The 57,671-nt window shown below is 68.4% G+C and carries 49 protein-coding genes and 4 pseudogenes (2 of these 53 cut by a window edge); 26 read left to right on the top strand and 27 right to left on the bottom strand.

Translation table 11 applies throughout. The features are described from left to right. The 3 genes in view from Prum_RS33765 to Prum_RS33755 are tightly spaced (at most 44 nt apart) and all read right to left on the bottom strand, a layout consistent with a single transcriptional unit that may run on beyond the window. On the bottom strand, positions 1-342 hold the start of the coding sequence (locus Prum_RS33765) for a FecCD family ABC transporter permease (protein WP_246278261.1). 702 nt of this gene lie to the left of the window's left edge; the window shows 342 of its 1,044 coding nt (coding positions 1-342); it begins with the start codon at positions 340-342; the stop codon falls past the left edge of the window. After that, positions 339-1,316: an ABC transporter substrate-binding protein gene (locus Prum_RS33760; RefSeq protein ID WP_218577453.1), complete on the bottom strand. Its 978-nt coding sequence runs from the start codon at positions 1,314-1,316 to the stop codon at positions 339-341. The genes Prum_RS33765 and Prum_RS33760 overlap by 4 nt, the downstream gene beginning before the upstream one ends. 44 nt (positions 1,317-1,360) lie before the next feature. Next, a complete protein-coding gene (locus Prum_RS33755) occupies positions 1,361-3,190 on the bottom strand; it encodes a siderophore-interacting protein (RefSeq protein ID WP_246278260.1) in 1,830 nt (609 codons plus the stop codon). A gap of 296 nt (positions 3,191-3,486) precedes the next feature. On the opposite strand from Prum_RS33755, the gene Prum_RS33750 reads away from it, so the two are divergent. Further along, positions 3,487-4,947 carry a helix-turn-helix domain-containing protein gene (locus Prum_RS33750; protein ID WP_218577452.1) on the top strand — a complete coding sequence of 487 codons (1,461 nt, stop codon included), beginning with the start codon at positions 3,487-3,489 and terminating at the stop codon, positions 4,945-4,947. Between the two features lie 15 nt (positions 4,948-4,962). Here Prum_RS33750 and Prum_RS33745 read toward each other — a convergent pair whose 3' ends face one another. Then, the gene (locus Prum_RS33745; protein ID WP_173080151.1) at positions 4,963-5,109 is read right to left on the bottom strand and encodes a hypothetical protein; all 147 of its coding nucleotides are present in this window, start codon (positions 5,107-5,109) and stop codon (positions 4,963-4,965) included. Positions 5,110-5,483: 374 nt separating this feature from the next. Here Prum_RS33745 and Prum_RS33740 point away from each other — a divergent pair, with 374 nt between their 5' ends. The 3 genes and pseudogenes from Prum_RS33740 to Prum_RS52300 all read left to right on the top strand — a co-directional run. Beyond that, a complete protein-coding gene (locus Prum_RS33740) occupies positions 5,484-5,885 on the top strand; it encodes an SAVED domain-containing protein (RefSeq protein ID WP_173084434.1) in 402 nt (133 codons plus the stop codon). Positions 5,886-6,147: 262 nt separating this feature from the next. Continuing rightward, on the top strand, positions 6,148-7,002 hold the full coding sequence (locus Prum_RS33735) for a hypothetical protein (RefSeq protein ID WP_173080149.1): 855 nt from the start codon (positions 6,148-6,150) through the stop codon (positions 7,000-7,002). Between the two features lie 252 nt (positions 7,003-7,254). Beyond that, a pseudogene (locus tag Prum_RS52300) lies at positions 7,255-7,578 on the top strand (aminotransferase class III-fold pyridoxal phosphate-dependent enzyme); the annotation flags it as partial. Positions 7,579-8,125: 547 nt separating this feature from the next. Here the strand turns inward: Prum_RS52300 and Prum_RS33730 are convergent. From Prum_RS33730 to Prum_RS33715, 4 genes are all read right to left on the bottom strand, one after another. Further along, positions 8,126-11,590 carry an RHS repeat-associated core domain-containing protein gene (locus tag Prum_RS33730; protein WP_173080147.1) on the bottom strand — a complete coding sequence of 1,155 codons (3,465 nt, stop codon included), beginning with the start codon at positions 11,588-11,590 and terminating at the stop codon, positions 8,126-8,128. Then, a complete protein-coding gene (locus Prum_RS33725) occupies positions 11,587-15,207 on the bottom strand; it encodes an RICIN domain-containing protein (RefSeq protein WP_246278652.1) in 3,621 nt (1,206 codons plus the stop codon). Before Prum_RS33725 ends, Prum_RS33730 begins: the two co-directional genes overlap by 4 nt. Positions 15,208-15,783: 576 nt before the next feature. Beyond that, positions 15,784-18,264, bottom strand: coding sequence for an endo-1,4-beta-xylanase (locus tag Prum_RS33720; RefSeq protein WP_173080143.1), 2,481 nt, complete (start codon positions 18,262-18,264; stop codon positions 15,784-15,786). 51 nt (positions 18,265-18,315) lie between these two features. Continuing rightward, the gene (locus tag Prum_RS33715; protein WP_173080141.1) at positions 18,316-19,302 is read right to left on the bottom strand and encodes an ArsR/SmtB family transcription factor; all 987 of its coding nucleotides are present in this window, start codon (positions 19,300-19,302) and stop codon (positions 18,316-18,318) included. Between the two features lie 184 nt (positions 19,303-19,486). Here Prum_RS33715 and Prum_RS33710 point away from each other — a divergent pair, with 184 nt between their 5' ends. From Prum_RS33710 to Prum_RS33700, 3 genes are all read left to right on the top strand, one after another. Then, positions 19,487-19,849 (top strand): hypothetical protein, encoded by a 363-nt coding sequence (locus Prum_RS33710; protein ID WP_173072778.1) that lies wholly within the window; start codon positions 19,487-19,489, stop codon positions 19,847-19,849. 522 nt (positions 19,850-20,371) lie between these two features. Then, entirely contained in the window at positions 20,372-21,082 is a 711-nt protein-coding gene (locus Prum_RS33705) for a lipase family protein (protein ID WP_173080139.1), read from the top strand. A gap of 623 nt (positions 21,083-21,705) precedes the next feature. Then, positions 21,706-22,554: a YncE family protein gene (locus Prum_RS33700; protein ID WP_246278258.1), complete on the top strand. Its 849-nt coding sequence runs from the start codon at positions 21,706-21,708 to the stop codon at positions 22,552-22,554. Positions 22,555-22,580: 26 nt separating this feature from the next. Here Prum_RS33700 and Prum_RS33695 read toward each other — a convergent pair whose 3' ends face one another. Next, the gene (locus Prum_RS33695; protein ID WP_173080135.1) at positions 22,581-23,576 is read right to left on the bottom strand and encodes a hypothetical protein; all 996 of its coding nucleotides are present in this window, start codon (positions 23,574-23,576) and stop codon (positions 22,581-22,583) included. An 87-nt stretch (positions 23,577-23,663) separates the two neighbouring features. On the opposite strand from Prum_RS33695, the gene Prum_RS33690 reads away from it, so the two are divergent. Further along, positions 23,664-23,948: a hypothetical protein gene (locus Prum_RS33690; protein ID WP_173080133.1), complete on the top strand. Its 285-nt coding sequence runs from the start codon at positions 23,664-23,666 to the stop codon at positions 23,946-23,948. Between the two features lie 150 nt (positions 23,949-24,098). Here the strand turns inward: Prum_RS33690 and Prum_RS33685 are convergent, their stop codons facing one another. From Prum_RS33685 to Prum_RS33675, 3 genes are all read right to left on the bottom strand, one after another. Then, positions 24,099-24,437 (bottom strand): M23 family metallopeptidase, encoded by a 339-nt coding sequence (locus Prum_RS33685; RefSeq protein WP_246278257.1) that lies wholly within the window; start codon positions 24,435-24,437, stop codon positions 24,099-24,101. A 199-nt stretch (positions 24,438-24,636) separates the two neighbouring features. Then, complete coding sequence (locus Prum_RS33680) at positions 24,637-26,607, bottom strand: sensor histidine kinase (RefSeq protein WP_173080131.1); 1,971 nt, start codon at positions 26,605-26,607, stop codon at positions 24,637-24,639. A 3-nt stretch (positions 26,608-26,610) separates the two neighbouring features. Further along, positions 26,611-27,285, bottom strand: a complete 675-nt coding sequence (locus tag Prum_RS33675; RefSeq protein WP_173080129.1) for a response regulator — start codon at positions 27,283-27,285, stop codon at positions 26,611-26,613. A gap of 168 nt (positions 27,286-27,453) precedes the next feature. Between Prum_RS33675 and Prum_RS33670 the strand changes: the two genes are divergently transcribed. Then, entirely contained in the window at positions 27,454-27,873 is a 420-nt protein-coding gene (locus tag Prum_RS33670; protein WP_173080127.1) for a hypothetical protein, read from the top strand. A gap of 941 nt (positions 27,874-28,814) precedes the next feature. Here the strand turns inward: Prum_RS33670 and Prum_RS33665 are convergent. The 6 genes from Prum_RS33665 to Prum_RS33640 all read right to left on the bottom strand — a co-directional run bounded on the left by Prum_RS33665 (position 28,815) and on the right by Prum_RS33640 (position 35,847). After that, positions 28,815-30,344 carry a LysR family transcriptional regulator gene (locus Prum_RS33665; protein ID WP_173080125.1) on the bottom strand — a complete coding sequence of 510 codons (1,530 nt, stop codon included), beginning with the start codon at positions 30,342-30,344 and terminating at the stop codon, positions 28,815-28,817. Next, the gene (locus tag Prum_RS33660) at positions 30,290-31,477 is read right to left on the bottom strand and encodes a TniQ family protein (protein WP_173080123.1); all 1,188 of its coding nucleotides are present in this window, start codon (positions 31,475-31,477) and stop codon (positions 30,290-30,292) included. Before Prum_RS33660 ends, Prum_RS33665 begins: the two co-directional genes overlap by 55 nt. Positions 31,478-31,481: 4 nt before the next feature. Next, the gene (locus tag Prum_RS33655) at positions 31,482-32,576 is read right to left on the bottom strand and encodes a TniB family NTP-binding protein (RefSeq protein ID WP_173080121.1); all 1,095 of its coding nucleotides are present in this window, start codon (positions 32,574-32,576) and stop codon (positions 31,482-31,484) included. Continuing rightward, entirely contained in the window at positions 32,573-34,597 is a 2,025-nt protein-coding gene (locus Prum_RS33650) for a TnsB C-terminal domain-containing protein (protein ID WP_173080119.1), read from the bottom strand. The genes Prum_RS33655 and Prum_RS33650 overlap by 4 nt, the downstream gene beginning before the upstream one ends. Further along, the gene (locus tag Prum_RS33645) at positions 34,597-35,349 is read right to left on the bottom strand and encodes a TnsA-like heteromeric transposase endonuclease subunit (protein ID WP_218577451.1); all 753 of its coding nucleotides are present in this window, start codon (positions 35,347-35,349) and stop codon (positions 34,597-34,599) included. The genes Prum_RS33650 and Prum_RS33645 overlap by 1 nt, the downstream gene beginning before the upstream one ends. Positions 35,350-35,430: 81 nt before the next feature. Further along, entirely contained in the window at positions 35,431-35,847 is a 417-nt protein-coding gene (locus Prum_RS33640; RefSeq protein ID WP_173080117.1) for a M23 family metallopeptidase, read from the bottom strand. 26 nt (positions 35,848-35,873) lie between these two features. Between Prum_RS33640 and Prum_RS33635 the strand changes: the two are divergent. Further along, a pseudogene (locus Prum_RS33635) lies at positions 35,874-36,080 on the top strand (IS5 family transposase); the annotation flags it as partial. A 7-nt stretch (positions 36,081-36,087) separates the two neighbouring features. After that, positions 36,088-36,543: a hypothetical protein gene (locus Prum_RS33630; RefSeq protein ID WP_173080115.1), complete on the top strand. Its 456-nt coding sequence runs from the start codon at positions 36,088-36,090 to the stop codon at positions 36,541-36,543. Between the two features lie 340 nt (positions 36,544-36,883). Here Prum_RS33630 and Prum_RS33625 read toward each other — a convergent pair whose 3' ends face one another. The 3 genes from Prum_RS33625 to Prum_RS48895 all read right to left on the bottom strand — a co-directional run bounded on the left by Prum_RS33625 (position 36,884) and on the right by Prum_RS48895 (position 40,440). After that, on the bottom strand, positions 36,884-37,066 hold the full coding sequence (locus tag Prum_RS33625; RefSeq protein ID WP_173080113.1) for a hypothetical protein: 183 nt from the start codon (positions 37,064-37,066) through the stop codon (positions 36,884-36,886). 96 nt (positions 37,067-37,162) lie between these two features. Continuing rightward, a complete protein-coding gene (locus Prum_RS33620) occupies positions 37,163-39,421 on the bottom strand; it encodes a ThuA domain-containing protein (RefSeq protein WP_173080111.1) in 2,259 nt (752 codons plus the stop codon). Positions 39,422-39,903: 482 nt separating this feature from the next. Beyond that, positions 39,904-40,440, bottom strand: coding sequence for an ATP-binding cassette domain-containing protein (locus tag Prum_RS48895; RefSeq protein WP_246278255.1), 537 nt, complete (start codon positions 40,438-40,440; stop codon positions 39,904-39,906). Positions 40,441-40,510: 70 nt separating this feature from the next. On the opposite strand from Prum_RS48895, the gene Prum_RS52295 reads away from it, so the two are divergent. Genes Prum_RS52295 through Prum_RS33595 form a run of 3 tightly spaced genes read left to right on the top strand, consistent with a single transcriptional unit; the run spans position 40,511 to position 42,568 of the window. Then, positions 40,511-41,134: a TetR/AcrR family transcriptional regulator gene (locus Prum_RS52295; protein ID WP_173080109.1), complete on the top strand. Its 624-nt coding sequence runs from the start codon at positions 40,511-40,513 to the stop codon at positions 41,132-41,134. Next, on the top strand, positions 41,131-41,769 hold the full coding sequence (locus tag Prum_RS33600) for a class I SAM-dependent methyltransferase (RefSeq protein WP_173080107.1): 639 nt from the start codon (positions 41,131-41,133) through the stop codon (positions 41,767-41,769). Before Prum_RS52295 ends, Prum_RS33600 begins: the two co-directional genes overlap by 4 nt. A gap of 1 nt (position 41,770) precedes the next feature. Beyond that, the gene (locus Prum_RS33595) at positions 41,771-42,568 is read left to right on the top strand and encodes a phosphotransferase family protein (RefSeq protein WP_173080105.1); all 798 of its coding nucleotides are present in this window, start codon (positions 41,771-41,773) and stop codon (positions 42,566-42,568) included. Positions 42,569-42,613: 45 nt separating this feature from the next. On the opposite strand, the gene Prum_RS33590 is transcribed toward Prum_RS33595, so the two are convergent. Beyond that, positions 42,614-43,270 carry an ArsR/SmtB family transcription factor gene (locus Prum_RS33590; protein WP_173080103.1) on the bottom strand — a complete coding sequence of 219 codons (657 nt, stop codon included), beginning with the start codon at positions 43,268-43,270 and terminating at the stop codon, positions 42,614-42,616. An 85-nt stretch (positions 43,271-43,355) separates the two neighbouring features. Here Prum_RS33590 and Prum_RS33585 point away from each other — a divergent pair, with 85 nt between their 5' ends. The 9 genes and pseudogenes from Prum_RS33585 (at position 43,356) to Prum_RS33550 (ending at position 52,265) form a co-directional block, all read left to right on the top strand. Beyond that, positions 43,356-44,711, top strand: a complete 1,356-nt coding sequence (locus Prum_RS33585) for an MBL fold metallo-hydrolase (RefSeq protein ID WP_218577449.1) — start codon at positions 43,356-43,358, stop codon at positions 44,709-44,711. Then, a complete protein-coding gene (locus Prum_RS33580; RefSeq protein ID WP_173080101.1) occupies positions 44,708-45,988 on the top strand; it encodes an MFS transporter in 1,281 nt (426 codons plus the stop codon). The genes Prum_RS33585 and Prum_RS33580 overlap by 4 nt, the downstream gene beginning before the upstream one ends. Positions 45,989-45,993: 5 nt before the next feature. After that, the gene (locus tag Prum_RS33575; protein ID WP_173080099.1) at positions 45,994-47,223 is read left to right on the top strand and encodes a cysteine desulfurase family protein; all 1,230 of its coding nucleotides are present in this window, start codon (positions 45,994-45,996) and stop codon (positions 47,221-47,223) included. 52 nt (positions 47,224-47,275) lie between these two features. Next, positions 47,276-47,833 carry a vitamin K epoxide reductase family protein gene (locus Prum_RS33570; RefSeq protein WP_246278253.1) on the top strand — a complete coding sequence of 186 codons (558 nt, stop codon included), beginning with the start codon at positions 47,276-47,278 and terminating at the stop codon, positions 47,831-47,833. Positions 47,834-48,274: 441 nt separating this feature from the next. Then, entirely contained in the window at positions 48,275-48,652 is a 378-nt protein-coding gene (locus tag Prum_RS33565; protein WP_173080097.1) for an ArsR/SmtB family transcription factor, read from the top strand. Next, positions 48,652-49,695: pseudogene (locus Prum_RS53995) on the top strand (heavy metal translocating P-type ATPase); the annotation flags it as partial. The gene Prum_RS33565 and the pseudogene Prum_RS53995, both read left to right, overlap by 1 nt. 110 nt (positions 49,696-49,805) lie before the next feature. After that, positions 49,806-50,681 carry an HAD-IC family P-type ATPase gene (locus tag Prum_RS53990; RefSeq protein WP_281369139.1) on the top strand — a complete coding sequence of 292 codons (876 nt, stop codon included), beginning with the start codon at positions 49,806-49,808 and terminating at the stop codon, positions 50,679-50,681. Positions 50,682-51,174: 493 nt separating this feature from the next. Next, entirely contained in the window at positions 51,175-51,837 is a 663-nt protein-coding gene (locus tag Prum_RS33555) for a cellulose binding domain-containing protein (RefSeq protein WP_173080095.1), read from the top strand. Between the two features lie 44 nt (positions 51,838-51,881). Continuing rightward, the gene (locus Prum_RS33550; RefSeq protein WP_173080093.1) at positions 51,882-52,265 is read left to right on the top strand and encodes a hypothetical protein; all 384 of its coding nucleotides are present in this window, start codon (positions 51,882-51,884) and stop codon (positions 52,263-52,265) included. 353 nt (positions 52,266-52,618) lie between these two features. Here Prum_RS33550 and Prum_RS33545 read toward each other — a convergent pair whose 3' ends face one another. Further along, positions 52,619-52,936: a hypothetical protein gene (locus Prum_RS33545; protein ID WP_218577448.1), complete on the bottom strand. Its 318-nt coding sequence runs from the start codon at positions 52,934-52,936 to the stop codon at positions 52,619-52,621. A 193-nt stretch (positions 52,937-53,129) separates the two neighbouring features. Here Prum_RS33545 and Prum_RS33540 point away from each other — a divergent pair, with 193 nt between their 5' ends. The 3 genes from Prum_RS33540 to Prum_RS33530 all read left to right on the top strand — a co-directional run bounded on the left by Prum_RS33540 (position 53,130) and on the right by Prum_RS33530 (position 55,870). Next, the gene (locus Prum_RS33540) at positions 53,130-54,173 is read left to right on the top strand and encodes a hypothetical protein (protein WP_173080089.1); all 1,044 of its coding nucleotides are present in this window, start codon (positions 53,130-53,132) and stop codon (positions 54,171-54,173) included. Beyond that, positions 54,158-54,775: a helix-turn-helix domain-containing protein gene (locus tag Prum_RS33535; RefSeq protein WP_173080087.1), complete on the top strand. Its 618-nt coding sequence runs from the start codon at positions 54,158-54,160 to the stop codon at positions 54,773-54,775. Before Prum_RS33540 ends, Prum_RS33535 begins: the two co-directional genes overlap by 16 nt. A 141-nt stretch (positions 54,776-54,916) precedes the next feature. Further along, positions 54,917-55,870: an alpha/beta fold hydrolase gene (locus Prum_RS33530; protein WP_173080085.1), complete on the top strand. Its 954-nt coding sequence runs from the start codon at positions 54,917-54,919 to the stop codon at positions 55,868-55,870. Between the two features lie 185 nt (positions 55,871-56,055). Here Prum_RS33530 and Prum_RS33525 read toward each other — a convergent pair whose 3' ends face one another. From Prum_RS33525 to Prum_RS33510, 4 genes and pseudogenes are all read right to left on the bottom strand, one after another. Next, complete coding sequence (locus tag Prum_RS33525; protein ID WP_173080083.1) at positions 56,056-56,262, bottom strand: YnfA family protein; 207 nt, start codon at positions 56,260-56,262, stop codon at positions 56,056-56,058. A 41-nt stretch (positions 56,263-56,303) separates the two neighbouring features. After that, positions 56,304-56,606 carry a mercuric ion transporter MerT gene (merT, locus tag Prum_RS33520; RefSeq protein WP_218577447.1) on the bottom strand — a complete coding sequence of 101 codons (303 nt, stop codon included), beginning with the start codon at positions 56,604-56,606 and terminating at the stop codon, positions 56,304-56,306. Next, positions 56,603-57,039 (bottom strand): annotated as a pseudogene (locus tag Prum_RS33515) (MerR family transcriptional regulator). Before Prum_RS33515 ends, merT begins: the two are co-directional and overlap by 4 nt. 90 nt (positions 57,040-57,129) lie before the next feature. After that, positions 57,130-57,671: the 3' portion of a MerR family transcriptional regulator gene (locus tag Prum_RS33510; RefSeq protein ID WP_173080081.1), read on the bottom strand. The gene runs 328 nt beyond the window's last position; the window shows 542 of its 870 coding nt (coding positions 329-870); the start codon falls outside the window, past its right edge — the gene reads right to left on this strand; it ends in the stop codon at positions 57,130-57,132.

Genomic DNA, 57,671 nt, shown 5'->3' with positions numbered 1-57,671 from the left:
CGCACCGGCATGGACGCCGAGAATGCCCGGATCGGCCAAGGGGTTGCGGGTGAGCGCCTGGATCAACGCGCCCGACAGGCCGAGCGCGACGCCGACGACCAGACCCACGATCGCGCGCGGCAGCCGGTAGTCGCGGATCGCGAACTGGTCGATGTCGGCCGATGAGTGGAACAGCGCGTCCCACACCACTGACGGCGGGATCGGCGTCGACCCGATCATGACGCTCAGCACCAGCAGGACCAGCAGGACCACCAGCGCGACGACCAGGCCGAGCAGGCGACGACGCGGTCCGGGCACCGTCACGGTGCCCGGACCGTCCTGCCGCAGGGCGAGGGTTGTCACTTCGTGGCGGGGAGGGTCGCCAGTACGCTGGCTAGCGAGTCCAGGTATCGGACGACGGATCCGTAGGCGTTGTTGCCGGGGCAGAAGACTCCGAGCGCGCGACCGGAGCTCACGGCAGGCAGCGCCTTCCAGGTGTTGGTCTCGACCACCGGCACGAAGGGCTCTGTCGGCTGACCCTTGGCGTCGACGGGGTAGGTGATCACGTCGTACTTGGACAGGCTGCCGATCTGCTCGAATGGCAGGGACGTCCAGGCCAGGGGATCGGCGCCGGCGGCCGCCTGAGGGAAGTCCATGCCGACGTCGTCCCTGGCGATCTCGGAGCAACCGATGTCCGCGATGGCGAACGTTCCGGGATCGGACGAGGCCCAGCGGTTGACGTCGACGAACGAGGTCTCGTCGATGATCTTGCGGTAGGTCTCCTGGATCTTCGTGACCTTGCCCTCGAACTCCGCCTTCTGCTGGCCGAACCTGTCCGTCAGGTTGCCGGCCCCCGCGAGTCCGTCGGCGAGGGCCTTCCATTCGGTGTCGAGTCCGAAGAACACGGTCGGGGCGATCGCCTCCAGCCGCTTCTTGATCAGCTCGAACTCGGCATCGGGAATTTGAGCCAGGATGAGGTCCGGCTTCAGGCTGGCGAGTTTCTCCATGTCGACCTCGTCGGCGCTGGGCGCGAGAATCGTGGCCGCCGCATACGTCGCCTGCTGGTCCTCGGGCAACAGCTTGACATCGGAGTCCGACTCCGCCGTGACGCCGATCGGTTTCCCGCCGATGTCGATGAACGGCAGAGTCGTGTTGCCGATCGTGGCTACCCGCTGGGGGTCGGCGGGGACCTCGATCGTGCCGTTGTCGGCCTCGACGCTGCGGGTTTTGGCGGTCGCGTCGCCGGTGTCGTCGCCATCACCGCCGCAGGCGGTGATGGCGAGCGCAGCGCTAAGGACGGTGGCCAGGGCCGCGCCGCGCCGTCTCAGGGGTGTCATGGTCATGGCTGTGTTCTTCTTTCTCTTCGTCGTTCGGGTGAACGTCATTGGGCCTCCGCGGGTACGAGTTCCTGGACGTTGGTGCCCCAGCCGACGGTGTGTGTGGTGCTCCGTTCGAGCCCTGCTCGGGAGATGACGTCGTCGAGCTCGGCGGCGGTGCGTACGCCGGAGCCGTGCACGGTGAGGGCGAGCAGGTCGGCTTCGCCGTCGTGTTCGTCGAGGTCGTCGGTGTCGAAGAGGTCTTCGACCAGCAGCACCCGGCCGCCGGGGAGGAGGTTCTCGGCTGCCCGCCGCAGGGCATGGGCGGCATCGGCATCGGCCAGGGTCTTGAAGGCGCGGATGATGAACACGACGTCGGCTGGCGGGCTGGGCTCGAAGACGGACTGCTCGACCACGCTGACACGCGCGCGCTGCTGCTCGTCTGGGATGCTGTCGAGCAGGTCGCGGCGCAGCCAGTCCGACTGTGCGGGCAACGCGCAGATCGTTACCCGGAGGTTCTCGTGGGCGGCGACGAACTCGCGGGCCTGGGCGCCCGCGCCGCCGGAGTGGAGCACCAGGTGCCGGACACCGTTGAGGATGTCGGACGTGGCGATCGGCTCGGCCAGCGTCGCCTGGAACTTCGCCAGTCGTTCCAGGTAGCGATCCTCGTAGTCCTGTTCGGCCCGTACCTCTGCATAGGTCTGCCCGGTGACCGAGGCGTATGACGGCTGGCCGGTGCGGATCGACTCGGTGAGCCCGTAGATGCCGAGCATCTCGCGCCCCGCCACCCCGGCGGGGTGCAGGAAGTCGGCCATGAACTCGACGGTCAGGACCTCACCCACTGTCGTCAGGCCGTAGTGGCCCGGTTCGGTCTCGGTCAGGACGTCCAGGGCGTGCAGGTAGCGCAGCAACTTGCCCAGCGCCCGCGCATCGGCACCCGCCTTGACGGCCAGGTCCTTCACGGCGTTCACGCCACGGGAGATCAGCTCGGGAACGCCCAGCTCGACGGCGGTGCGGATCGCCACCGGTGCAATCAGCTCGGTCAGATCGTGGAGCTTCTCCAACGGGGTTCTCGTCTTCACGGGATCGGGCACCGCCCCGTCGGCCTCCAGCGCGACGACCTCGCCGCGACGCCAGTACCCGATGAACTCGATGTCCTCCTTGGACACTCCTCGGTCCTCGACCAGATGACGCCGGATGTTTCGCACCGTCGCCTGTTCCCCGGCGACCCACGCGAACGGCCTGCCGTCCCACCAGCCGCAGTTCCTGACCGCATCCACCAGATGGGTGGTCGTGCCGGCCGCGGCGCCGTCGCGCACGAGCCAGGTCACCTCGACGCCGGGCAGCTCACGCAACTTCTGGCGGTATTCTTTCTCGGCGACCTCGATGAACACCTGCGCCCTCGTGCCCTCCGGCAGCTCTTCGAGCAGGCGGGAGATCGCGGGGATCGTCGTGTCGTCTCCGGCGACCAGCAGCCAGTCCGCATCCCGCGGGAGCGCCCGCGACGAGCTCGGGCCGAAGAAGTGGATGCGATCGCCGACCTGGGCGCGGTACGCCCAGGTGGTGCCGACGCCGATGCCGTGCTTGACAAAGTCGACGTCCAACTCGCCAGTCTTGGGCTCCCAGCGACTCACGGTGTAGATCCTCGACAACGGCCGCGGATCTCTCGGCAGGTCCAGGCCCTTCTCCTTCTGCACCGGCAGCACCGGCTGGGCCTGGCTGGGGTAGCGGAAAACCAGCCGGATGTCGTCGTCGAAGCCCGTCGAGTCGAACGCCGGCTGAGCGAAGCCGTTCGCCGAGGTGAACTCGCGCAGCTGCTCGCCGGCCAACGTGATACGCCGCATCCCCGGCGTCAGGTCCCGCACACGTACGACCTCGACCTCTCGCAAGGTCAACGGGTGCACGGTGATCCGGCGTGAGGTCTTCGGCATGTTGAGACAGCTCTTTCCGATCGCTACGAAGGTGACCAGGCCGCGCGCCATGATCGACACAAGGACCGGTGCTAATGTTAGGCAATCCTAACTTCGCATGGTGTGCGTAGATCGCCATATAGTTAGGACATGGTGGGGTGGATCCAGCTCCGCTGGGCACGAGTCGACCGCCGCCGATTCCTCGAGTGCGGTCGGGCGGCCTATGGGATCAGCCCGAGCATCTCCTGCTTTGGGTCCGTACCGGCTCGGCATGCGTCCGGATGGAGGGCAATCCGGAGTTTCGGCTCGCCGAAGGCGAGGGTGTCTGGATTCCGGCGGACAGGGGCAACCGATGGACAGTCGTCACTGAGCCAGGCACGGTCGCCTTCCCGTTGTTGACACATCCGAGTATCGCGGCCGGGGCCTTGCCGGAGCCGAGGCGGTTCGTGATTCCCGATGGCTGGCAGGACTGGCTGATCCAGGGCTTCAACCTCATGGTCACGCCGCTGACCGGCCACGGATACTCCCAGGATGCGCTCGTCGATCTTCTCCGCGGCTCCGGTCGGCGACCGCCTGCGCGAAGCGAGGGCACCCGGACGTGCGCGGTCGATCCGCCGGTCATGCCGAGAGCCGGCGGGGCCCGAGAAGTGGCCGACGAACTGCTTCGGAATCCCGCGCTCGACCTCACCGTCACCGAATGGGCGGCACGGGTGCTGTCCAGCCCGCGTACCCTGCTCCGCGACTTCCGCGGTGACACCGGGCTGACCTTCGAGCAGTGGCGGCTGCGCTGCCGGTTGAGCGCGGCTGTCGAGTACATGGCAGCCGGCTACGGCGTCGGTCAGGTGGCGGCACGAGTGGGTTTCGCCACTCATAGCGGTTTCACTCGCGCGTTCAAGCAGCAATTCGGGCTGACCCCTCACGAGTTCAGCCGGGCCCTCTCCGCCCGGCCTGTCGCGAGTGGGCTGACGCAACGCCCGGCGGCGGCACGCCAGGCCGACAACCTGATGCGCATGATGCGCGCGAAGGACACGCCCACTGCGCCTGACATGCTGCCCGCGGCTCGCACGCCGTCGCATACGAACAACGTCCACGTGCTCATCTGGACGTATCGCGGCAGCGGATATCTGGACATCGGCGATCACCGCTACGAACAGGAACGAGGCGTCGCGACCTGGATCCCCGCGGGCTCGGAGCACACCACGGGTGTTCGCGAGAACTCGATCTCCCTGCCGCTCGGGAACGCCAGCACCGGCGACCTTCAACTGACCGAGCCGCTGCAGGCCCAGTTCTCGCCCGCCTGGGACGACTACCTGATGTTCTGCTCCATCAGCGCCCGCACCCCCTTGCGTCCGGACGACTACAACCCCAGCCATATCCTCGATCTGTTCGCCGATCGGGTCGCTGCGCAGCAAGCGCTGTCGCTACCGATGCCGACCGACTCACGGGCACGGGGAGCGGCCATGGACTACCTGCGCCGCATCGGCACTTCCGGCGGGTCAGGCCTCGACGTGTCCGCCGACGTCCACCGGACCTTCCGCGAACAGACCGGTATGAGCTTCGCCCGGTGGTGCTACGCCGCCCGCATGCGCATCGCCCGAGACATGCTCGCCGGCGGTGCCAAGCCCAGCGCCGTCTCACGCCGCGTCGGCTACGCCCACCTGCCGACCTTCAGCGCCGCCTTCACTCGCTTCCACGGACTATCACCACGCGACTATCAGGCGCACGAGACCGAGAAAGCCTGACCCACATTTCGTGTGTCAGCAGGCGTGATCCTTGTCCTCGTAGATGAGGTGGACCGGTGAGGTAGCGCAGTCGGCCTTGCCCTTGACCGACCGACCCGCTCGGGTCCAGGAAGCGGCTCCGGGTGCCGGGATGGTGATCTCGGGCTCGGTGTTGGTGATCATCGACATGGTCACCCTCGACGGTCTCGCCGCCGCCCACCGCCAGCGCCCTGCTCGACCAAGCGGGCCTGACCGGAACCACGCTCGCCCGACCCACACCGTGACGAAGCTTGAGAACACTCGCCCATCATCGCCCGCATCAGTGTGGGCGGCGATCCAGCCGTTCTCGGTCTCGAAGGGCCGCGTCTTCACCAGCGTTTCGGTACGCGTTTGCTCCCGCGTCTCGCAGATGGGAAAGTGGCAAACCCAGAACCAGAATCCCCTCGTTGATCGCCTTCGGCGCGCGCCTCGACGACAAGGTGCCCACCCTCGTATTCCAGCGACACCGCACCGACCGCGCCAACGCGTGGACCTGGCCGACAGAGTAGCGGCCGCCGATCACGTTCGACGTCACGCGCGTCCGCGCGGGCGACTCCCAGCAATCCGTGGCCCTGGTCGTCAACCTCTCCGGCTCGATCCCTCTTGAGGACCTCCCAGAAAGGATCTTGGCAGGCCATCACATATACCAGATCACGGTAAACCCGCCCGCAGACTCGGAGCCAACGCTGATCTCGTCGGCGGCAGACCTGGCATCTTTCGAGGGCATCATGCGCAAGTTCCTCGCGTCCGTCGAGGCCGATCATGGTCGGATCGACGCCATCGACCTGTTCCCTGCCGTTGGTGTGTCGGCGGCAGTCACCATCGGCCAGGTACTCATGCCACATGTATCGTCCGCCTGGAACATCCACGACAGAGGTGACGACGAGGGCTTCTTCCATGCGCTTCGCGTAAAGCGATAGGCGGCGGAGGTGGCGCCGCCTGCGAGCTCGTACCAACCGTTTCATCAGATCGATGGAGGCAAGCCGGGCGGCTCACGCCTTCGAACGACCCTAGGGATCGCCGCGGTCGGGCACGCGTGTCCGCCAGCCTGTACACGCTCCACAAGCGACGATTACCTCGAACCACGAGTCTGACCCACCGATGTCGAACGGCCGGGTGGAGGAGATGACCAGTCCCAACCCCAACCACATGATCGAATACTGCGGTGACGTACTGCCCCACATGCTGACCACCGCCTGCGGAGTCGACCCCGACCTCGCCTTGCGCATCGGCCAAGACATCCTGCAACGGGCCGAAGCGCTGGCCAGCATGCCAACACGCGACCAAGACGTGCTGATCGCCCCGTTCGTCGAGGAAGTGTTCGACCACAAGCCGCTCGACACCTCATTGGATCTCAAGGCAAAGGTCACCCTGGTGGTCCGCAACAGCCTGCTCGAACAGGCCCACCACATCGGGCAGCTCACCTCGGGGATCATCCCGGCCACCGAGTACGCTGCCGGCCCGCTCTCGCATTTCCTCGCCGCGCGACGCCGCAACCCCGTCGACTACCGCGGCCCCAACCCTTTCACCGCACTGGCCGCCCGCTATCCCCGCGCCTGGGCATGCCTGGACGCGTTGACCGTGGCCTTCGCCGATGGCGGCAGGCAGCCGCTTCGCCTACCTATTGCCTCGATTCCCGGCCTTCCCACCGGTGACGAGTTGGCCACCGCAGCACCGGCCACCCACGACGAGACCGCCATGGTGTTCAGCGCGATCGACCCGCGTTTCGACCAGCACCTGATGAACCTGCTCGGCAAGGCGACCGGCGGCGACTTCGTCGCGTGCACGTCTGCCTTGAGCCGGTACTCCCGTAACAGTCAGAAACTGCACTACACCCTGGAGTTCCTGCTCGCTCACCACGCCACCATCTTGACCACCAACTACCTGATCCGACCCAACGACGTCTGGGTACGCCGCGGCACCCTCGTCAAACCCAACAGCAGCAACCCCACCGCCGGAATCGCACAAACCCGCGGCCTGACCGGCACCCACCGCAAACTCGCACAGACCATCACCGTCTACCACCTCACGCCATGACACGTCGCGGACCTCAAGACGCGGCAAGACCTCGGCCCACCTTGCCTCCGTCACTTCGCCAGTCGGACTCCGGCCGACCACGACGCCGTTCGTCCGACGCAGACCCCGCCTCGAGTAACGGCGACCGGCTTCCGCAGTCCCGGCTTCCGCTTCCCCCTCTACTTCCGCTATGGCGTCCTCGGGTTCGGAGCCGCCGGACCAGGCGACCGCGTGGTCTGCCGCGAGGTGGGTGAAGTTGGGTACGGTGCTGCGGCCGGCGAACTCGGTGTGCACCTGAATGCCCGCCTGCAAGCCCTTGTGGGCCAGGGTCTGACGGCCGTTCGCGGCCGGGGCCTGTGGGGCCGGAATCGACATCGACCCGGCCCTGATGACCGGCCGCCAGGCCGCCAAAGCCCTTATGCACCAAGGCGTACCGGTCAAGGAGACCCACGGCTCAAACCTGCGCCTCGCCCGCCACTGGCCGTCACCGAGTCCGAAATAGACCTCGTCATCGACCAGCTCGAAGCCGTTGTTCCGGTCTCGAAGGCAGGTCAAGCGCGGCCAATTCATAAGACGTTTCCGGGCCCCGCACGATGAGACTGACGTGCGCGGCCGCAGTTACTCGCGCATATAGATAGTCGGGCTGCCGGGATCCTACCCGACAGCCCGATAGGTTCAGGAGTCGCGGCCACTCAGTCGAGTACCCGCACGACGTCCGCTCCATTTGCCTCCAGCCATTCGGCCGCGGCATCCGAAGCCACGCGCGGTGTGACGACATCGCCTTGCAGAATTGATGGATGCTGCCGAGGGGCTGCCCAGCTCAGCGCTGACCCCATCAGCCCCATCCCAACACCGCTGGCGAGCAATACGATGGCCAACTCTTGACGACCATCCACAGTCAGGGTCAAGGCACCGGCCAACAGCAGTGCTGCCGCGGTTACCCCGCCCCAAAGGCCGCTCCCGACCAACACTCTCGCATTCCTGAAGCGCCAGGCATGCTTAGGCCCCACAGGGAGATCAAATCGAACCCCGCGGCCGTTGCGAATAGGAGTGGCGACAATCTCGACGCCTTGTGCACCATCAACAACGGAACGTGAAGGTAGACGTGTCGCAATACCACCTCTGACGAGGACGTCGTTCCGTCTCATGCACACCCCCAGCCGGTCTTAGCCACATAGAGAAGCGGTGGTGGATATTGTGCTTCCGCCTTGAAGCTTATGCGGACGCCATTTTGTGCCTTGCATCGAAGTATATATGCGGCACCCAGGACGAGAACCGCCATCCCAAGGGCATTGCCGATTACGTTGAACAATGCTCCAAGCGTCTTCCCGAGGGCCGTAACAACGATGTGGGGGAAGTTGGCGAGAAGTCCTATGAACGCGCTTATCAATCTGAAGAACGCCGCGAGGATTCCCATTACAGTCAAGCCCGTGGTGACATCGTTGTGGGTGAGGAAGCAGGTGAAGTTGACCCTGGCAAGGTATTTCTTATAGGTGCTCCTCCACGGCAGCCCCCAATGACGCTTCACCTCGGTCCATCTACGCTTGCTATCAATCCGGCAGCCCATGTCACCCGAAATATCATCGTTGTTGACACCATCGCCGCAGACATACTCGTACGCGTTGCAGTTGCCTCCCCAAATACGGTCCACGGATAGGAACCGCCCGCTGCCTGGCGCGTAGAGACGGGAGCCCATAAGGATCAGGCCGCCCGGAGTTCCTGAGGCCCGCTGAGAAGCGCCGAGCCAGCCATACCTGCGGCTCCCCGCGTCGGCAGGGTTGCGAGGCGTGCCGCCTTCGGTTTGTTCGCTGACATAGGTCAGCCCGGTGCCGGTTTCTGGCATGCCTGCCACGACATCGCCATGCAGGTTGACGATCACCCAGCACTCGCCGGCGGTGGCGGTGTGCATGGCGGCCATCCCGTTGAGACCCGCTATGGCGCGAGTGTAGTTGACACCATCGCCCTCATCTGTCCAAACAGGGTTGTCGCCGTCATCGCCATAGTGGTTGGTTTTGGTGACAATGGCTCCGGTCTTGTTGTCAGTCCAGGAGCGGAACCTGTTGGCGACCACGTCGAGGGTATAGACGGTGGTCCGGGTATCTTGGTTGATTGATCGAGCCATGTCGTTGGCGTGGTAGGTCATGGTGTTGGTGCCGCCGCCGGGGATGGCGGTGTCCGTGCCTGGCATGGTCAGTGTCCGGCCAAGCGTGTCGTAGGTGTAGCCGTTGTTGATCGCGCGGTCGGCGGTGTCGTAGCTCCACGTGGTGGCGCCTGACGCCGTGGTGGTTTGGCAGGCTCCGCCGCCGCCGGGTCCGTAGTTGGTCTGGCCGGTCCGGTTGGTGGCGGTGTCGAAGCTGTAAACCCTTGTGGCGCATTGCCCACCGACCCTGTCGGCGACCTTGGCGAGCCGGCCCGCCTTGTCATAGCTGTAGGTTTGGCTGGACAGGCTCGACACCCGGGTCATGACCTGGCCGTGCACCCCGATCGTGTTGGTCTCGCTGTACAGGGTGCAGTCGGGCAGGCCGCAGCCGGGTTGGACGTAGGTCAACCCGACGGCCGCGCCGGTCTCGTCGTAGGTGGTGGTGACGTTGACGCCGTTGGGCCATGTCTGGGTGACAAGGTTGCCGTCGGCGTCGTAGACGCCGGTGAGCTGGCCCACGTTGGAGTCCACGACCGAGGTCGCGAGCCCGCGCGGCTCAAGGGTTTCGTTGTAGGTGTAGGTGCGGGTCGCCTTGCCGTCGTTGACGACCAGCGGCCGGCCGGCGATGTCGTAGGTGGTCGTGGAGGTGTTGTTGTCGGCGTCCTGGTACGAGGTCAGGCGTCCCAGGGTGTCGTAGCTCCGCACGATCTCGGCGGTGACGTTGTTGCTGCCGTCGAGGGTCTGGGTCTTGACCGCTTGGCCGGTGGCCTGATCATAGACGGTCTGCCGGGTTTGGAGCGGCTCGCCCAGACCCGGCGCGGACACGGTGGCGCGCGAGGCTCGTCCGGCCGAGTCGTAGGTGACCGTGGTGGTTCGCAGCGTGCCCGCCGTGGTCGACTCTGTCGCCACCGCGGTCTGCTGGTACCGGTCATAGGTGGTTGTCGTTGTGGGCAGTTGCGCCCCGGTTCCCGGCTGCCCGCCCGGCTTGGTCAGGCAGACGAGGCCAGCCCACTCCGGCCGGCCGCCGCACTGGGGGTAGGTCGCGTCGGCGCCGACGCTGTAGTAGACGGTCACCCGGGTGGAAGGGCTGGTGTCGACGCTGCCACCGGCGGGATTGGTCTGCGTGACCACCCGTTGCTGGGAGTCGTAACCGGTGCGCGTGGCCAAGGCCAGCCCGCCCGGGTCCACGATGGACTTTGTGGGCCGCTCGGTCGCCCAATCATACTCGGTCGTCTCGAGCCGGTGATCGTAGGTGAGTACCGTCCCGTCCGGCATGGGACGAACTCCTTGGGTGAGTTCGCTGGTCACCAGGTCGAAGACGTCACCGGTCGCTGGCGCACCCTCGTCGTAGCTGTACTTCGTCTCCACTCGCCCCGACATCAGCGCGCCGCTGTCAAGGCGGATTAGTCGCCAGGGCTGCAAGGCGGCTGTGCTACGACGCCCGTCCGGGCTGTACCTCGTCAGGGTCGACAACCCGAAGGCGTACACCGCCTCGGTGCCCGGGTCGTCGGTAGCGGAGTATCCCAGCGCCCGCACACGGTTGCCCTCGGTCAGCTCCTGCACCACGTTGCCGTAGACGTCGTACCACGTGGCGTCGAGGTGCCCGCCGGGGCTAAGCCGGTTGACGACGCGCCCGTTGGCGTCCATGTAGGTCACCGATGCCTTCGTCCACGACGACGGCATCACGCCGGTGGCCTGGTGGCCATCGGGGATCTGTGTCGGCGGGAAGACGGCGGTAGCATCTGTCGGCAGTTGAAGTTGCGTCGACCACCGGCTCACGTTGGCCGCAGACATGTCGAACGGCGCACCGGACCCGGACAGTGGCGCACCGTAAACCACGGTGGTCTGGGAGGTGCCCGCGGTCAGGGCCGAGCGGGTCACGTTGGCCAGACGGCCCTTGTTCGCGTCGCCCGGAACCGTGGTATAGCTGAGGTTCCACGGTTCCTGTGCCCCGGGGGTGATTTTCGCCAGTATCCCATCAGTGTTGTAAGAGTACTTGACCTTCACCTGGTGAACGCCCTCGTCCATCCAATCCAGACGCGGATCCCACACCTCGCGCAGGTGACCAAGAGTGTCGTAGGCGTAATGGGTGACCTCGATCGCGTTGACATTGCCCGCCGCCGGATCCCAGGACCACACCTTCACCGCGCGCACGCGCTCGGCGAAGTCGCCCAAAATCGTTGCGGTGGCGGTGGTCATCACCGCGTAGTCGTATTCGAGCACTCGGCAGCCCCTGGCCGGCACGGCCGCGGTGCAGTCGCCTATACCACTCTCGGTCGGTGCTATCACCCGTTTGAGGATCGCCCGGTCGTCGGCGGTTTCATACAGATACGTCGTGGTGCTTGGCGACTGTGCCGTCCATGTCCGGCTCATTACCCATTTCCCCGCGATCACCTGGGTGAACTCCACCACGGTGCCGTCGTCGTCGGAGAGCCGGTAATGGTCGGCGTCCACCGCGGCCAGCGTCATGTCCTCGGCGCCCGGCTGGGGAAGAACGTCCCGCTGGTCGACCTGCCGAAGGTGAGGTAGCTGCCGTTGGCGGAGTTGACCTTCACCACGTCGGCGGAAGGGAACTCCAGCCCGGTGTAACTCACCCCGGCCGGGCCGCCCCCGGCGCTCGACGACCACTGCGGGCCGAACGGTGCGATTATTTCCCTGACCGACAGGTTGTCCCAGAAGACGACCTTGCCAGTACCGGCGGGCTGCCCATTGTAGACCCGAATGAACGCCTCGGTGGCACCGGCCGGGATGGTGAAGTCGACCGACAACTCCTGCCAACCGTCCACAAACGTTGCCTTCGGCGACGGGAATTCGACGTATCCGGAGCCGGCGTTCGCGTACGCGACGATCCGCTGTCCGCTGCCGTAAGGGGGGTTTATGCTGGTGGCGGCGGGCACGTAGATCCAGCCCGTTGCCCGGTAACGCTTACCCGCCTGCATTCCCAGCCGCATACCACCCGTGTCGCCTCCGACGGCGGCGTAGGTGTTGCCGACGGTACTGGTCGCCGGGGTGATCTCCAGTGACTCGTTGGAGCCGCCCTGGCCCCGACCGGTGACGACGCGGATAGTGCTCAAACCGGCCGAGTACTGAGAAAGGTCGGTGGCCTGCTGCCCGGCGGTGGTCAGCCGTTCCTTCTGCGGGACACGGCCGGCCTGGTTGTCGCGTGTGGACAGTGTCCGTGCGGTGCCGAGGCCGAAGGCGCTCGCATCGGCGCCACCGACGTTGACCTCGCCCGTGATCAGGTTGACCGAACCCGGGCCGACGTCAACCCGCGCCGCGCCGGACGCTGCCGGGTCGACATTGATGGTGATCCACTGTGTGTTGTAGCTGGTCTCCACCTCGGTGAAAACCATGTTGTCCGCGCCGATGCAGGTGTAGAGGACGATCAGCTGGCCGTTGCTGTACGGCGCGCCACCCGAAATGTTCAGGCACTTGCCGCTGCTCGGGTTGCGGATCTGGCCGTCCGCCAGGCGCTCGAACTTCTGGTTCGCGCCCCCATGGCAGTCAAACAACCAGATTGGTGTGCCATCCGCCGTGCCGCCGTTGGCGACGTCGAGGCACCGTCCGGAGATGGGGTTGACGATGGAACCGCCGGGTCTCAGCTCAAACCTCTGGTTCGTGCCGCCGTGGCAGTCATGCATGTTCAGCGGGGTCGTGTTCGTCTGACCGAAGTTCAGAAGGTCGAGGCATCGCCCGGAGCTGGGATGCTGCACGCTCAGGTCGGGCCGGAACCCGCCGTTGCCGTAAAGCCGAGCCCGCACCTGGGCAACGCCGCCGACGCTGCCGAGGGTGTCGGTCGCGTTCCATACCCCGTAATTGCCGAGGCTGGAGATCGTCACCGGCTGCCCCGCCCCGCCGCTGACCGGCTGCCCGGCGGCGGTGGTCAGGTTGGTCCACGGGATGTCGTACTCCGGTGCACCCGGACCCCGCCGGACCTGGAAGCGAGCGCGCGTGTACGCGGCGTCCCCATCCACGTCAAGGTTGGTGCGCTTGAATACGTTGGCACCCGGTCGTGGCTGACTCAGACCGGCTAGGCCGACGTTGAAGATGTACTTCGCTTGGTTTGAGACGTTGCCGGCCACATCCTTCGCCGTGACCGTGAGGGTCCGGACCCCGTCCTCGGTCGGCTTGACATCGATGTCCACCGCCGCTGCGGCGCTTACCGTGGTACTCGTGGACTCGTTGTCCATCTGGTAGGTGAACGAGGCCAGACCGGCCGTGGGGACTCCCGGAGTGATCGTGAATTTCCCTTGCTGGCCGTAACCACCGTGACCCCAGGTGTTGTGGGTGCTCGTCTGCGGGTACATGCCGTCTTTGCTGGTGACGATCGGCGTGCCTGGCTTGATGGTGTCGACGGTGAACTCGCACCAGCTCGTCCATTCCGAGGTGGGACTGCCCGAGGGATCCGCGCCCATCGCCCGCCAGGAGTAAGTGCCGCCTTCGCTCAGCGCCGCCGCAGGCACGGTCACCTTCGCCACGGAGCCGTTCGGGACGTTGTTCACCGTTTGCGAGCCGATGATCGCCCCGCCGGTGACCCACCACTCGAACGTCACGTTTGCTGGTGCGCTGTCCGAGTCGGTCACGGTCGCCGCAAGCTGCGGCGTCTTGGACGTCACATATGGCCGGTTGCTGCCGCTGACGCAGGAGCCGGAGGCGCCGCTGGGTGAGGTGTCGACGTCGGACAGTTGCGGCGGATCGTTCCAGTTGATCATCACGTGCGGCAGCGTCCCGGAGTCAAGGGACTTGAACTCCTTGTAGAACACGTTGGTGTGGCGGTCGACCGGTGTCAGAGCAAGGGTGAAGGTGCCCCAGTTGTGGGCGATGGCGAACCGGTATGCCTCGGCGGCGTCGGCCTCGAGCCACCTTCCGGTGCAGCCGCCCGACGCTTGCAGCGACTTACCGAAGGCCGCGGACGGTGGCGTGGTGCCGAAACCGCTCCCATCCTTGCCGATGATGTTGCCGTAGACGTCATATAGGTCTGGGCGGGAGTTCCAGGTAGTGGATTCGTTCGCATTGGTGACGGGGACGAACAGCAGGTAGTCATCGTTCGCGCAGCGAGATGCGGCAATGCTCCACATCTTGAGCGTGGCAAAGTTGACCGTGGCCCGGCGCATGTCGGCAGCGGTGACATTCACATACGCCATGCGCTGCGTGACGCCCGAGTTCTGGGTGCCGATGGCCAGCGTCGTATCGTCATCGTAGGGAGAAGTCTGGCCCATCATCACATAGGTGTCGAAGTGTGCGTCCTGCTGCTCGTAGGGATCGATGGTGATGGGGAAGGAGCGCGCCGGGTCGTTGAGCCAGGCCATCTCGGCCGTGAGCGTGGCGACGCGCTTCTTCGCGTCGAGGCTCAGGCCCACCCGCTTGACGCTGGCCGATTCCCGGTCGCCGCGTTCCCTTGCAGCGTCCCACATCAGCGGTGCGGGTGCGCTGCCGACTCGCTTGCCCGCCTTGTCCCTGAAGACCAGACCACCCCGGCCGTCGGGCTCGGCCGGCGGGCCGAGCATCCGAAGGGCTCTCAGCGCAGCGGGCACATGGGCCACCGCAGCCCGGTCCTTGACGATGAACGACTGCTCGTACCCGTAGCGGCGCACCTCCACCACGATGTCGATACCCGGGTACACCTCGGGATAGGTGGCGACGGACTCACGCAGCACCGGCTCGGGCAGCTTGCCCTCGAACTCAAGCGACAGCTTGCCCTCACCCGAACCCAGCGCGGCAAGTTCCTTACCGCCCGCCCCGGCGAGCGTGACCCCACTGGCATGGGCCTTGGGCGCCACCGAGCCGTCTGATCGGCGCTCCAGCTCGAGATTGACGTCGACCCACTGGCCGTCGCGCTGGAAACGCGCCACCCCAAGGGATTTTTCGGACGTGTACGACCCGTCGGCCTCCGCCCATACCACTGTAGTTTCGGAGCGCAGGTCGAGGACCTCGACCTTGCCGCCGCACTGCCGCGCGGCGAACATCGCGGATGCCTTGTCCAGGCGGGACGTCGGGCAGGGCGGTTTGTTACCCGCCTCCACCAGCGGACCATACTTCGCCGGCGCGGGCGCGGCGAACACCGGCTGTTCCGCCGCCGTCGCCACCAAGATGAGACAGAGTCCAAAAAGGATAGACCGACGCCACATGCGCTGTTGCATTTGCACACCCCCGTGGTGATAGAAATTCACCGGGACGCTGCGACCGCGAACCCGGCCTTTCGGACCTGCAGTGAAGATAGAAGCTTGAGAATTTGAGCTGATCGAACGGAGCGGCACAACAGCCACCGGGAAGCAAACACCGGCGGCCCACCCGGCGACGCATCACCTGTCACCCCACCTCACCGTCCATGAACGAGGCCGGTGTCCCCGCACTCCATAGATCGAGCACCGCAGAACCCGCCGACGGCCACGCCGGCGCCGCAGGCGCCACCCATGGCGGCATCTGGGGCACCACAGGCGGGTCATACGGCAACGGCGTCGTCGCCACCGTCAGACCGGCAACCAACGACAACACCAAGCAGAACACGAGAACAGACGCGACCGGCGCACGGTTCCTCCCGTAAACCTCGTAAGCCACCCGCCCTCGATAGGCCGGAAAGTTGACCGAACAGATACCCGTCCAAACTTGACATCCGCTTGACATGACCACCCCTGGGCAAAATCTCAAGTGGAGGGCGTTGTCTACTGCGTGTACAGCACCGCGATCTCGGCCGCCGACAGGGCGCGCTGGTAGACCTGTACGTCGTCGACCGCGCCGATGAGGTTTCCGGTTGAAGACGCTCCAATGTGGAGGGCACCGGTCTCAGGCGGCGGCGAAGGCCACACCCCGGGCGCCGAGCCGGTGGCGGCCACCGCGCCGTCGACGAACAGCCGCATCTGCTGTGCCGAGCCCCTATCGCAGACCGCCAGCAGGTGGGTCCAGACCCCGGCCGTGGCCGGCTGGATCGAGGTCACGGCGATCTGGGCGGCGCCGCCGGTATCGCTGACCGGGATGGAGAAGGCCCAGCGATCGGCGGCGGCGTTGGCGCCCCGCTTGAACCTCAGATAGAGCGGGCTGATGTTGTTGCCGTCTGCGGCAAGCACCACCTGGTCACCGGTGGCGTCGGCGCGGCCGTCGCCATCGGTGTCGGCGAGCTTGACCCACACCGACAGGGTGTAAGAGCGGTCCACGAGGACCGGTAGCCCGCCTCTCGTGTCGATCAGCTGAGCCCCTGCCAGGTTGATCGCGTTGCCGGCCTGCCCGTGACGATCGGCGGTCCACAGCAGCGGGCTGTTGTTGCGGGCGGCAGCGTCCCGGTGGAACCAGCTCTCATCACCGGTATGCCCGTCGAAGGTCCACCGGCCGACGAGCGGACTTGCCAGCACAGCGATCTCGGACGCCTCCAGGACATGTTGGTAGACCCGAAGGTCGCTGATGGATCCGTGGAAGTGCCGGCCGGCCTGAGACGCTCCAATGTGGAAGGCGCCGGTGGAGGCCCACGAATTGCTCCACAGCGGGCCGGCGTTCTCCCCCACCCCGTTGATGAAGAGCTGGGCGTGGCCCCAGCCCCTGTTCCACACCGCCGCCACATGGACCCACTCGCCGGTGACCACCGGCGCGACCGAGACCAGCCTCTGCTCTGTCGCGGAGGTCGAGTCGGCGGCCGGGATCGCGAAATAGTAATGGCCGCCGGTGTGCCCGAAGGTGAAGGCGCCGACGTTCACGCCTTCCTGGCTGGCGATCACCTGATCCCCGGCGAGGCTGGCCATATTGACCCAGGCGGACACCGTGAAGGAGACATCGGTGCGCATCGCGCTCGAGGCGGTCGCCGCACTCGAGTCGCTGCCGTTTCCTTTGAACGCCTTCAGGTACGGTTCCCGGCCCGGGTTGCCGAGGTTGCCCGGCTGAGCCTGGGCGGGATGGCGGACCGGCGAGCTGGACGCGTCCGTCGCCATGGTGCCCGAGGGCTCGTCCAGGCGCCACGCCGCGACCGGGTCGGGCGCCGGCCGACCGGCCAGCAGCGCCTGCTGCACCGCGACATAGGCGGGCTTCTCCACATAGGAGGCGTCAGTCATCGTAGCCGCACCCCAGCCCGGATACGCCGCCGGAATCCACGAGTACCTGTCGGTGAACCCCCAAGTGGTCACCGAGACGCAACGCGGCACCGCGAGGCAGGCCGCGGTCGCCCAGCCATAGACGCTTGCCTGCCGGGCAAGCTTGTCGGCGTCGGCCGGCAGCAGCATCCGGACGTCCAGCTCGGTGATCGCCACGTCCAACCCCAGGTCGGCGAAGCGGCGTAGCGTGTCCGCCAGGCCGGAAAGCCTTGTGGTTTCAAGCTTGTGGGTCTGGAATCCGACCCCGTGAATAGGCACGCCTTGGGCTAGCAACCCCTTGACGAGCTCGTAGAGCCCGCGCGCCTTGGCCGAGTCCGACTCGATGCCGTACTCGTTCAAGTAGAGCCGCGCCGAGGGGTTCGCGGCGTGGGCCCAGTGGAACGAATTAGCGATGTATGCCGCGCCGAGCCTGTTGTTCCAGAAGCCCTCTGTCCCGCTGGTGCGCAGGTAACCGTTGTCGTCCAGCGGTTCGTTGACCACATCCCAGACGTCCACGCCGGTCCCGAAGTGGCTCACCACCGAGGTGATGTGGTTCTCAAGGGCAGCCTCGAGCTGCGTGTTGTCGCCGATGGCGCCGACCCACGAGGGCAGGGCGGAGTGCCACACCAGGGTGTGCCCGCGCACCATCTGCCCATGGTCGAGCGCGAACTGCACTATCTTGTCGGCGTTGGTGAAGGTGAACTGGCCCTGAGCTGGCTCGACCTGATCCCACTTGAGCTCATTCTCGGCGGTCAACGTGCTCAACTGCTCGCCGACCCAGTGGCCGTAATCCGGCTCGTCCAGCCGGACGGCCCGCACCGCCGAGCCGACCGACACGTCGGCGGCCGCCGCCAGCTGCCGCAACGAAACAGCTGTCGCGGCGGCGGGGTCCACCACCGGACCGACGATCACAGATCCCGACAGCGCCGAAGACAACGCAAACGCCGCGCAAACACGCCATGGACGCATGCGAAAGCCCTGTTCCCCTTTAGCCAGGTAGGCGACATCTGTACGACATTGCGGCATAAGTCCCCCGTCAGGTACACGCCAGTCGCTGAATGGTGCCAAGCCCCGGCTCGACCAGTCCACGGTCTTCGACGTACGTGAAAATTGCCTCGCCACAGTGGTGTGCCCACGCACTCAATCGGGCAGGTGCCGGTGTACCAGCGCCTCGCCGAGACGAGTCAGCGAGTGCCGGACCGCGGAGGCCGCTCGGACGCTGGTGATGAGGCCAGCGTCGCGCAGGATGGCGGTGTGGTGGCTGATCGTCGCCGCCGAGACGCCGAGCCGCACCGCAAGTTCGCCGGTGGTGCCGCCGGCGCGGGCGGCGAGCAGGACGGCGGCGCGGGTTTCGCCGAGCAACCTGATCAGCGCCTTGCCGTTGGCTGCCGCCCACACGACGGGCGGCTGATGGCCAACCGGGTAGACCACCACCTGGGGCAGCTCCGGGTCGAAAATGGTGATCGGATGGTGCCTGCAGAACCACGACGGCACCAGCAGCAGGCCCCTGCCGCGTAGATGCACCTCCCGCGCCGACGGATGGCTTGGCAGTTCCAGCACCGGAAAGTGCCATCGCATGGCAGGCTGAAAGCTGTGCAGCATCGCCTCGACGCCGCCCATACTCAAGGCACCGCGGCGCACCGCAAGGTCGGTGTCCACAATGGCACGTAGCGAGGCCCACCCGGGCGCGAGCGCGAATCGGTAATACCCCCGCATCGTGTCGCCCAGCTCGGACAGCGCCTTGGGCCGTCCAGCGCTGAGGTCGGCGAGCCAGGCACCGGCACCCCTCCGACCGTCCAGCCGGCCTATCTCGTCGCGCAGCCGCCCTCGCGTCGTGGTCAGCACCGCCTCCACGCCGGGACCGAGCCCGAGCCTGCCCTCCGGCGGGGTGAGCAGATCGGGAAAGTACGGCGCGTGGGGCGCCAGCGGGAACAGCCGGTGCCGGACCGGACCGGCGAGCCCGAACTGGGGCAGGTCCGCCGCCACGCGACGCCGCCAGGCACCGAGCGCCCGCTGCCCGTACCGGCTCTGCAACGCCTGCAGGCTATTGACCAGCTCCCACATCGGATCGGGACCGTCAGCCAGGAACGTGCGCGCCAGGTCGGCGCTCGTGAAGTGGATCCGCATCCCGGCCCCATTTGACCCGAGCCTGAACCACTAAGTCACGCTTCTCGATGACGCGGTCGTTTTCAACGGCACTGGCAGAACTGCGACACAGGTGATCCCAAAAATTAGATGGAACCAGACAATGTTGCAGCAATCGCACGGAAGCGGCGCGAAAAGCACACGACGGCCGGCTTCCACAGCCTTCATGCCGAGGCGAGCACTGCAGAACGTCGGCCTCTCCCTGCTCATCATCGGCGCGCTGGTCCCACTCGTCGCCACCGGCATACTCGGCCTGGCCACCGTCGTCTTCATCCACGAACTCGCCGAGGTGATCGTCATCGCCAACGCCGTCCGTGCCGCGCGCACAGTCCGGCTACCGGCCACCGGCACCCCGGAACCGGCGACCACCACACCGGCAATTCTCCGGGCAGGACGCCCTGCCCTGACCCTGCACGCCGTCACCCCACGATCCGTTGACGACGACTGCGGGTGCGAGCCAGGCTGCGCCTGCTGTCAACCAGCCACATCGGCCAGCGGCACCAATCGTCAAAGCGAAGCGTCGCACTAGCCAACCCGGTACGCCGGGTCCCCTGAGGGACGGTGGCCGTCCATCGTCACCAGTCCCCCTCGACACCTCGGCGACACCCGGCACGGCCCCAACCTGACAGGATGCCCGCCATGGGTGATAGCTGCTCCGGCGACCGCGGCGACGACGACAACGTCTCGACCCGCACGGTCTGGATCATCATCGGCCTAGCCTTAAGACTCACCTCGACCCGCGGCGGATCGGACAGATACTCGCGACCGCGCTCGTCAACGACCACGCCCCGAACCACATGACATGACGGTGTCCGGGAGTCAACCGCTTGCGCGGAATGGCTCACTATGTTGCTAGACGGCGCCACCCCGGTGCTGCCGAACGCGGCAGCCAGCGCCCGCAGGGCGCACGCGGCCTCGAACATGCGCTGCCACGAATATGCGTGAAGCCCAGATTGAAGTGGTTCTTCCACAGGTCACCGGGCACTGGGCTGCTTCACCCACTTGGTCCTGGTCATCCGCTGGCCGTGCGACGCGGCTATGGTGACAAGGCATGCAGGTTTTGCTCGTACACAGCCCGCTGCTCGCCAGGTCGAGCTGGGGCGGTGTACCGGCCCGCCTGGCTGAACTCGGGTACGCCGTCGCGGTACCGAATCTACGCCCGGTCCTGGATTCGGGACCACCGTTCTACGAGCGGCTATTCCAAGCGATCGCCGAACCTGCCGACGGGCAGGAGGCGGTGGCCGTGGTCGGGCACAGCAGGGCGGGGCCCTTGCTGCCCGGCGCGTTGGCGAAGATGGGGCCGAACCGCGCGACAGCGGTCTTCCTGGATGCGCGGCTGCCCCATGACGGGCGTACTTGGCTGGAGACGCTGACGGCGGATCGGCGCTGTGCCCTACTCGCGTCCGTCGAGAACGGCCTCCTGCCGCCATGGGACCGATGGTTTCCGCCGGAGGCGATGGATGAAGTGCTCCCCGACAAGGCGGTCCCGCAACGGTTTCGCGACGAGCTACGCGGCATGCCGGCGGGGTTGCTGAGCGAACCGATGCCGCGGTCCCCTTGGGACGAGCGCGTCGGCAAGACGTACGTGCAGTTGAGCGCGGCATACGCGGCGGTCGCCGACCAAGCCCTGGCCGCCGGCTGGCCAGTGGCGCGGTACTCGATGAACCATTTGGCACCGCTGACCCACCCCCGAGAAGTGGCCGACGCCATCGCGGACAGCCTCACCGCGGCAGGCACGGCCGCCGGCAACGGCCGCAGGTAAGGAGCTTCGTGCACCGGCAGCCTCGAACGGCATCGGGATGGCGGTCGACAGCTGACGGCCTGATCCGTTGGCCGTGGTGCAGCCGGCCCAGGGCCTGCTTTCCTGTCGGCCGTGGGCAGGGCAAAGGGGCGGCCGGTTTAGCCCGACGTCGGCGTAGCCAGCGCACAATTGCGTGCAACGATTGGCGAATGGTCGGTAGTCCTTGTCGGGGTTCTCACCGGCTTGTCGGTCGTTGGTTCTCATCGACCTGTCACTTTCTTGATGACCTTGGTGGTGCGTGGGCGAGTCCTGGACGACCGTGGAGCGCGAGGGTGCGAATCGGCCGCTGTGGTCAGGCCGCGATCGGACCGTTATCAGTAGCGCTGTCAAGAACGCTGCGATCGCCTGTGGCGCGTACCATCCACCCGACTGCCCACGCCCGGCCCGGCACTACCGAAGCGGCGATGGAAGATTCGGGCCGGGCTCGTGCCGCTAGGGGGCGCCGGTGCGGATCAACTCACAGCTGATGATGCTGAAGGATGCTCCCTCGCGCTATCGCGGTGAGCCCGTCCGGGGATCGCGTCTACTTGGCCAACCCGGGTGTCCTCGGATCGTTGCGGAGTCTGCGTAGGCGGCGCGGCACTGTGACGGTCGTCGACCCGTACGCGCGCACGGAAGTCGCGCGCATCCTGGTCGGCAGGACGCCGTCGGGTATCGCCGTCGACCCCGACGGCGAGCGGATATACGTGGCGAACTTCAGTTCCAACGACGTGTCGATCGTTGACGTGCGCGTGGCTGCCGAGACCTCACGCGTCAAGGTCGGCAAGCAACCGTGGGCGCTGGCATGCAGCGGCGATCGGTTGTACGTCGCGAACGCGCATACCGACACCATGTCGGTGGTCGACACCGATGCGCAGCGGGTGCTGGACACAGTCCGGACCGGTAGGCGACCGACGTCTCTGGTGGCGAGTCCGTCCGGTGATTGCGTGTATGTCTGCAATAACGCCGATGCGACGGTGTCCGCGATCGACGCCCGGACCTTGGGCACCGTTGCGACCATCGAAGTGGGTCGTAATCCCGTCGACATGGCGCTGGATCCATCCGGCACGCGGCTTTACGTCGCTAACCGGCGGTCGCAGAGCATTACGGTCGTCGATACGACGGCGCTCGAGGCAATTCAGACCGTGCAGCTGTCCACGCTGTCCAATCGGCCGGGGGTTGGGCTCTTCGGCGTGGCCTTCGCAGACCCGGTGTTGCCGGAGCCCCTGGCTGTGGGCGTGAGCGGCGACGGCGCGCGGCTGCTCGTCGCGTTCTGGGATGCTGGGACGCTAGCGGTCCTGGACGCTCGCGGCGGCTCGCGGGTGTCTGAGACGCAGTTGGACGACGCCAAATACGGCATCGGGCCGATCGAGATCGCCGCCGACTGGCCAAATCGGCGCCTCTATGTCTCATGCGCCGACCATGCTCTGGTCACCGTGCGCGACGAGGTATGAGGATCGCGAACCTGGGTCCTTCGCCGCTACTCGTAGCCCCAAACATGTGACCGTGCCTGGAGTTCGGTGAGGGCGACCTGGAGCAGCTCCCACCGGTCGGTGCCGTAGCGGTGCTCAGCGCCGGGGCTGTTCAGTCGGTGCCGCAGGCCGGCCAACCCGCGCAGCGGCTGCACTGGCAGGTCCACTGCTGGCGCCCACCGTGCGAAGAACCGCGAGAAGTCGTCGCGCAGGAACTGCGCCCGCCAGCCCGGCCAGCGTTCGGCTGCGGCGGCCGACGCGTCCCAGCCCTCGGTGGTTCCCGTCGTCCACCAGTCCATCTCCCGCCGGTGCGGATCGAGATAGAGACCGCCGGCGGGCATCGCCGTGAGTTCCCGCTCGTCGACACCGCCGTCCACACCATCCACAAGGGACGGACCGTGTAGGAAGGCACCGATGGCAGTGGACATCGTCGACCAGACCCGCACCTCAGCGCCGGTCCGGACCATCACCACCGTCTGGTCTTCGTGAACGCCGGGCCACAGGCGACGGGGATCCTCAAGCGGCTGGCGGAAGTCCTCGACGAGGCCGATGTGCTCGGCCAGGTCCAGATCGCCGCGCCAGGCCCAGTCGACCTGCCAACCTTCCCAGATCCGGCTCAACAGAGCTAAGAGCCCGAGCCGGAAATCGACATGGCTCGCGCCGAGACCGCCGCCGCCGGCCAGCGCGACCGTGCTGTAGTGGAACAACAGCCGTCGGCGCCGCACGTCCACCAGCACCGCGGCGTGACCTGCGCCGAGACGGCACTTGTCGGCACCCGCCAGCATCCTGCTCAGGGCAAACCCGGGTCCACCGGCCAGCATGCTGTCGATCCCGAGGGCACCCCACCGATCGAGAACGATTCGGTACGAACGAGTCGGCCCGACCGCCAGGCCCGAGCTTTCTACAGCGGCGTACAGCAGACCGTCGTCGGCCGGAAGGTGCCAACCGGCCAACTGGTCAAGGACGTCGTCGTCCATCACCACATAGACGGCGGGCCATGACACACACCGACCATACGCCCGCGAGCACCGAGCTTCGATGGGGCCGGATGCACGTTGCCGATGGATCTGGTGGTCTCGTAGTCTGCAGACGTGTCGCAACGACCGGCGATAAGTGCGTTCTTCGCGGCGTGCGCAGACCGCGGTGACAAGGTCGGCTTCAGCCTCATCGACGGTCGGGAGTTCCTCGGCTGGGTGTACGAGGTGAGTGACGAGCAGATCCTGGTGCTGTGGGCGTCGAATCCGATCTACGCCCAAGCCCACGGCGGCGAACGCTGGAACCCGGACGACGAGTGGATGCCACTCGAAACGATCCGGACCGAAACGGTGGCCCGCTACGATCAGTCCCGCAAGCAGTGGCTCCACATGACCGACTGATCTGCTGCGGCCCGCCGGAGCGGCGCGGGCGACGCCACCTGGTCGGGCATCAGGTCCGGTCGTGTTCTCATCTATTGACCCATGGGACAACCAGTGGTCCTCTCATTTGAGGATGGGACATCTCTTCTGAGAACCTACAGGCGAGAAGGCTTACCACTGCACGCCTAGGGCGGCGAGGAACGGCACTGGGGAGACCGCATTGGAACTCGTTGCCGGGTGTCCACTGTGGATCTCTACGTGGACGTGCACGCCGGAGGAGTTGCCGGATGTGCCGGCCAGTCCGATGGGTTGTCCGGCGGTCACGGTCTGCCCTACGCGGACGGCAGGCTGTTCGAGCATGTGACAGTACCGCGTCACAGCGTCGGTGTGACGGATCTGCACATACCAGCCACACCCGCCCAGGCCCGGATAGCCATCGGAGTCGCACGTCAACGTGCCGCTGGTGGGCGCGTAGGACTGCACGGCCACGTTGCACAACACGGTGACCACGAGCCCGGCGGAGGCTGCCCAGATGACGGAGCCGCGCGGCGCGGCGATGTCGATCCCGTTAGTAGCTGCTTAATTGCAGTGTCTGTTTAGCCCGTGACGATGGGACTGCCCGACATCTGTGTTTGTCATTTCGCGGACCGACAACTGATCTTGTCCGCTTCGCGTCCGGGACTGCTGGTCACGCGCTCGTCGCGGCTGATCAGTGTGCGATTGGCCGGGGCGGAGTCCGGTGGAGTCGCACCGGGCTCAGCTGGATGGCCGCGTGTTCCTGGCGAGGATCGCGAAGGGTGTTACGCGGGAGGTGGATTGGGATCTCGGCGCTAACCGTCGCTCCGTGCGTGCCGGCGTGTATCCGGAGCGTGCCGCCGACCTGTTCCACTCGCTCGCGCATGGAGGCGATGCCGATGCCTGGCGTCCATGCCGAGACCGAGTGGCCCCGGTCCTGGACCGTGACGCGCAGGACGGGACCGTCGGCGAGGGTGAAGCTGGCCGATGCCTCGGCGACCCCGGAGTGCCGGGCCACGTTGGTGAGGGCTTCGACGGCCATCCGGTATGCCGCGACCTCGACGGCGGCGGGCAGCTTCGACATGTCCTGGGTCGCGTCGACGGCCACGGTGAGGAAGTGACCGTCGGCGGTCCGCAGGCGGGAGACCTGCTGTTGTACGGCCCCGACCAGGCCCAGCTCGTCCAGGGCGCGGGGTCGCAGCCCGTAGACGATGCGTCGGATTTCGGCGATGGCGTCGCGCGCCTCGCCGCGCAGCGCATGGAGGATCTCCAATGCTTGGCTGGGGTTGGAGTGCAGCAGGTTGGCGGCGGCATCGGCGCTGTACGCGATCCCGGTCAGTGTCGGCCCGAGTCCGTCGTGCAGGTCACGGCGCATGCGGCGGCGCTCCTCCTCCAGTGCGGTCACTGCCTGGCCCCGTGACACGCGCAGGTCCTCGGTCAGGTGGGCGGCGTGCAACGCCTGCGCCAAGGGCACGCTCACCAGGCTGAGGACGGCTTCGGTGGCCCGGGCCAGGCGTGGATCGTCGGTCGCCAGCGCCACGGTGAGTTCGCCGACGTGCGCCGCGCCGGCCCGCAGGTCGGTGTGCGCCGTGGGTGCGTCACCGAGGTCCCCGGAGGTTGCGATGACCTGTTCGCCGGTGCGCAGCGCCACACCAGGTGCGGCCAGCGCCAGCCGGAGCGTGTCGAGCCAGTCGGGTGGGGAGGAGCCGGCGGCCAGCCGGCTGCCCAGCAGCGTCAGCGTGTGGACCGGATCGGCGCGCCCGCCGAAGAGCATCTCGTTCACACTGGCCCGTACCCAGCGCATCACGGGGTGGAAACCCGCGGCGACGCCGACCACGATGAGCACCCGAATACCGATGGGCGGAAGATCGCCGGTGACGGTGACGAAGGCCGCCTCGGCTTCGATGTACGTCGCGGCGGCCAGCGCCACCATGAGCGCGGCGACGGTCGATCGTTGCATGACGGCGCGCACGTCGACGATCCGCGGTGCGAGCAGCGCGACCCCGGCGGCGATGGGTAACGACAGCGACGAGATCGCCGCCACCCCCGCGAGCACAACGGCCAGGCCACCGGTCGTGTTGGCGGCGACGAGCGCGACGGGGCCGGACGGTACCGCCAGCAGGAACCCGAGGATCACCCACAGGACCCGGCGCCGGTCCTCGCCTGCGGTCATCTCGAACCGCAGACCTGTTGCCACCGCCACCATCGCGGCGCTGGCCATGCCCAGCAGCACACCGGCCAGCGGCAGGCCGGCCGCGCCGGCCACCGCCGTGGCCAGCCCGACAACGACGATGGACGTGTCAACCCACCTCGTGGCCGCCGCCCGGCGCGGCTGGACGACCCGCAGCAGCGCCAACGGGATGGTGACCAGGACGGCACTGACCCACAGCCCGCGGGCCAGCCCGGACTGGCCCGCGACGACCATCACCGGGCCGGCGAACAAGCTCAGCGCCGCCAGGATCAGCAGGTAACCCGTCGCCCGCCGGTCAACGACCGTGCTGACGTGGCCGGCCACAGCGCAGCCCAGGCCGACGGTCAACTGCCAAATCAGCGCCCACAGCGGCACCGTGGTCACCGCCGCGGTCCACACCGCGGCCGCACCGGCGCCGCCCGCCACCGCGGTAGCCAGCACGCCGACGAGTGATGATCGCCGCAGGCGTGCCACGGGTCACGATCCTTCCGTCGAGCCGTCGCCCGACCCGCCCAGGCCGCGCTCGCGCGCCCGGACGATGGCCTCGGCGCGGCTGGCCACTCGCAGCTTGGCGAAGATCGCGGAGACGTGGTTGCCTACCGTCTTGGGTGCCAGGCCGAGGCCAGCGGCGATCGCGCCGTTGCTCTGGCCCTGCGCGATGCGCTCCAGAACCTCCCGTTCGCGGGAGGTCAGCTGCGGGAACGGCGGGTCCGCGGGCTGCGGCGCGTTGAGGTGACTGAGCAGCCGCCCGGCGACACCAGCTCCGATGACCACCTGCCCGGCCGCCACGGACTGGATCGCCGCGACCACCTCGTCCTGGAGGGCACCCTTGAGCAGGTACCCCCGCGCGCCAGCCCGCATCGCCGACAGCACGCTCTCATCGTCGTCGAACATCGTCAGCACCAGGACCGCGGTATCGGGAAGCACTCGGCTCAACTGCCGGGTCGACTCGATCCCGTTCATCACCGGCATGTTGATGTCCATGATGACGACGTCGGGCTCGGTCAGTTGCGCCTCGCGCACCGCCTCCACTCCGGTCGTCGCCTCAGCCACCACGACGAAGGTGTCCAGCGAGGCCAGCAGCGCGCCGATGCCACGCCGGACCACGAAGTGGTCGTCGGCGACGAGCACACGGATCGGCGGGGTTCTCACGTCTCGATCATGGCCCCTGACCGTCGTTCGCGCATCGACCCACTATCCCGCAAAGCCGGGCAGAATCCCGGCCCACCCAGGAATCCCACCCCATGCCTCCCGATCGGCGTCGGACGCATGCTGCTCGCAGCCGGTAATGTCCGGCACCGCCGAGAAAGGATCGCCGACATGAGCCCAGTCACCGGTTCGCAGCTCTCCCACCGGAACAAGGTGGGCCTCGTAGTCGCCGGTGTGCTGGGCCTCACGGATCTCCCTCCGTCGCCGGCCGCCCTCGCCACCATGCTCTTCCTCTGGGAGTCCCAGATCGAACCTGTTGATCTCCTCGTCCTGGTGGGGTTCGTTGCCGCCGCCGTACTCGGTCTGACGACGATCGTCGGTGTCGTTCTCACGTGGCGCCGAAAGAGTCGTATCGGCGCCCGCGCTGTCGCCGCCGCCCGGGTCATCTCGGCACTCATGACCGCGTCGGTCTTCCTGGTCCAAGGGCAGCCGGCAGCGATGTTCATGGTCGCGGCGGCCCTGGTGATACTCAACATCATCACGGTCATCCTTGTGATGTCCCGCCCAGCCGCCCCACCGCTGCCCAGCTGACCGAGGGCTACCCACGCCACCAGCATCGAACAGGACCCGCACAGGCGACCAGTTCCGCCCGCATCGACAGCATGCATTGATCCTTGCCTGCGTCCAACGCAGCCGGACCGTGCCTCGGCGGACGTGCGGCGCACAACAGCGGGTCGTGACGCTGCTCGGTGCCGCAGCGCGATTCGCCGACACACTCATCGGCTTGAGTGTGATGCCGACGCGTTGCTGCGTCAGCGCGACATGTAGGTTCTCGTTGATCTTGTCGTTGGGTGTGCCGCTGACCTGGGCCTGACTGCGTCTTCTCAGCGGTTTGTCGGCCGGTTGTTCTCACCGATCTGTCACTTTCTTGATGACCATGGGCTGGGTGCGCCTCTGCCGTGATCGTGGGCTGTGACGGTTAGCGGCAGCGTTACCCGTAGCGCGGTAGCGGTCCGTTCGGATGGGTGCACAGCTGTTACCGCAGCGCGGCGCGTGTGCTGGTCCACTTCGCCTCTTAGGCGACCTGACTGCTATCCGACAGGTGGCTGTTGCGTGGTGCGGCCTGCGTGTCGAATCGTCAGCACCGTTCGACTGGGAGGTGGGCAGGTGGCGGATCGGGCAGGCGGGCCAGGTGAAGAGGCTAAGCGGATCTTGGAACACGCTGCCCGTCCAACGAGGTGGCAGAAGATCAATGAGGCCAGATCAAGGCTGGCGAAACTGCCACCAGGTAAGGTCCCCGCTGACGCGCGGTTACTGATCGATAGATGGCACGAGCTTGCGTTGGATCTGGCTGAGCAACTGCGGCAGGAGCGACAGTCGGCACGGGAAAAACTGAGACGTCAGCAGGAGAAGGTCGGCTCTCGCTTAAGACGCGCCTTCTTCTGGGGCCTCGTCCTCGGCGCTGCAATCGTGGGTTCCGTTGCCCTCTTCCTGCGGCTGAAACAGCCGTAGAGGTGACGGGAGCGCCTCGATCATCTGCTGACCGCGACCGATGGCGGCGCATCGTTGACGCTGCTGGTCGTGTTATCGCTGGTGGAGCGCTTGTATGGTCCGCATTTGGGGCGGGCGTTGGCGTCGGCGTAGCGGTCCAGTAGTTCACGGATGGCCGGCTGTTTGAGGTGGTCGAGCAGGCGTTGTCCGCGACGGGTGGGGACCATGGGTGCGTAGCGGTGTGGGGCTCGTTGTAGGAGTTGGCCGCCGATGTCGGTTTCGAGGCGTTGGATTTGCAGGTTGAGGTTCTGGGTGTGCAGGCCGAGCGCTGCGGCTGCGGTGTTCATGCTGGGGTAGGCGATCATCTGCTGGAATCGGTGTAGGCGTTGCCAGCCGCCGCGTTGGCCTTCGACGGCGAGGCGGATGTCGCGGGGCAGGTTGGGGTGGCGCAGGTTGCTGACGACGTGGCTGTGCCCGCCGGTGGGCCGGCTGGGAATGCCGTAGTCGCGGCGGTAGCGGCGGATCGTTTCGTGGGACAGGCCGAGTTCGGCGGCGATGTCGGTGTTGGCGCGGTGCAGGGTGCCTGCCTGCTCGCGCAGCCACTGAGGGTCGATGCGGTCGCCGCGCAGGGCCCGGGTGACCTTGACGCGTTCCTTGATCTTCCGTGTCACGATCTTGACGCCAGCAGCGCGGGCGTGCTCGTGCAGCATCCAACGGGAGAACCCGGTCTCGGTTGCCAGGGTGGCCAGGTTCTTGCCGGCCGCGACGTGCTCACGTTGAAAGAACTCCCGCGTAAGCAGTTGCTCGGCGCGGGCGCGGAGCTTGCTGATGCGAGGCTTGCTGTTGGGTGCGCGCTGTGGTGGTAGCCGGTGCAATTGTTGGCTGGCATAGCGGACGTGTTCGACGGTGACACCGAGCCGGCGCGCCACCGACCGCGAGCTGGTGCCGTCGACGATGACCATCTGATGCAGGGCGTTCAGGTCGATGTCGTCGGGTTCGCGGCCGGGCAGCTTGAGGCCGGCGACGCACTGGCCGGGTGGGCTCCAGGTCACCGGCTCGTCGATGCCAGCCGCGGCGAGCAGGTCCGTTGCGTGGCGGTGCAGTTCGGCGCGCAGAGTGCTGGTCATCTGCTGCTGGAACAGGTGGTAGTGGCCGCGTTCATGCGGATTGGCGAAGGCCATCTGGTGTCGCCGGTTGAATAGGTCGGCCCCGGTGAGAAGGGCGAACAGGTGCCGGCGGGCGTGCAGCAGCCGGGCTCCCCGTCCTGGGTTGGCGTCCGCCCGGAGGCAGATCTGTGCGAATTGGGCCTCGGTGAGATCGACGTCGGTGAAGGCGGTGCGGCGGCGCCGGTAGTCGATCGGCGCCCCGTGGGTGTCCAGGTATGCGGCGATGTTGCAGAGCGCGGTCAACGTGTCCGGATAGTGTGCGGCGATCTCGCTGAGGAAGATGCTGACGTTGTTGCGCCACGGGTTCAGTTCGCTGGTGGCATGGATGTTGCGGACCGGGTTGCCGGGGATCAGCAGCGCCCTGGCCAGGTCGATGGCGAGGTCGTCGGTGTGCGCGCCTCGCAAGGGCTGGAACCGGATGATCCATTCCGGCCAAAGGTATTGCGGGATGTGCCTGGCCCGTTCGGCGGCGGTCGTGGCGCCAGGCCGCGGTGCGCGCGGCGAGGGGTGCAGGTGCGGTAACGCAACCGCTCGGTGACCGGAAGCTTCGCGTCGATCGACCGCAACACCTTGCGCTGCAACGGTTCCGACAGGCTCGTCAGCCGCTTGTGGGACAGGATCATCGGCCCACGCGTCGACGGCGTCTGCCCAGACCGCCGGTATTGGGTATGGACATCCCGTAACAGCGGGGCCAGCCGTCGGTCGCGGTGGTGATCGTCGAGGGTGATGACGTCGATGGCGTGGCAGGTCATCGCAGCGGCGATCAGGCCGGCGGTCCGCTGGTGGCGCTTGAGGGCGTGGTTTTCGTCGCGGAACTCGGTCATCGCCGCGACCGTCGCCGCGCCGAGATGTTTGAGCTCGCTCGGATAGATGCGCTGCCGGAACCAGATCGCGAGGGCGTCGAGGTCCCGCAGGTCGGTGACCGCTGTGGCGTCCATGCGGTCCAGACGTTCGTCGACCCACGCCTGCGCGGCCAGCCGCGGATCACCCTCCCGTAGCCGCTGCCACCGGTGGGTGAGCAGGTCAGCCTCGCAAGGGTTGCCGTGGCGGGAGGTGCCCAGCGTGCAGCGGGTGGGTGGGGCGAGCCCGGACCGTTCAGAGATCCGAGACCGCGGGGTGCGTCCGCAGCCTGGGCATAGCACGGCCAGCAGGCACCGGTGGGCCAGGCAGGCGAACGTGTGGGGCAGCTGCCAGCGCAGCGGCCAGATGCCGCCCGTCTCGGTGAGGCAGGCCGGGCAGTAGCGGGAGCCGGCGGTCGGTTTCCAGCCCAGGACGTCGAACTGGTCCAGCAACGCCGCGTCCAGCGCGCCGGTCGGTAGCCCGGTCTGGGCTTCCATGCGCCGCAGCAGCGGCGCCGGCAGCCGCCAGGTCAGGGCGTGGTTGTGCCAGACCCGTAGCCGGTCACCGAAGCCCAGCGCCCGTGATAGGGGAAGCACCGGGATGCCGTTGCGGTGGGACAAACGCGCCAGCCATGAGTCCAGCGCTTCCCCGTCGGCGAGCGGGACCCGCAGCGGGAGCGTGCGCGGCTGCACGAGCATCGGTTCAGGAGGTGGTCGCCGTGCCCGGGCGGCGAGATCGCCGGGCGGCGGTGAGCCCGGCGTGCAGCCGGTGCCGGGCGGCCTCGGAGGCTTCGTCGATGCGGACGCTGTCCAGCAGCGGCTCGGTCAGCTGCTCGGTGCCGGTGCGGATGGCTTTGTAGCAGCCGCGGGTGACGAGGGTGATGAACGATCCGATGTGGCCGCTGGAGCGGGCGAACAGGTAGTCGTCCAGGTCGGTGAGCATGCCCGGGTGCACCTTGGCGAGCACGAGCTGGCGTTCAGTGGCCTTGAGCAGGCTGCGCCACTGCCGGCGGCTGGCGTTGTCGCCGACCGCGAACGGAGGTAGCTCCAGCCGGGTCCACCGGCGGGCGGTCTGGGCCATGACCGCGTTGTCGCCGGTCAGCCCTTCGGCGAACAGACGGCGTTCGGCCAGCCCGACACCGGCGTAGATAAACGTGACCGGCAGCTCGTTGGACAGCCACTTCAGATGGTTGGACACCTCGATCCCGTCCCGGCGGTTCGGGTCGATGAAGTGCAGGTCGTCGATGACCCCGATACGGGTGTGGCAGGACAGCACACAGTCGACGGCGAAGCTGGCCAACTGGGCGGAGTTGGCGCGGTCGGTGCCGGGATGGCCGTAGAACTCGCAGATCATCCGGTTCAGGGTGCGCAGGGTGGTGCGTGAGGTCAGCCCGACCCGAAACACCGGGAGCCGTTCGTGGCCTTCGTCGGTGAGGTCTCCGTGCCGGCGCCGCTGGGTGCGGTCGAAGTCCCGGGCGAACGTGTTCGCGATCGTGGTCTTGCCCAAACCGGGTAGGGCGTCGATGACCGCGGCGCCGCGGACTCGGTCCGGGTCCTGCCGGTTGGTGGCCACGATCTGGTCGAGCTCGTCGTGGATCGCGGCCAGCTGCGGGGTCTTGATGGTGCCGAAGTTGGCGTGCCAGTCGTGCCGGGCATCGTCGTAGTCAGCCTTGGCGTCCGCACCCAGCCGGCCGATCTGCCGCGCGGTCAGCGACTCCGGCCGAGCGCGGGCGGTGGCGTCGGCCCAACGGCGCCAGCCCTCCTTGCGCGACAAGGTGTAGAGCCCACCGCCACTCACGCCAGGACCTCGAACGCGTCGTCGTAGAACCCATCCTCCAACTCACCCTCGTCATCGTCATCACCGTCGACAAGCACCAGCTCAGCCGCGGCCGGTGGCGCCGTCGGCGGCGCCGCGGCTGGTGGTGCGGCGGCGGGCAGGGCGGTGTACTCGGCCGCGAGGCGTACCGCCATGCGCCGCTCCCGCCGGTCCGTGACCAGGCCGGCCTCCCAACGCTCCAGCAGACCAGCCAGGGTCTTGGCCGCATCCAGTTCGCCGGTGGAGGTCGCCAGCCGGCGGGCGTGCGCGGCGGCCTCGGCCGAGAACGGGAGATCCAGCAGCGGCTGGTGCTCCCAATCCAGGCGGTGCCAACGGTTGTCGGCCGGATCGCAGAACCAGGCATGTCGCACGTCGTCCGGGTTGATCCGGATCGGCCACTTGCCGGCCAGCGCCCCGCCGTAGGGGCTGGTGGCGTTGCGGTAGCCGTCCAGCACCGGGCCGTTGTAGCGCAGGCCGTGCGCCTCGACCCCGTAGTGCTGGATTGTGCGTCCCACCACCGGCAGGAAATCCAGTGCTAGCTCCGGTGTCGCCGGGATCCGCAACATGCCGGCCTTGCCGACCCCGATGGCGAACATCTCCGCCGGGGACAGCTTCAACTGCGGCCACTGCGGCACCGTCAGACCGTCGTGCTTGCTGCAGTGGTAGACGGTCGCGGTCCACTCCCGGATCACGTCCTCCAACTCGTTGAGGAACAGGAACGCCTCGTCCTCGACCCGGTCCCCGCGCGAGTGGATGTCCGGTCCTTTGTAGGCCGGCAGGTGCTGGATCAGCCCCTCCCGCAAGGTGCGGAAGAACCGCTCCACCGTGGGTTTGTCGGTCGGCTTGTGCGGCTGCGCCGGCTGGATTGAGATCCCCAGCCGGGTGCAGACCGCGATCACGTGCGCCGACAAGAACACCTTGCCGTGATCGACGACCAAAGTCTCCGGCGCGCAGACCGGCCCGGTCATGGGCGGGCCGTGCTCGTCGAAGACCACATTGGTCGGGACGCCGTGGTAGGGCCAGACCGCCTCGCGCGGCCACGATCTCGGCGCTTCCCTGCCAGCCACCGTCTCGTAGAGGACCCCGGCGACGTCGACCGCCTTCGTCGAGACCGGGGTGACGCGCAAGCCCACGACGCAGCGGGTGAACAGGTCCTGGGCCACGGTCAGCTGAGCACGCACCCAGCGGCAGGTCACCGGCTCCATCGCGAACACGTCCAGATCCTGGGTGTCCAACACGACGTACTCACCCGGCCGCGTCGCGCGCAACCTGCCGTAGACACCCTTCGGACGGTCAGCGATCGACCGGCGCGCCTTCGCACTACCGGACACCGCATTGGTGCCCTTGGCCAACTCCGCCAACCGGCGGTAAGCCGTCGCCCGCGACGGAACCGGCACTACCCCTGGGCCGTACTCCTTCTCCAAGCGGGCCGCCGCCCTGGCCAACACCGCGCTCCGCGTCGGCGTCGACGCGCTCACCGACTCGGCCACCACCTGCCGGACCGCGTCCTCCCACCGGACGTCAACCGCAGGTGGAGAACCGTCGCGGCGATCGACCAGACCCGCCTCGCCCCACTCCCGGTAGGCAGCCACCCAACGCTCGACCGTCCGGGCCGTCACACCCAGCTGCGCCGCCTTGGCCCGGTAACGGGCCTTCAACGCGACGTCGGCCACGAATGCCGGGTCGGGCTCACCCGGTGCCGGACGGCTCGGATCGCCGCTGCGAAACCCGGTCAGCACCTCCCGCACATGCCCGGCGCGTTCGCCCAGCTCGCGGCGTTGCTCGACCGTCAGCCCGGCCAGCATCACGCCCGCCGCCTCCCGGTCGTGATCGCCGGCAGGCCGGCGTGCCCGGGCCGCCAGCCGCGTCAAGCCGACCACCAGGTGCCCCTGCGTACGCAGGTTGCGCAGCGTGACCCGCGTACCCTCCAACTCCACGACCTCGACCAAGTCGCCGTCGAACAACAGATGAGCGCCCGGGCCGATGCTGATCACCGAATCCATCAACGAACCGACCTCCCACACGGCCAGACCGCCGACCCAGCCGCCAGCGGCACCGTCAGATCGGCTTGCAGATCACCCCGCCAAAGCAGATGCAAAATGGCCGGGCGGGCCGCCGACACCGGCGCCTGAGAACGCAGCGTGAGCTCCAGCTCCTCGATAGTTCCGCCCTGCTCAGACGCTTCCATCACCAGCGGTAGCAAGCCCCGCTCGATCGTTCCCGGACGGCGGTAGCCAGCCAGGAAGCGCACGTTCTCCAACACCACCGCGTCGGTCCCCGACCAGACCTCGAAGGCCCAGCCATGGGCCGTGACCAACTCCTCGGTCCACCGGAACACCGCCTGCACCTCCGGACGCGCAAGCCGGTGTTCCGGCTTTACGTCCACCACTGTCACCAGGCCGGACGTGTCCTGCAGCAACAGATCCGGCACATGCGAACGGCTCCGGCCAGCATCCATGCCCGACAGCTGAAATGGCTGCGCCGCAATCGCCACCACCGCCGGGTCGAAGTCCGCTAACAAGACGCGGGCCAGCTCCAGGCGGCTCTCATAGGCCACCAAGCCGCCAGTCGTAGCTGACCAGTACCAGCCCGAATAGAACCGACGTCCCTTGAACCAGCGGAACTCCCGAACCGGCACGCCGCTCAGCAGCACCTCGGCAGACACCCGGTCCAGTCGGCTCTCGCCGAACTCACCAGTGGCGCTCCGATACCGGACCATCGGCGCACGCGAACGGGTGACCACAACGCCGGACATACCCGGATAGTGCTAGATTCAGATCGAGATCCATCGACGCCACGCCGAACCACTTCTCACGGAAATGTCGCAAGCGACATCTCAGGCGACATCTCCATGAGACGGCGACATGTTCAACGAGAACCTACACGACACTGGTTTACCAAGCGGTGCCCCGACATCTCGCATGAACCGGACGGGGTCGACGGCCCCGGCAGCGCTCGAGTCGCGGTTGAGGTGTACTTCGTAGTGCAGGTGCGGACCGGAGGAGTGGCCGCTGGAGCCCACGAGTCCGATGACATGGCCGACGACGATATGCCGGCCTTGCTCGACGAAGGGTCGTTGGCCCATATGGCAGTAGCGGGTGATGACGCCGCCGGCGTGGGCGATGTCGACGTAACTGGTCGCAGCCGCCGATTTGCGGGAGCCGTCGATGTCGCAGCCGTGGGAGGCGGGGTCCACGTTGCACCGCACGGTGAGGACCGTTCCGGACGCGGCGCCCGGACCGGCGTGCTGCACGCTGCTGCGAGGTCCACCCCGTCAAGCGCACCACTACCGCGGCCGGGTTCGTGCCGATCAAACGGCGGTGGGTGGTCGAGCAGACCAACGGCCCCCTGATGCAGCACCGCAGGTTGACCCGCGAGTACGAGTCCAAGCCGACCTCGTCGGTGTCCCGCACGCTGTGGGCGTCCACGGCGAACCTGGTCCGACGGTTGACCGGTACGGCCACACCGTCCTGGCGTCGGGTGTAGCACCCTCGTGAACGCACCGTCGATCTGGCAGTTGATCGCGCAGTGCGAAGACGCCGCGAACGCGACAGCGCAAGGGTTGCGCGAGCAGATCGCCACACTCACTACGCAACTGGCCCGCGTCGAGACGGAACTGGCCGACCTTGCGACCACCCGTAAGACCCTGACCGCCTTGACCGGCGGCCAGCCCGACACCGCAACATCGGATGCGACCGTCGCCAGCCCTGCCTACCAACAGATCCGCGGCGTGTTCACCGCCGCCACCGACGCGATGCGCGCCAAGGACGTGTGCCTCGCACTGGGCCTGGGCACTACACCCAAGGACACCGAAGGGCTACGCGCCAAACTCAAACGCCTCGTCGCCCGCCAGGTCCTCGTCGAGACCGAACCCGGCCTCTTCGCACTTGCTCCTCTGACACCGTCCACACAGGACCCCGAACGGGACGCTAACTCGACGGCAAACTAAAACGGACACGACCTCACGAACCACCCTCTCACACAAATCCTTGACGTGGCAGGCCGTGATTCACGGGGCAGTCCCGCTCCTGGGTACCGCGGCCTCGCAGACGAACACCTACACCTTCAGGGTCAGGAGGGCCAAGCGGCATGGTCACGCACGGTTGCCGGCCGGCCAGTGACCTGGTCGACGTCGCCACGCACACGCAGGAGGCGAACGCGATCGCGGCGTGCGTCGCGCTACCGGGAGTTGGATAATCGTGAGCCAGTTAGGGTGGTCTCGACCAGGGCCACCCGGCAAGAACGATGGCGGGGGTGCCCGGGCTGCCGGACACCCCAGCCTCCCCGGCTCAGCAGCCTAGATCCTTCATCCATTCCTTTAGTGGTGTGGAGACCGCGAGCAGGACGCGGCGCTTGCTCTGGTTGGTCACAAGCTTGCTGGCGTTGGTTTCGAACTTGGTCAGCTGTTGGACGGCCACCGTATACTTCCCGGCGAGGTAGGCATCCTTGGCCGCCTGTAGGTCAGCTGCCAACTTATCGTTGACGGTGGTGGCTAAGGCGCTGCCGGCGAGTACCCGGAACGCCTCGCCGTACGACGAACAGTTGGCCTTGGTCTGCCCGGCGGTCCACTAGATCGCGCCGAGGATCATCCCCTGGAACCAGCGCTCGTAGTTGTCGTCCCCAGTGGACAGTTCCCAGTTGTGGCCGAAGCCGATGTAGAACGTGCGGCCGCCGTCGTAGTTCGAGCACCAGGCGTGCGGGTGGTCGGCACCCATCGGGTTTGCGACGGTGCTGCTGCCGAGGCCCCCGCTGTAGCTGGACTCGGTGATGCTGAGCAGGGTGTGCACCTCACCGCGGGGGTTCGCCTTGTAGTTGTACAGCTCGTCCAGCATGGAGAACGTCGCCGGCATGCCCTTGACGATCGGGTTGGACTTGTTCTCGTTCACCGTCTCGGTCCACACGCAGGACATGCAGTCCGGCTGGATGCCGCGCTGGTTGCCGCCGTGGCCGTTGAACCAGGCACCACCGAGCATCTCGCCGTACCAGGGCCAGTTGTAGAACCCGTCGGAGGCGGCGTGGATGCCGACGGAGCCGCCGCCACCCTGGATGTACCTCTCGAACACCGCTTGTTCCTCTGTGGACAGCGGCTCGTTGTTCGTCCGCCCCACGGTTGAGTCGAAGACCACGGTGTCGTACTGCTGGAGCGTCTCCAGGCTGGTGAACGGGCTCGCGGTCAGCGACACGCCGGTCGGGGTCTGGCGGCCGGGCCCGGAGCCCAGGTTCGGGTCCCAGACGTCCACGTCGAACTTGTTGGCCTTGCCCAGGTTCTGGATCATGGTCTGGGTGTCGACGATGTGCTCGTGCCGGAACGACGGGGTCCGGGCCAGCACCAGCACCTTGTAGCCAGCGCCTGGGACGTCGAAGTCGGCGACCGGGTTGACGACCACCCGCAGGATGGGTTCCTCCGGCTTGACCACGACCCCGGTCTTGGCAGTGGGGGTCCACCCGGTCAGCCTCTTGCCCAGGTCCTCCGCGCCCTTGGTCAACGCGGTGCGCTCGACCGTCTCCTTCGACGAGGTGACCAGCCAAACCTTCAGTGCGAACAGGGCGAGCTTCGCCCTGGCCTGGGTTATTTTGCCGTTGTCCGCGGCCTTCTGCGCCTCGGCCAGGATGGTGTTGAGCGTGGTGGCCTCACCGGCGGTGAGCACGCCGGACGTGGTGAACCGGGTGATGAGTGCGCTGATGTCGGCGAACGATGTGGACACCACGAAGGTCGCTGTGGTGGTCGCGTTGTTGCCGGCCACATCGCTGCTCGTCACGGCGTGTGTGTGCACGCCGGGACCGATCTCCCACAGGTTGACCGCCTTCGGGTAGACCCACTTGCCGTCGACTTTCATGCGCTGGATGGCCGCGCCGCCCGAACCGGGTGTGGGATCGGTGTAGGTCGGTACGAGGGAGACCGACAGGCCGACGTTCCCGTTCTGGATCTGGGACCAGGACAAGGTCGGAGCCTTGGTGTCGACGCTGATGCTCTGGCGGGCCTCGCCGGCGTTGCCCCACCTGTCGGCGGCGCGTACCAAGAGGGCGTTGGCGCCTTCGGCGCCGACGGTGATGGGCCCGTTGACTGGGGTCCAGGTCGCGCCGGCGTTGAGGGTGTACTCGACGGTGGGGGCACCGTCGGCGTCGGTGGCGGTCGCGGTGACCGACACCGGTTGCCGGTACCAGTTGGAGTTGCCGTTCGGCGTGGCCGGGTTGAGCGTGAGCTTGACCTCGGGCGCCTTGTCGTCGGCGAGGTACAGCTCGTCGAGGTTGACCCCACCGCTGGAGGTGACGACGAGGGTGCCGGTGCCCTGCGGCGGGTCGGACAGGTGGAAAATGGTCTCCTGCCAGCCCTCACCGGCCGGCGCGGCGACCGTCGCGAACGGTGCGGCGTCCGCGGCGTTCCAGCGCAGCTGGATGGTGCCCGCCCCGGTGGTACGCGCCCGCACCGCACCGATGTTGGCAAAGTTGACCGTCGTGAACTGCAGCAGCTCGCATCGGTGGACCAGGCAGTTTCCCCGAAACGGGACAAGATCGGGCTGGGCGTCGCACCATCGGGTCAACGCGGCCGTCCACTGCCTGGCCCGCGGCACGTCGAACAGGTCCGAACAGCCGACGATCATCGTGCAGTACGCGATTCCGGCGTACATCGGGGACACTTCGCCGGACGTGACCGCGACCATGCCCTCGTCCAGCAGGGCCATGCCGGCGGCGCCTTGGCCCTGGAAGACCAGGCACATGCCCTGGCCGAGCCGCGACATCGTGAGCAGGTCGGAGTCGTTGAAACGCTGGCCGGCCGCAACACTCTCGGCGAACGCGGGCTGCGCCCCTGCGGGTCTTCGCCCCACATCCGCACGAAGGCGTTCCACGTCCGCAGCCACGCCTGTTCAGGACAATCGCCGCAGCCTTCCAGGACACGTCCACCGCGCGCGAACCATCCCATCGCCGGTGCGGTCTCCCCCGGAAGATCAGCCCCGATCATCAAGGCGTTCCGGGCGGCCCGCCGCGGATCGTCGCGACGGAGAGCTTCGCGGTGGGCACGCGTCCACCCGAGCGTGGATTCCTCATGTCCGGTCAAGTACGCGGCGAGCGCGAACCTCTCAAGATCATCGAGATCGAGCGGCGTGGCGGCGTCGGCCGTCGCGAACTTGCCGTACGCCTCACCCCACAAGCGCTGGTCGAAAGACGCCCACGCCTGCGCGAGTACGCCGATGGCCCTCACAACCTTCAGTGTGGTGGTGTCCACGAGAACCCCGCGACTATTTGTCCCTTCGTCCCTTTCATCCGATGCATTTTCGGCCCACCGGTGCCGTCCCCCTAGAGGGCTGATTTAGGTCCAGGTGAGGCGCTGCTGAAGGACGGCCTGTTCGGCCGGGTTGGCGGTCAGCTCAAGGGCGCGGCGGTCCGCGGCGCGGGCCTGGTCCGGGTGGCCGAGTTCGCGCAGCAGTTCGGCGCGGGTGGCGTGGTACAGGTGGTAGCCGTCCAAGTCGCCGGGAGGGTGTCGAGGAACAGCACCTGGGCCCGATGAGGCTCGCGGCGAGGTCGATGCGGCGGCGGCGAGGTGGATGCGTTCGATGATCTGGTTGGCGCGGGTGCCGGCCTCGCGGCGGGTCAGTCCGTAGAGGCGGCCGATCATGGTGATGTTCTCCCGGCCGGCGAGGTGGTCGTCGACGGCGGCGAACTGCCCAGCCAGGCCGATGCGGTCGCGTACCTGTGCTGGGTTGCGGGCGACGTCGTACCCGGCCACCAGGGCGGTGCCGGAATCGGGCCGCAGGAGGGTGGCGAGGACGCGAATCAGGGTGGTTTTGCCCGCGCCGTTGGGGCCGAGCAGCCCGTAAATGACACCGCGCGGGATGGCCAGGCTCAATATGTAACCTTGAAAGTAAACATAGGTACAAGTACACTTCAGAGTGAACAAGCGGACGGAGGCGGTGATCGTGACGGATGCGAGGTCCGAGCCGGTGCGGCGGCTGCCGCGCGCCCAGCGGCGGGAGCAGATCCTCGCAGCGGCGACGACGGCTTTCGCGCGCAACGGGTTCGCCGCGACGAACCTGGATGACATCGCCGGCGAGGCCGGGATCACCCGCGTGATCCTGTATCGGCATTTCGACTCCAAGACCGACCTGTACCAGGCGGCCCTGGACCGGTTCTGCGCCGTCATGTCCGACCACGTGGCCGAGCCGGTGGGCGGGTTCACCGACGCCAGCGTCGACGGCTTACTCAAGGCCGCGATCGCCGAACCGGATGGGTTCCGGCTGCTGTTCGTGCACGCCGCCCGGGAGCCGGAGTTCAGAGCCGCGGCTGACCGGTTCCGCGCTGAGGTCACCGAGATTGCCCACTTGCAGATCTCGAAATTCGTCACCGATCAGGCGTGGGCACGATGGGCGGCGCAACTGGCTCCGACCGCGGCGATCGAGGCGATCATCGCCTGGCTCGACGCCGGGCAACCCGACCCGGACCTGGCCCCCGACCGGGTCCGGCAGGTCATCGCCGGAGTCATCACCGCCGCAGCCACAGACAATGGGCTCGGCTGCCTACCACCCGGTTGGAGCACATCGTGAACGCGACACCGGACGAGACCGCCAAGGTCCTGCGTGCCTGGGAGAAGACCGCACCGGGCTACGACAAGCAGATCGCCATCTTCGAGAGGATCTGGTTCGGCGGCGGCCGGGAATGGCTCGGCGCCCGCGCCCAGGGCCGCGTCCTGGAAGTCGCGATCGGCACCGGCCTCAACCTGCCGCACTACCCCACCGACGCGTCGATCACCGGCATCGAGCTGAGCCCGGCAATGCTGGCCAGAGCCAAGCGGCGCGCCGCCGACCTCGGCCGCGCCGTCGACCTCCACACCGGCGACGCCCAAGCGCTACCGTTCGCCGACGAGGCGTTCGACACGGTCGTCTGCGCGCTGTCGCTGTGCACGATCCCCGACCCGGCCACCACCATCGGCCAGATGAAACGGGTGCTTGTGCCCGGCGGGCGACTGCTGCTACTTGACCACACCGCCAGCACCTGGCCACCCATCCACGCCGCCCAGTGGCTCCTCGAACGGCTAACCATCCGCACCGCCGGTGAACACTTCACCCGCCGCCAACTCCCGCTCGTACGCGCAGCCGGGTTCGAGATCATCGAGGTCGAACGCGTCAAGGCCGGCACCATCGAACGCGTCCACGCCCGCAAGCCGATGCCGGGCAGCTGACGTGATCGGAGCCAAACTTGGAGCTGGCCGCGAGGCCGACGTGTACGCGTGGGGTGACGACGCGGTCGTCAAGCTGTACCGCCCCGGATTCGGCGGGCACCGCGCCGAAGGGGTGGCACTGGCCAAACTGGACGGTCAGGGCCTCGCCCCGAGGCTGATTGACGTCGTCGACCGCGATGGCCGCACCGGCTTGGTGCTGGAACGCCTCGGCGGGTCGGACATGCTGGTGCTGCTGCAACGCCAACCGTGGCGTGTGCTTGGCTTGGCCCGCGCGCTGGCCAAGGCCCACCTTGCCATCCACGCCGTCCGCGCCCAGGGCAGCCTTCCCGATCTGCGCCAGGTGCTGGCCGCCCGCATCGAGGACGCGGCAATGCCCGCGCAGTTGCGCGACTTCGCCTTGCGGGTTCTGAACGGGCTACCGGACGGCGATCGCGTGTGCCACGGCGACTACCACCCGGGCAACGCTCTGGTCGCCGCCGACCGGGTCAACATCATCGACTGGGTGGGCGCCACTTGCGGCGTTCCCGAAGCCGATCACGCGCGCACGCTCCTGCTGCTGCGGTGGGCTGATCCCCTGCCCGGCACCCCCTTGTTCTTGCGCGCTCTGATGGCGACTGGCCGGTCGGTGTTCGCGCACGGCTACGCGCGGGCGTACGCCGGCGGCTCACCCGTACCGTTGCGGCAGGTGGCCTCGTGGCTGGTCGTGCACACCGCCGCGCGTCTTTCGGAGGGCATCGACATCGAGCAACCCACGCTCATCGGCTTGCTCGACCGTGCCCGGCGCCAGGCCGGGCGATGAACGCGCCGGGTGACCGTCGCTGTCCTCCGCTGGTTGAACGTCGGGTCAGGCGGCGACCGGCAGACTCGCCAGACGCCATTCGAGCATGCCGTCGGCCAGGCGGATCGCGTCGCGGCCGTGGGCGCGCAGCAGCCGTACCGCGTCGTGAGCGAGCACGCAGTACGCGCCTCGGCAGTAGGCGACGATCTGCCCGTCGTTAGGTAGCTCGGCGAGCCGGTCGGCCAACTGGTCCAGGGGGATGCTGACCGCGCCGGGGATGTGACCGGCCGCGTACTCCTCGCGCGGGCGCACGTCCAGCACAGTGACAGTCGTGGTCTTGGCCAGCCGGTGCAACTCGTCGCGGGTGACCGGCCGGCCGCCGTCCTCGCCGAGGTAGGTGACGCGGGCGGCTTCGACGTCGGGTAGATGTGACTGGGCGACCTCGCGCAGCCGGGCGAACAGGTCGGCGACGTCGCGTCCGGCCAAGGAGTACAGGATGCGGGTGCCGTCGCGGCGGGTGGTGACCAGGTTCGCCTGGCGCAGCGTCTGCAGGTGCGCCGACGCGGTGCTCACCCCGACATCCGCCGCTGCTGCCACCGAGGCGACGTCGCGTTCGCCTTGGGCGAGCAGGTCCAGCAGCTCCAGGCGTTTGCCCGAGGCGAGGGCCTTGCCAACCCGGGCGAACTGGTCGAACAGCGCGGTCTTGTGCTGACGGTCACCCAAAGCCATCATCCTCCAAAGTTCTATGGAATATTGTAGGAGATGGGTTCGGGTGACCGCCACCCGCGCCGCGAGGAGGACGTGACACGTGGACGGCAGCCTTATCCCACTCGTGGACGAGGGCCTGGGCAACTCGGCATACCTGCTCGACCTCGGCGACGGCCGCGCCCTGGCCGTCGACCCATCTCTGGACCTGCGCGCCACCGACGCCACCGCGACCAAACATGGTCTGCGGATCGCGTACGCGGCCGAGACCCACCTGCACGCCGACTTCCTGTCCGGCGCCCGTCAACTCGCCTACGACCACGGCACGCAGATCCTGGCCTCGGCCGCCGGACAGCGCACGTTCGACCACCTGCGCCTCGACGACGGCGCCGAGGTCGACCTTGGCGGGCTCACCCTGCGCGCCCTGGCCACACCCGGCCACACTCCGGAACACCTGTCGTTCCTGCTGCTCGACGGCGACCGCGAGATCGGGGTGTTCACCGGCGGGTCGCTGATCGTCGGGGCCGCCGCCCGCACCGACCTGATCAGCCCCGATCGCACCGAGGAACTGGCCCGTGCGCAGTACTCCTCGCTGCGGCGGCTGGCGTCCCTGGCCGACGCGACCGCCGTGTGGCCCACCCACGGCGCGGGCTCGTTCTGCTCCGCCCCACCCGGCGCCGCCCGCACCTCCACCATCGGCGAGCAGAAGCAGGCCAACCCGCTGCTGGCCGCACCCGACGAGGACACGTTCGCGCGGATGCTGATCGACAGCCTCGGCTCCTACCCGGTCTACTTCGCCCGGCTCGGCGAGCTCAACCGCCACGGGCAGGTGATCACCACCCCGCCGCTGCTCGCCCCACTCGACGCCGCGCGGGTGCGGCGCCTGCTCGGTGACGGCGCGATCGTGGTCGACGTGCGGCCGGTGCGCGACTACGCCGCCGGGCACATCCCCGGCTCGATCGCGATCCCATTGCGCGCCCAGTACGCCACCTGGCTGGGCTGGCTGATCCCACCCGAGGTACCCATCGTCATCGTGCGCAACCCCGGCCAGGACCCCGCCGACATCCGGTGGCCCGCCCTCAACGTCGGCTACACCACGATCGTCGGGGAACTCACCGGTGGACTCGCGGCCTGGTCGACCGCCGGCGAACAGGTGGCCACGGCCCGGGTGGTGAACGCGGCTGAGATGGACACCGCCAATGTGCTCGATGTGCGCCAGGCCAGCGAGACCGCCGCCGGGCACCTGCCCGGCGCGGACCTGATCGAACTCGGCGACCTGACCGGCCACGCGAGCAGCGTTCCTGCCGGTGCGGTGACGGTGATGTGCGGGCACGGCGAGCGCGCCGCCACCGGCGCGAGCCTGCTCGAACGCGCCGGCCACACCCAGGTGTCCATCCTCGCCGGAGGCGCCCACGACTGGGCCACGGCCACCGGCCGGACCCTGGCCACCGGCCGATGACCACCACCGCAAGCCCGGCACCGCCGCGGCTGGGCCTGCGCGAAAATCTGCCCCAGTTCATCCTCCTGGTCGCGGTCAACGCCCTGGTCGGCGGGATGATCGGCCAGGAGCGCACGGTGCTGCCGCTGCTGGCCGACCAGGTGTTCGGCATCGGCGCGTTCACCGCGTCGCTGACCTTCATCGTCGCGTTCGGCGTCACCAAGGCACTGACGAACCTGGCCGCCGGTGCGCTGTCGGACCGCTACGGCCGCAAACCGGTCCTCGTCGCGGGGTGGCTGATCGGCCTGCCCGTGCCCGTGCTGCTGATCTGGGCGCCGTCGTGGTGGTGGGTCATCGCCGCGAACGTCCTGCTCGGCGTCAACCAGGGCCTGACCTGGTCCACCACCATCGTCATGAAGATCGACCTCGTCGGCCCGGCCCGCCGTGGCCTGGCCATGGGCTTCAACGAGGCCGCCGGCTACCTCGCCCTCGCCGCCACCTCGGCGGCGACCGGCGCTCTGGCCGCCGAACACGGGCTGCGTCCGGCGCCGTTCCTGCTCGGGCTCGCCTTCGCCGCCCTGGGTTTGGGCCTGTCGACGCTGTTTGTCAAGGAGACCGTCCACCACGCCCGGCACGAGGCCCGCACCCACATCCCGCGCCACGGCGAGCACGACGACGCCCTGCCCGGTCGGCAAATCTTCACCCTCACCAGCTTCCGCGACAAGGCCCTGTCCGCCGCCAGCCAGGCCGGGCTGGTGAACAACCTCAACGACAGCCTCGCCTGGGGCCTGTTTCCGATCCTGTTCGCCACGTCCGGCCTCGGCGTCGCCCGCATCGGCGTCCTCGTCGCCCTGTATCCGGGAGTCTGGGGTTTCGGGCAAATGATCACCGGCGGACTGTCGGACCGGTGGGGTCGCAAATGGCTCATCGCCGCCGGCATGCTGGTGCAGGCCGCCGGGATCGCGCTGGTCGCCGCCACCACCGACTTCGCGGTGTGGGCGATCGCCGCCGTCCTGATGGGCCTTGGCACCGCCATGGTGTACCCGGTCCTGCTCGCCGTCATCGGCGACGTCGCCCACCCCACCTGGCGGGCCCGCGCCGTCGGCGTCTACCGGCTCTGGCGCGACCTCGGCTACGTCGCCGGCGCCCTGATCGCCGGGATCACCGCCGACCTGCTCGGCCTACGAGCGGCGATCTGGCTCGTCGCCGCGATCACCGCCGCCTCCGGCATCATCGTCGCGATCCGCATGTACGAGACCCACCAGCGCCACCCGGCACCAGCCTCAACGAAGGGGTGAAGAGGATGAGCACGCATCCCGGCCTGGACGGCGAGCCGATCTACCTGGACTACAACGCCACCACACCCATCGACCCGGCCGTGGTCACCGCGATGCGGCCCTACCTGGCCACCGGCTTCGGCAACCCGTCCAGCGCCCACCGCTACGCCACCGCCCCCGCCGCAGCGCTCGCCACCGCCCGTACACAAGTTGCGGCGCTTATCGGCGCCGACCCGACCGGGATCGTGTTCACCGGCTCCGGGTCCGAGGCCGACAACCTCGCCATCCGCGGCACCGTCCTCGCCGCCCCCGACCACCGGCGGCATGTGATCACCCAGGCCACCGAGCATCCCGCCGTGCTGGCCACCTGCCAAGCCCTGCACCGCCTGCACGGCATCAAGGTCACCGTCCTGCCCGTCGACGCCCACGGCCTAGTCGACCCGGCCGACCTGCACGCGGCGATCACTCCACGCACCGCCCTCGTGTCGATCATGCTGGCCAACAACGAGACCGGCACCATCCAGCCGATCGCCGAACTCGCCGCCATCGCCCACACCCACGGCGCGGTAATACACACCGACGCCGCCCAAGCCGCCGGCAAAATACCCATCGACGTCGACGCGCTCGGTGTCGACCTGGTCACCTTGGTCGGGCACAAGATGTACGCGCCCAAGGGCATCGCCGCCCTATACCGGCGCCCCGGCCTGACCCTGGAACCCATCATCTACGGCGGCGGACAAGAACACGGCCTCCGCGCGGGCACCGAGAACGTCCCCTACGCCGTCGCGCTCGGCACCGCCGCCAACCTCAGCCGCGCCAACCTCGACAGCGAACTGTCCCGACTGACCGAGCTGCGGGACCGGCTCCACCAGGCCCTCAACACCGCCCTGCCCGACCGGATACACCTCCACGGGCATGCCGATCAGCGGTTGCCCAACACCCTCAACATCAGCATCACCGGCGTACCAGGAACCGAGCTGCTCGCCGCCGTCCCCCAACTGGCCGCCTCCACCGGATCCGCCTGCCACAGCGGTATCACCGAACCCTCACCCGTCCTGACCGCCATGAGCCTCGACCGCGACCGCGCGCTCGGGGCGATACGCCTGTCGCTAGGCCGATGGACCACCACCGCCGACGTCGACCAAGCAGCCAACCTGCTCGCCACGGCCGCGCGCAGACGGCACTCCGACGCCGAACGCGAACGGCTCTGTGCGGCCGTGGAATCAGCCGGTGAGGATTCGGACCTGCGCGGCTGAGAAGGAGTCCCACGCGCCGATCGTGGCGAGTTGCGCGAGCCGTCCTGTGATCTTGTCGGTCCTCAGAGGGAGCCCGATCAGCGACCGGCTGGTCGGCTGGGTCCTGACCGTCGGCGGGCTGCTCGGCGGCGTCGCCGCATTCGTCCTGATCGTGGAGAAGATCGCGCTGCTGCGCGATCCCGGCTACACGCCCAGTTGCTCGATCAACCCGATCCTGTCCTGCGGGTCGGTCATGAACACTCCGCAGGCTGAAGTGTTCGGCTTTCCCAACCCGCTGCTCGGCGTGGCCATGTTTCCAGTGGTGGTCGCCACCGGCGTCGCCGTACTCGGAGGGATCCGGCTGCCCCGCTGGTGGTGGCTCAGCATGCAGGCCGGCACGATCCTCGGCATCGGGTTGGTGCACTGGCTGTTCGTACAAAGCCTCTACCGGATCGGCGCGCTGTGCCCGTACTGCATGGTCGTGTGGGTGGTCACGATCATCGTGTTCAGCTACACCACACTGCACAACCTCGACCGCGGCCACCTCCCGGCCCCGCCTCCTGGCGGCCGGCGGTCACCGCCGTCACCCGCCTGCACACCGCGATCCCGGTGGCGTGGCTGCTCATCCTGACCCTGCTGATCGGCGAGGCGTTCTGGACGTACTGGCGCACCTTGTTGTGACGGCGGTCGCCCGTTCACCCGGCTCGGCCATGGTCACATGGCCGAGCCGGGCCGCTGCTGAGCTGCTTCGCTGATGGGCGAAGGGAGAGCGGGTGCGGTTTACGACCCGGGCGCTGCGTCAGTGCCCCGGTGGCGGCTGGGACCGCATCGGGGGTGGGAGCGCGCATGTGAGCCGCTGCCGGACACTCCGGCCCATATCTGCGCCGGGCCTGGCGACTCTGGCTGATCAGCCGTACGCCCAAGGGCGGCGTACCGGTGATCGATGACGGCCTGTGCCCCCGACACGATGACATACGACTGCGGCGATGGCGGGGCTCAACGCCGCTTCACGACCGCAAGCACCCTAATACAGGATTTGCTGTATCCAGAGTTCGCTGTACTCTCATGAGTTATGGAGACGGTGTCGTACGGGCAGGTGCTGGCCCGGTTCGGGCATGCCCTGTCGGATCCGACGCGGGCACGGCTGCTGCTGGCCTTGCGGGAGGCCCCGGCCTATCCGGCGGATCTGGCGGACCTGCTGGGGGTGTCACGGCAGATCGTGTCCAATCACCTGGCCTGCCTGCGTGGGTGTGGCCTGGTGGTGGCGGTGCCGCAGGGCCGGCGAATGCGCTACGAGCTGGCCGACCGGCGGCTCGGACACGCATTGGGTGATCTGCTGAGTTTGGTGTTGACGGTGGATCCGGCGTGCGCGCCCGAAGGTGCGGACGCTGCCATTCATGTGGAGGGACTGGGGTACGGCGTTGCCGGCGTGAAGGAGGTCACGCGCTGATGGGTGCCGACTGCTGCGGTGACGAGGTCTCCACGAACACCTCCACCACCGACGACCATCACGACGACGGGCAGGGCCGGTGGTGGCAGGTCCGCGAGCTGCAGCTGGCCGCCGTTGCGGCGGTCTTGCTGGCGGCCGGTTGGGGCGTCGGGCGAGCCGGGTTCGACACCGCCACGACGGTACTGGAGCTCGGCTCGGCTGTGGTCGGCGCCGCGTCGTTCGTGCCCGGCGCGATCCGCCGGCTGCTACGCGGCAAGATCGGGGTGGCCACCCTGATGATGATCGCCGCGATCGGCGCGGTGGCGTTGGGCAAGATCGCCGAGGCGGCGATGCTCGGCGTGCTGTTCTCCATCGCCGAGGGCCTGGAAGAGTACGCGGTCACCCGCACCCGCCGCGGGTTGCGGGCGCTGCTGGACCTGGTGCCGCGCACCGCGACGGTACTGCGCAGCGGCGCCGAGATATTGGTGGACCCCCAGCAACTGCGGGTCGGTGACGTGCTGGTGCTGCGCCCCGGCGAGCGCGCCGCGACCGACGGCGTGCTGCGTTCCGGGCGCACCGTGTTGGACCTGTCCGCGATCACCGGCGAGTCGGTACCGGTGGAGGCAAGCGCCGGCGACGTCGTCTACGCGGGGGCGATCAACGGCGGCGGCGTGGTCGAGGTCGAGGTCACCGCGGTGGCGGCGGACAGCTCCCTGGCCCGCATCGTGCACATCGTGGAGCAGGCCCAGGAACGCAAGGGGGCCGGGCAGCGGCTGGCCGACCGGATCGCCCGGCCGCTGGTACCCGGCATCATGCTGCTGGCCACCGTGATCGCGGTGGCCGGCAGCCTGCTCGACGACCCCCGGGTGTGGATCGAGCGGGCATTGATCGTGCTGGTCGCCGCGTCGCCATGCGCTCTGGCCATCGCGGTGCCGTTGACGGTGGTCGCCGCGATCGGGGCGTCCAGCCGGACCGGGGCCCTGGTCAAGGGTGGCCTTGCCGTGGAACGCCTGGGCCGCATCCGCGTGGTCGCGTTGGACAAGACCGGCACCCTGACCCGCAACCAGCCTCGCGTCGTCGAGGTCGTGCCGGCCAACGGGTTCAGCCGACAGCAGGTGCTGCACGTCGCCGCCTCGTTGGAGGCGCGCAGCGAACACCCCTCGCCAAGGCGGTCCTGGCCGAGATCGACACGCCTGCCCCGGCCCAGGACGTGCAAGCCGTCGCCGGCGCCGGCCTTGTCGGCACGCTGGACGGCGTACCGGTACGGCTCGGCCGGCCCGGCTTCGTCGACCCCGCCGCGCTGAACACGGACGTGACCCGGCTGCAAACCGCCGGCGCGACCGTGGTGGTGGTCGAACAGGACGGCACCCCGATCGGTGTCCTCGCGGTGCGGGACGAATTGCGCGGCGAGGCCGCCGACACCGTTGCGGCGTTGCGGAAGCTGGGTGTGTCGGTGGCGATGCTCACCGGCGACAACCCGCGCACCGCTCAGGCCCTGGCCGCTGCGGCCGGCATCACCGCCGTGCACGCCGACCTACGCCCGCAGGACAAGGCCGACCTGATCGGCCGGCTGCGGCGCGGTTCGGGCGGCATTGCGATGGTCGGCGACGGCATCAACGACGCCCCCGCCCTGGCCACCGCCGACGTCGGCATCGCCATGGGCGCGATGGGGACCGACGTGGCCATCGAAACCGCCGACGTGGCGTTGATGGGCGAAGACTTGCGGCATCTGCCTCAACTGCTGGGCCATGCCCGCCGCGCGCGGTGGATCATGCTGCAGAACGTGGGCCTGTCGATGCTCATCATCGGCGCCCTGATCCCGCTCGCCGCCGTCGGCGTGCTCGGCCTGGCCACCGTCGTGTTCATCCACGAACTGGCCGAGGTCGTGGTCATCGCCAACGCCGTCCGCGCCGCCCGCACCGTCGCGCTACCGCCCGCCACGGCCGCCACTCAGACGCCAGCATCGGAGCCGGCCAAACAGGCCGTCCTCGCCGCCGCTACACCCCCGCCGCGGCGGGCGCGGGGTCGGCCGGTGCGCGCACGATGCTGACCCTAAGTGCGGCGGCCGCCTCCACCCCGGACGAGCCGGACGGGTGCGGGTGCGAGCCGGGTTGCGCCTGCTGCCAGCCAGCCACCACCGCCGCGGCACAAACCACCGCGCCCGATCGCAACGCGCGGCGGTAGCGGATCACCTCACCTGTCTCAAGGCCGGTCCCGAGATTCGGGGCCGCGTTGACCGAATGGACTGGGGACGATCTTGCCGCCCTCGCTGACCTGGGCTACGAGGGCGAGGCAGGCACCTTCACCGCGCCGATCAAGAAATCCAAGCCTGGCAAGCTCACCAGCGCTGTGTGCAGTAACCCGCGGAGTGCGAGCGTAGGCGCCGGCATCGATACATTGACGTCTGGCGATCTCGATGTCGGGCGCATTACGGTATTGGTGCTCTGGTTCGCGGCGTCGGGCGGGCGTTCTGGCCCATCGTTAGTTGTCGGCCTCGACGCATGGCCGGGGCCCTCGTTCTGGGATGGGAAGGGTTGGTTGTCATGGCTGTATCCAGGCGGTCGACCCTGGCCGTGTGTGGGATCGTGGCGGGCACGGGTCTGCTTGCCGCCGCCGTGATGACCTCGGCGGTGGCCGGCGCGGCAGCGTCTACCCCCGGGGACGGCGGGTGCCGTGCCACCGCGCGCATCGACTCGCAATGGGGCACCGGGGCAACCGGCGGTCAAGTCGTTTCCGTCACGGTTACCAACACCTCGGCGACGACCGCCACGAAATGGACCGTGACCTGGACCCTCGGCACCGGCCAGCGCGTCGTAGCGGCATGGAACGCCGCTGTCAGCACGACCGGCACCACCGTGACGGCGGTCAACGCCTCGTACAACGGAGTGCTCGCCCCCGCGGCATCGACCACCTTCGGCGCGCAGCTATCTGGCCTCGCTCCGGCTCCCGCCCTGAGCTGCGGGAACGACACGTCCACGCCGCCCAGTTCCGGACCCACGAGTGCGACGCCGCCCAGCGGGGTTGACGTCACGGTCACCCAGGCCGACAACCAGCGCACCGTCACCCTGCTCGTCGGGCAGACGCTCGGCGTAGCCCTTGGACCCGACTTCCTTCCCCAACGGTCAGCGGCCCCGGCCTCGCGCAACTGTCGACCAGCGGCGGCTATCCCACCGGACAACCCCTCGCCGCGTCGTACCACGCTGTAGCGGCAGGCCCGGTCGACATAACGACGCGCACGGACTACGCCTGCTTGCATACCTCGCCCCCATGCGCCCTGCCCACCACACTGTGGACACTGCACGTCAACGTCGTCGACGTACCCGACACGGGTCAGACCATCACCGTGACCACAGCCGACAACCAGAGCACAGAGCGGCTGCGTGTCGGCGACACGCTCGTGGTCAGCCTGCCCAGCGCCTACCTCCCACCGAGGACCGCCGCAAATGGGGTCATCGTCGAGCGCGATGTCGTCGGTGGCTACCCCACCGGCCAGCCGCTCGTCGCCCGCTACCTCGCGACTGCAGCCGGACAAACCGCAATGTCCACCACCACAGACGACCCGTGCAACCACCTACCGACGCCCTGCCCGTCACCCGTACTCCGCTGGAGCCTCAGCATCATCGTCACAGCCTGAACACCTCGGCCGATCTGGTCGACAGCGACCGGTCGACTCCGGTCACCGCCAGGTTCTCGCCAAGATAAGGACGTGACCTCGCGGCGCGGCGGCCACCTTCGCGGTGAAGGGGCCGATTCCTCACCGTCGCGGGTTGCCTCGCCGGTGCCGCCAGGATCGCAGTAGCCGCCTTCCTGGGTAACGGACGTCAGCCAGGGCGGACAGCAGTCCGGCACGGCGTGCTGCCCACAGGGCGCACCCTGCGCAGATGTACACCCCGGGGGTGTTGCCCAGTTCGGCGACCTTGCCGGCGGGTCGGTCCCGGTCGCAGCAGCCGCATCGGCGCAGTTCGGTGACGGGCGGGGTCTGGGCGGTCATCGGCGTGCCCTTTCTCGAAGTGCCGCGATGAGGTCTGGCAGGTCGGGAACCCCGGCCGGGCCGCTTGTCGTGGGGTAAATCCGGCAGCTCAGCCCGGCCGGTGGTAGGACGGCCGGGAACAGGTCCTCGCCGTCGACGGTGATGGTTGGCGAGCCTCGCAAGCCGAGGGCCGCTGCCTCGGCGTCGGTCTCCACCGGGACGAACGTCACGGCCGTCTCTGGGTGACCTACCTGGTCGAGGGCGTGCCGGACCCGTCGCCCGGCTTCGGGCCAGTTCGGACAGCTCGCGAAGTACAGCACCAACACCTGCACCATCCGATGATGCACCCGTGGTTTCGTTCGCGAGAATGGGAGCCAGATGTTCGCCAATTTTCGGCGCTCCTCGTCGGCCCGTCCTGCGCGAATGTTCGTGAACACCCGCCCCAGCCGTTGCAGGGGCCGCCTGGCCGATCGTGACCCACGGGATTGGGCACGAGAGTGCCTGAATGGGCTGAGGGTGGGGATAGCGGTGGGTAGCGTGTTGACCGTCGGTGGAGGACAGCGGGTGGACGAGCACATGCACAGCCTGACCCAGGCGCGGGAGGCCTACGCGGCGCGCGACTGGGCGACCGCCGCGTTGCGCTTCGACGCCGTCCCGACCGGGCAACTCGCCGCGGACGACCTCGCCGACTATGCAGATGCCGTGTGGTGGCTCGGCCGCATCGAGGACAACCTGCGGCTCAGCGCCGCGGCATGCGACGCGTTCCTGGCTGACTCCCGACCGGTGGAGGCCGCAGGGGCCGCCCTGGTGCTGGGCGTCTTGCACCTGGCGCGGGGCGACGAGCCGCAGGGCATGGGGTGGATCGGCCGCGCCGGACACCTGCTGGAGGGTGTCCCGGTGTGCCCGGTGCACGGGCTGCTGCTGCATCTGACGGGGGTGGAGCCGAGCCTGCAGGCCGGGCAGCCGGCGGCGGCGGTGGATGCGGCACGCCAGGTGCGGGACCTCGGCCGTCGGCTCGGTCAGCCCGACCTGGTGGCCATTGGCCTCAACGGCGAGGGTCGCGCGCTGATCAGGTCGGGCCATGTGATCGACGGGCTGAGGCTGCTCGACGAGGCGATGATCGCCGTCCTGGATGGCGAGCTCGCCCCGTTCGTGTCCGGCACCCTCTACTGCCACACCATCACGGCGTGCCACGAGGTCGTCGACGTCCGCCGGATGGCTCGGTGGACCGACCTGGCCGAGCGGTGGTTGGCCACATTCCCCGCGGCGGTGGCGTTCGGGGTCTGTGCGCGGTGCACCGGGCTCAGCTCCACCTCATCCACGGCAGGTGGAACGACGCCGAGCGCACAGCGCTGCAGGTCGTGCCGGACCTCGATGCCAACCGGATCGACTATGCCGCCGAGGCATGGTACGTCGTGGCCGAGGCGCGCCGGCTGCGCGGCGACCCGAGCGCCGCAGGCGCCTACGACGAGGCGCACGCCCGTGGGCGCGACCCGCAGCCGGGTCGGGCCCTGCTGCAGCTCCTGGGTGGCGACGCCGCGGGAGCCGCGACGTCCGTGCGCACCGCCCTGACGGCCGTGGGCAGCGATTGGCTGCGCAGGGCGCCGTTGTGCGCTGCCGCGGTCGAGATCGCGGTTGCCGCGGGACGACCGGGCGACGCGTCGGCCGCAGCCTCCGAGCTCGCGGCGACGGCAGCGACCTATGCCACCTCCGGGCTGCAGGCGATGGCGGCCGGTGCGCGCGGCGCAATGCTGCTGGCCGAAGGCCACGCCGAGCAGGCCCTTCCGGTGCTGCGCGACGCCTGCCGGCGCTGGCACGGGATCGGCGCGACCCACGACGTCGCCACCACCTGCACCCGCCTGGCCGAGACATACAGGGCACTCGGCGATGAGGCGTCCGCCGCCGCGGAGGACACACGGGCGCAAGAGGCGTACGAGCTGCTGGGCGTCCCCCGGCCGGGTGCGGAGGCGCCCGACGGACTGAGCCGGCGCGAGTGCGAGGTGCTGACGCTCGTCGCCGAAGGACGCTCCAACCGGGAGATCGGCGAGCAGTTGTTCATCAGCGACCGCACGGTCGGCCGGCACCTGACGAACATCTACCACAAGCTCGGTGTCACCTCCCGCACCCAGGCCGCCCGTTACGCCATCGAGCGCGGGATGGCCACCACCCGTTGAGCCGGACGCGACTACGCAGGACCGCGTAGCCGAGCCGCCGCAGGTCGGCTGGTTCCGCCGATGCCCCGCACCCGACGCGCTTCCTAGCGTCCTTTCGAAGACGCGCCAACCACCGGCGCCGAAACGATCGGGAGCACCACCATGAACGACAAGCGGATCCACCGAGCCGTCTGCGCCGACGGCACCGAGCTCGCCGGACGAGTCGCGGGTGAAGGACCGGCACTGGTGCTGGTCCACGGCGGGATCGGACACGGCGACCTCGCCTGGGAGGCGCTGCTGCCACACCTCACCGACCGGTTCACCTGCTACCTGCCGAGCACCCGCGGCCGCGGCCTGTCGGGCGACCACCCCGACCACACGCCGCCGCGCCTGGTCGAGGACGTCACCGCCTTCGTCGACAGCATCGGCGAGCCGGTGGGCGTCGTGGGCTGGTCGGGCAGCGGGCCGTGGTGTCTGGGCGCGGCGGCGCAGAGCGACTCGGTGATCGCCGTCGCCACCTACGAGCCGGTCGTCCCCGGCTCGGGAGAAGCCGACATGCCACGGCTCGGCGCCGCGTTGCAGAAGGTGGGCATGGCTGCTGCCGACGGCCGGCTCGTCGACGCCATCCGCGCCTTCGCCGCCGGGATCTGCACCGACGACGAAGTCGCCGCCTTGGAGCCGACGACCTTCTTCGAGCGCTGGGCGGGCGCCGTCCCGGCCCTGCTCAACGACCTCAGGCAGGACCGCGCCTACGAAGGCCCACGGTCCATCGACCCCGAGGCGCTCGAGCAGGTAAGTGTCCCGGTGCTGGTCCTGCGCGGCGAGCAGACCTTGCTCAAGGCCCTGTGGGCCGAGTCGGCAGAGCACATCGCCCGGCATGTCCCCGACACGCACATCCGCGAACTGCCGGGCGTCGGCCACTTCGCGCCCGTGCTCGCACCCGAACTCCTCTCAGAGGAGCTGATCACCTTCATCGAATCGGTCCACCCCCGCCCGAGCCGAACCCCTCGGGAGCCCCGAATCCGGCGTCGTGGACAGCCAGCACGCCCATCTGCGTACGCGGCGCGCGATCATGCCGCGAATCGCGCGGACCGGCGACGCGCGTCACCACCGTGAGTCAGCATCGGGAGCAGGGCGGAAACAAGCCGGTGAGCCCTTGGGGATGGTGCCCAAACTCGCGAACATCGAGAACCGTCAGATCGCGGCGCGGCACCGGCAGCAGCAACCCCAACGCCGACGCCGACGAGGTCAACCCCCGCACCGCCAACCCCGTGGGTCGAGTCAGCGCCCCCGCTCGGCGTTTAGCCGCGTGGTGCGTACATGATGACGGCGACGCCGGCCAGGCAGAGTGCGGCGCCGGTCAGGTCGTAGCGGTCGGGGCGGAACTTGTCCACGACGATGGCCCAGGCGAGGCGGTGTTCGCGGACACCTTGCCAGACGAGCCACGCGCCGCCGATCTCAGCGACAGCGGCGGCCAGGAACAGGGCGATGGACCGGAGGATCGTCACTGGGGTATGCCACCACACTGCGACGCCGAAACACGTCGAGATCAGCAGTCACAGCCTGCGGTGCCGCAGCCAGCGCGGGCGCCGCGGCGCCGGTGCAGCCACCACATGCCCAGGGCGGCGGCGCCCAGGATGGCGGCGACAGCGATGAGGGTCTTCTCCAGGAGGCCAGCGCCGGCACCGGTGAGTACGCCAGCGGCGATGAGCAGCGGCAGGGCGCAGCAGGCGGCGCAGGCGAGGGCGGCCAATGCGCCGGTGACCTTGCTCCGGGTGGGTGGTTTGTTGTCGATCTGGATCGGGGTGGGTTGGTGGCCGGCGGCGGCCGGCGACTTCGTGGGCAGGGTCATGGGCGGGTTCCGTCCAGGCGATTGATGTCGATGAAAGGGATCGGGCAGTCGGGGCAGGTGCAGTTGGCGAGGCTGTCGCACTCGGCGGCAACAACCTCGGTGAGCGCGTCACGCATCGCGGTCAGGTCGGCAATCTTGGCGTCGATCTCGGTGATCTTGTCGGTGGCGCGTTGGCGAAGGTCGGGTGAGGGTGGCGGCGCCGGCCGGCTTCGAGGAGTTCAGCGACCTCGTCGAGGGTGAAGCCGAGCCGTTGCGCGGTTTTGATGACGCCGAGCAGGGTGACGGTGTCTTCGGGGTAGATGCGGTGCCCGCCGATGCTGCGCCGTGGTTGGGCGAGCAGGCCGCGGCGTTCGTAGTAGCGCAGGGTTTGGATGTTGACGCCGGCCTGTTCGGCGACCTCACCAGTGCGCAGCCCGGCGCGTTCGGTGGTCATCAGGCGGCCTCCGGTGTGGTCGTGCGGGTGCCGTGCAGGGGCAGGCCGGCTAGTGTCCAGTCGGCTTTGCCGAGCAGGATGAGTAGTTCCTCACGGTCGATCGTTCGCACCAGGTGCCTCCCATGCGGGTGTGTCGGGGGTGCCGGGCACGGCAGCGAGTTGGTCGGCGGCGCCGTCGGGCATGCGGACCTGCAGCGTCAGCCCGTCGCCGTCAATGACGAGGGTGTAGGAGCCGAAGGAGCAGCACCGGTACTCGGCGGCGGCCAGCCGGGCAAGGATCGCGGCCAGGTCCCCGTCCAGCGGGAACCGCAACGCCAACCCGGTGGTGGTATCCGGCAGCGGCTCGCGGGCCTGAACCTGGGCCAGGACCTGCTGCCAGGCGCCGATCCGCTGCTGCGCGTCGCCGCCGGCGGCGGCCAGGTCGCAGCTCAACGCGTCGCCGTCACCGCCCGGGAACTGGTAGGTGGCGGCCGGTGCGGTCAACGCGGTCGTGCACGCACACTCGGGGCCGCACGGGCCGGTGTGGTCGGCGCCGGCCAGCACCTTCGAGGCTGCCTGGAGGCAGGCGGCCTGCTCAAACGCCGGGAGGCTGTCGCCGGTGACCTGCGCCCACCGGTCCCTGCCGGCACCCG

The sequence above is a fragment of the Phytohabitans rumicis genome (assembly GCF_011764445.1).
Taxonomy (GTDB): Bacteria; Actinomycetota; Actinomycetes; order Mycobacteriales; family Micromonosporaceae; genus Phytohabitans; species Phytohabitans rumicis.
The sequence above is the reverse complement of the archived record's forward strand: the minus strand, read 5'-3'. Positions and strand labels throughout refer to the sequence as shown.

Bases quoted from the DNA above. Each gene is read 5' to 3' on its own strand.
- Prum_RS33760 (WP_218577453.1), bottom strand. From the start codon at position 1,316: ATGACACCCCTGAGACGGCGCGGCGCGGCCCTGGCCACCGTCCTTAGC.
- Prum_RS33750 (WP_218577452.1), top strand. From the start codon at position 3,487: ATGGAGGGCAATCCGGAGTTTCGGCTCGCCGAAGGCGAGGGTGTCTGG.
- Prum_RS33745 (WP_173080151.1), bottom strand. From the start codon at position 5,109: ATGATCACCAACACCGAGCCCGAGATCACCATCCCGGCACCCGGAGCC.
- Prum_RS33735 (WP_173080149.1), top strand. From the start codon at position 6,148: ATGCTGACCACCGCCTGCGGAGTCGACCCCGACCTCGCCTTGCGCATC.
- Prum_RS33730 (WP_173080147.1), bottom strand. From the start codon at position 11,590: ATGACGCTGGCCGCGGTGGACGCCGACCATTACCGGCTCTCCGACGAC.
- Prum_RS33715 (WP_173080141.1), bottom strand. From the start codon at position 19,302: ATGCGGATCCACTTCACGAGCGCCGACCTGGCGCGCACGTTCCTGGCT.
- Prum_RS33710 (WP_173072778.1), top strand. From the start codon at position 19,487: ATGCCGAGGCGAGCACTGCAGAACGTCGGCCTCTCCCTGCTCATCATC.
- Prum_RS33705 (WP_173080139.1), top strand. From the start codon at position 20,372: ATGCAGGTTTTGCTCGTACACAGCCCGCTGCTCGCCAGGTCGAGCTGG.
- Prum_RS33670 (WP_173080127.1), top strand. From the start codon at position 27,454: ATGAGCCCAGTCACCGGTTCGCAGCTCTCCCACCGGAACAAGGTGGGC.
- Prum_RS33660 (WP_173080123.1), bottom strand. From the start codon at position 31,477: ATGCTCGTGCAGCCGCGCACGCTCCCGCTGCGGGTCCCGCTCGCCGAC.
- Prum_RS33650 (WP_173080119.1), bottom strand. From the start codon at position 34,597: ATGGATTCGGTGATCAGCATCGGCCCGGGCGCTCATCTGTTGTTCGAC.
- Prum_RS33645 (WP_218577451.1), bottom strand. From the start codon at position 35,349: ATGTCCGGCGTTGTGGTCACCCGTTCGCGTGCGCCGATGGTCCGGTAT.
- Prum_RS33580 (WP_173080101.1), top strand. From the start codon at position 44,708: ATGACCACCACCGCAAGCCCGGCACCGCCGCGGCTGGGCCTGCGCGAA.
- Prum_RS33575 (WP_173080099.1), top strand. From the start codon at position 45,994: ATGAGCACGCATCCCGGCCTGGACGGCGAGCCGATCTACCTGGACTAC.
- Prum_RS33565 (WP_173080097.1), top strand. From the start codon at position 48,275: ATGGAGACGGTGTCGTACGGGCAGGTGCTGGCCCGGTTCGGGCATGCC.
- Prum_RS33555 (WP_173080095.1), top strand. From the start codon at position 51,175: ATGGCTGTATCCAGGCGGTCGACCCTGGCCGTGTGTGGGATCGTGGCG.
- Prum_RS33545 (WP_218577448.1), bottom strand. From the start codon at position 52,936: ATGGTGCAGGTGTTGGTGCTGTACTTCGCGAGCTGTCCGAACTGGCCC.
- Prum_RS33530 (WP_173080085.1), top strand. From the start codon at position 54,917: ATGAACGACAAGCGGATCCACCGAGCCGTCTGCGCCGACGGCACCGAG.
- merT (WP_218577447.1), bottom strand. From the start codon at position 56,606: ATGACCCTGCCCACGAAGTCGCCGGCCGCCGCCGGCCACCAACCCACC.